The organism is Pleomorphomonas sp. JP5 (genome assembly GCF_023721815.1).
GTDB lineage: Bacteria > Pseudomonadota > Alphaproteobacteria > Rhizobiales > Pleomorphomonadaceae > Pleomorphomonas.
Genome location: NZ_JAMDLI010000022.1, coordinates 228,767 through 286,437 on the forward strand (window position 1 = coordinate 228,767; position 57,671 = coordinate 286,437).

Annotated in this window: 47 protein-coding genes, 1 tRNA gene, 1 pseudogene and 1 riboswitch (2 of these 50 running past the window's edge); of the genes and pseudogenes, 41 read left to right on the top strand and 8 right to left on the bottom strand. The window is 62.8% G+C overall.

The features are described from left to right. On the top strand, positions 1 to 318 hold the 3' portion of the coding sequence (locus M4J40_RS20460) for an iron-sulfur cluster assembly scaffold protein (RefSeq protein WP_251756264.1). The gene continues 123 nt to the left of window position 1, outside the view; 318 of the gene's 441 nt are visible here — the last part of the coding sequence; its start codon lies off the left edge, out of view; it ends in the stop codon at positions 316 to 318. A 10-nt stretch (positions 319 to 328) separates the two neighbouring features. Beyond that, positions 329 to 706: a membrane protein insertion efficiency factor YidD gene (gene yidD, locus M4J40_RS20465; RefSeq protein ID WP_251756265.1), complete on the top strand. Its 378-nt coding sequence runs from the start codon at positions 329 to 331 to the stop codon at positions 704 to 706. Positions 707 to 709: 3 nt separating this feature from the next. Here the strand turns inward: yidD and M4J40_RS20470 are convergent, their stop codons facing one another. Continuing rightward, positions 710 to 2,095: a DHA2 family efflux MFS transporter permease subunit gene (locus tag M4J40_RS20470; protein ID WP_251756266.1), complete on the bottom strand. Its 1,386-nt coding sequence runs from the start codon at positions 2,093 to 2,095 to the stop codon at positions 710 to 712. Between the two features lie 172 nt (positions 2,096 to 2,267). Continuing rightward, positions 2,268 to 2,418: riboswitch (FMN riboswitch) on the top strand. Positions 2,419 to 2,523: 105 nt separating this feature from the next. Between M4J40_RS20470 and M4J40_RS20475 the strand changes: the two genes are divergently transcribed. The 8 genes from M4J40_RS20475 to M4J40_RS20510 all read left to right on the top strand — a co-directional run bounded on the left by M4J40_RS20475 (position 2,524) and on the right by M4J40_RS20510 (position 11,795). Continuing rightward, positions 2,524 to 3,456 (top strand): DMT family transporter, encoded by a 933-nt coding sequence (locus M4J40_RS20475; protein ID WP_251756267.1) that lies wholly within the window; start codon positions 2,524 to 2,526, stop codon positions 3,454 to 3,456. Between the two features lie 203 nt (positions 3,457 to 3,659). Continuing rightward, positions 3,660 to 4,361 (top strand): phosphatidylserine decarboxylase, encoded by a 702-nt coding sequence (locus M4J40_RS20480; protein WP_251756268.1) that lies wholly within the window; start codon positions 3,660 to 3,662, stop codon positions 4,359 to 4,361. 11 nt (positions 4,362 to 4,372) lie between these two features. After that, on the top strand, positions 4,373 to 5,227 hold the full coding sequence (gene pssA, locus M4J40_RS20485; protein ID WP_251756269.1) for a CDP-diacylglycerol--serine O-phosphatidyltransferase: 855 nt from the start codon (positions 4,373 to 4,375) through the stop codon (positions 5,225 to 5,227). A 73-nt stretch (positions 5,228 to 5,300) separates the two neighbouring features. Next, positions 5,301 to 6,218, top strand: a complete 918-nt coding sequence (gene puuE / locus M4J40_RS20490; RefSeq protein ID WP_251756270.1) for an allantoinase PuuE — start codon at positions 5,301 to 5,303, stop codon at positions 6,216 to 6,218. A gap of 154 nt (positions 6,219 to 6,372) precedes the next feature. After that, positions 6,373 to 7,974: a peptide ABC transporter substrate-binding protein gene (locus M4J40_RS20495; protein ID WP_251756271.1), complete on the top strand. Its 1,602-nt coding sequence runs from the start codon at positions 6,373 to 6,375 to the stop codon at positions 7,972 to 7,974. Positions 7,975 to 8,151: 177 nt separating this feature from the next. After that, entirely contained in the window at positions 8,152 to 9,075 is a 924-nt protein-coding gene (oppB, locus tag M4J40_RS20500) for an oligopeptide ABC transporter permease OppB (protein WP_251756272.1), read from the top strand. Between the two features lies 1 nt (position 9,076). Further along, entirely contained in the window at positions 9,077 to 10,201 is a 1,125-nt protein-coding gene (locus M4J40_RS20505) for an ABC transporter permease subunit (protein ID WP_405030780.1), read from the top strand. A 1-nt stretch (position 10,202) separates the two neighbouring features. Beyond that, positions 10,203 to 11,795 (top strand): ABC transporter ATP-binding protein, encoded by a 1,593-nt coding sequence (locus M4J40_RS20510; RefSeq protein ID WP_251756274.1) that lies wholly within the window; start codon positions 10,203 to 10,205, stop codon positions 11,793 to 11,795. Positions 11,796 to 11,880: 85 nt separating this feature from the next. On the opposite strand, the gene M4J40_RS20515 is transcribed toward M4J40_RS20510, so the two are convergent. Continuing rightward, the gene (locus M4J40_RS20515; RefSeq protein ID WP_251756275.1) at positions 11,881 to 13,491 is read right to left on the bottom strand and encodes a peptide chain release factor 3; all 1,611 of its coding nucleotides are present in this window, start codon (positions 13,489 to 13,491) and stop codon (positions 11,881 to 11,883) included. Positions 13,492 to 13,551: 60 nt separating this feature from the next. Next, the gene (locus M4J40_RS20520) at positions 13,552 to 13,959 is read right to left on the bottom strand and encodes a hypothetical protein (protein ID WP_251756276.1); all 408 of its coding nucleotides are present in this window, start codon (positions 13,957 to 13,959) and stop codon (positions 13,552 to 13,554) included. Positions 13,960 to 14,351: 392 nt separating this feature from the next. Here M4J40_RS20520 and M4J40_RS20525 point away from each other — a divergent pair. The 11 genes and pseudogenes from M4J40_RS20525 (at position 14,352) to M4J40_RS20570 (ending at position 27,714) form a co-directional block, all read left to right on the top strand. Further along, positions 14,352 to 14,425: transfer RNA gene (locus M4J40_RS20525), tRNA-Gln, on the top strand. Between the two features lie 68 nt (positions 14,426 to 14,493). Further along, positions 14,494 to 14,664 (top strand): annotated as a pseudogene (locus M4J40_RS22650) (DUF6538 domain-containing protein); the annotation flags it as partial. 15 nt (positions 14,665 to 14,679) lie between these two features. Next, on the top strand, positions 14,680 to 16,221 hold the full coding sequence (locus M4J40_RS20530) for a site-specific integrase (RefSeq protein ID WP_251756277.1): 1,542 nt from the start codon (positions 14,680 to 14,682) through the stop codon (positions 16,219 to 16,221). A 578-nt stretch (positions 16,222 to 16,799) separates the two neighbouring features. Further along, the gene (locus M4J40_RS20535; RefSeq protein WP_251756278.1) at positions 16,800 to 17,465 is read left to right on the top strand and encodes a M50 family metallopeptidase; all 666 of its coding nucleotides are present in this window, start codon (positions 16,800 to 16,802) and stop codon (positions 17,463 to 17,465) included. Positions 17,466 to 17,923: 458 nt separating this feature from the next. Then, a complete protein-coding gene (locus tag M4J40_RS20540) occupies positions 17,924 to 18,652 on the top strand; it encodes a hypothetical protein (protein ID WP_251756279.1) in 729 nt (242 codons plus the stop codon). A 177-nt stretch (positions 18,653 to 18,829) separates the two neighbouring features. Further along, complete coding sequence (locus tag M4J40_RS20545) at positions 18,830 to 19,192, top strand: hypothetical protein (protein WP_251756280.1); 363 nt, start codon at positions 18,830 to 18,832, stop codon at positions 19,190 to 19,192. After that, entirely contained in the window at positions 19,185 to 20,252 is a 1,068-nt protein-coding gene (locus tag M4J40_RS20550) for a hypothetical protein (protein ID WP_251756281.1), read from the top strand. Before M4J40_RS20545 ends, M4J40_RS20550 begins: the two co-directional genes overlap by 8 nt. 548 nt (positions 20,253 to 20,800) lie before the next feature. Then, positions 20,801 to 21,424, top strand: a complete 624-nt coding sequence (locus M4J40_RS20555; RefSeq protein ID WP_251756617.1) for a recombinase family protein — start codon at positions 20,801 to 20,803, stop codon at positions 21,422 to 21,424. A 284-nt stretch (positions 21,425 to 21,708) separates the two neighbouring features. Further along, positions 21,709 to 23,262 carry a class I SAM-dependent DNA methyltransferase gene (locus M4J40_RS20560; protein ID WP_251756282.1) on the top strand — a complete coding sequence of 518 codons (1,554 nt, stop codon included), beginning with the start codon at positions 21,709 to 21,711 and terminating at the stop codon, positions 23,260 to 23,262. Next, the gene (locus M4J40_RS20565) at positions 23,259 to 24,503 is read left to right on the top strand and encodes a restriction endonuclease subunit S (protein ID WP_251756283.1); all 1,245 of its coding nucleotides are present in this window, start codon (positions 23,259 to 23,261) and stop codon (positions 24,501 to 24,503) included. The genes M4J40_RS20560 and M4J40_RS20565 overlap by 4 nt, the downstream gene beginning before the upstream one ends. 4 nt (positions 24,504 to 24,507) lie before the next feature. Further along, entirely contained in the window at positions 24,508 to 27,714 is a 3,207-nt protein-coding gene (locus M4J40_RS20570) for a type I restriction endonuclease subunit R (protein ID WP_251756284.1), read from the top strand. Positions 27,715 to 28,112: 398 nt separating this feature from the next. Here the strand turns inward: M4J40_RS20570 and M4J40_RS22580 are convergent, their stop codons facing one another. Continuing rightward, on the bottom strand, positions 28,113 to 30,578 hold the full coding sequence (locus tag M4J40_RS22580; RefSeq protein WP_251756285.1) for an ATP-binding protein: 2,466 nt from the start codon (positions 30,576 to 30,578) through the stop codon (positions 28,113 to 28,115). Beyond that, entirely contained in the window at positions 30,575 to 31,321 is a 747-nt protein-coding gene (locus tag M4J40_RS20580) for a response regulator (protein WP_251756286.1), read from the bottom strand. Before M4J40_RS20580 ends, M4J40_RS22580 begins: the two co-directional genes overlap by 4 nt. Positions 31,322 to 31,533: 212 nt before the next feature. On the opposite strand from M4J40_RS20580, the gene M4J40_RS20585 reads away from it, so the two are divergent. The 19 genes from M4J40_RS20585 (at position 31,534) to M4J40_RS20675 (ending at position 54,364) form a co-directional block, all read left to right on the top strand. Further along, positions 31,534 to 32,565, top strand: a complete 1,032-nt coding sequence (locus M4J40_RS20585; RefSeq protein WP_251756287.1) for an ABC transporter substrate-binding protein — start codon at positions 31,534 to 31,536, stop codon at positions 32,563 to 32,565. Between the two features lie 54 nt (positions 32,566 to 32,619). Then, positions 32,620 to 34,788: an ABC transporter permease gene (locus M4J40_RS20590; protein ID WP_405030775.1), complete on the top strand. Its 2,169-nt coding sequence runs from the start codon at positions 32,620 to 32,622 to the stop codon at positions 34,786 to 34,788. Positions 34,789 to 34,806: 18 nt separating this feature from the next. Beyond that, positions 34,807 to 35,862, top strand: coding sequence for an ABC transporter ATP-binding protein (locus tag M4J40_RS20595; RefSeq protein WP_251756289.1), 1,056 nt, complete (start codon positions 34,807 to 34,809; stop codon positions 35,860 to 35,862). A 302-nt stretch (positions 35,863 to 36,164) separates the two neighbouring features. After that, entirely contained in the window at positions 36,165 to 37,340 is a 1,176-nt protein-coding gene (locus tag M4J40_RS22585) for a GGDEF domain-containing protein (protein WP_251756290.1), read from the top strand. Between the two features lie 85 nt (positions 37,341 to 37,425). Next, positions 37,426 to 37,794 (top strand): winged helix-turn-helix domain-containing protein, encoded by a 369-nt coding sequence (locus M4J40_RS20605; protein WP_251756291.1) that lies wholly within the window; start codon positions 37,426 to 37,428, stop codon positions 37,792 to 37,794. Between the two features lie 330 nt (positions 37,795 to 38,124). Continuing rightward, positions 38,125 to 39,858, top strand: a complete 1,734-nt coding sequence (locus M4J40_RS20610; protein WP_251756292.1) for an aldehyde ferredoxin oxidoreductase C-terminal domain-containing protein — start codon at positions 38,125 to 38,127, stop codon at positions 39,856 to 39,858. Between the two features lie 12 nt (positions 39,859 to 39,870). Continuing rightward, on the top strand, positions 39,871 to 40,095 hold the full coding sequence (locus M4J40_RS20615; RefSeq protein WP_251756293.1) for a MoaD/ThiS family protein: 225 nt from the start codon (positions 39,871 to 39,873) through the stop codon (positions 40,093 to 40,095). Between the two features lie 147 nt (positions 40,096 to 40,242). Further along, entirely contained in the window at positions 40,243 to 41,010 is a 768-nt protein-coding gene (locus M4J40_RS20620; protein WP_251756294.1) for a molybdopterin-synthase adenylyltransferase MoeB, read from the top strand. A gap of 9 nt (positions 41,011 to 41,019) precedes the next feature. Continuing rightward, positions 41,020 to 41,370, top strand: coding sequence for a hypothetical protein (locus M4J40_RS20625; RefSeq protein WP_251756295.1), 351 nt, complete (start codon positions 41,020 to 41,022; stop codon positions 41,368 to 41,370). Continuing rightward, positions 41,367 to 42,863 carry a heterodisulfide reductase-related iron-sulfur binding cluster gene (locus tag M4J40_RS20630; RefSeq protein ID WP_251756296.1) on the top strand — a complete coding sequence of 499 codons (1,497 nt, stop codon included), beginning with the start codon at positions 41,367 to 41,369 and terminating at the stop codon, positions 42,861 to 42,863. The genes M4J40_RS20625 and M4J40_RS20630 overlap by 4 nt, the downstream gene beginning before the upstream one ends. Positions 42,864 to 42,894: 31 nt before the next feature. Next, positions 42,895 to 44,148 carry a gephyrin-like molybdotransferase Glp gene (gene glp, locus M4J40_RS20635; RefSeq protein WP_251756297.1) on the top strand — a complete coding sequence of 418 codons (1,254 nt, stop codon included), beginning with the start codon at positions 42,895 to 42,897 and terminating at the stop codon, positions 44,146 to 44,148. A gap of 24 nt (positions 44,149 to 44,172) precedes the next feature. Further along, on the top strand, positions 44,173 to 45,906 hold the full coding sequence (locus M4J40_RS20640; RefSeq protein WP_251756298.1) for a helix-turn-helix domain-containing protein: 1,734 nt from the start codon (positions 44,173 to 44,175) through the stop codon (positions 45,904 to 45,906). A gap of 432 nt (positions 45,907 to 46,338) precedes the next feature. Then, positions 46,339 to 47,049 (top strand): ABC transporter permease, encoded by a 711-nt coding sequence (locus M4J40_RS20645; RefSeq protein WP_251756299.1) that lies wholly within the window; start codon positions 46,339 to 46,341, stop codon positions 47,047 to 47,049. Continuing rightward, positions 47,049 to 47,777: an ATP-binding cassette domain-containing protein gene (locus M4J40_RS20650; RefSeq protein ID WP_251756300.1), complete on the top strand. Its 729-nt coding sequence runs from the start codon at positions 47,049 to 47,051 to the stop codon at positions 47,775 to 47,777. The genes M4J40_RS20645 and M4J40_RS20650 overlap by 1 nt, the downstream gene beginning before the upstream one ends. A gap of 89 nt (positions 47,778 to 47,866) precedes the next feature. Beyond that, on the top strand, positions 47,867 to 48,649 hold the full coding sequence (locus M4J40_RS20655) for a substrate-binding domain-containing protein (RefSeq protein WP_405030781.1): 783 nt from the start codon (positions 47,867 to 47,869) through the stop codon (positions 48,647 to 48,649). 129 nt (positions 48,650 to 48,778) lie between these two features. Next, positions 48,779 to 49,777 (top strand): GTP 3',8-cyclase MoaA, encoded by a 999-nt coding sequence (moaA, locus tag M4J40_RS20660; RefSeq protein WP_251756302.1) that lies wholly within the window; start codon positions 48,779 to 48,781, stop codon positions 49,775 to 49,777. A 162-nt stretch (positions 49,778 to 49,939) separates the two neighbouring features. Continuing rightward, positions 49,940 to 51,673: a cation:proton antiporter gene (locus M4J40_RS20665; protein ID WP_251756303.1), complete on the top strand. Its 1,734-nt coding sequence runs from the start codon at positions 49,940 to 49,942 to the stop codon at positions 51,671 to 51,673. A gap of 148 nt (positions 51,674 to 51,821) precedes the next feature. Continuing rightward, on the top strand, positions 51,822 to 53,177 hold the full coding sequence (locus M4J40_RS20670; RefSeq protein ID WP_251756304.1) for a sodium-dependent transporter: 1,356 nt from the start codon (positions 51,822 to 51,824) through the stop codon (positions 53,175 to 53,177). A 203-nt stretch (positions 53,178 to 53,380) separates the two neighbouring features. Beyond that, a complete protein-coding gene (locus M4J40_RS20675; protein ID WP_251756305.1) occupies positions 53,381 to 54,364 on the top strand; it encodes a lactate/malate family dehydrogenase in 984 nt (327 codons plus the stop codon). A gap of 56 nt (positions 54,365 to 54,420) precedes the next feature. On the opposite strand, the gene M4J40_RS20680 is transcribed toward M4J40_RS20675, so the two are convergent. After that, positions 54,421 to 54,732: an MTH1187 family thiamine-binding protein gene (locus M4J40_RS20680; RefSeq protein WP_251756306.1), complete on the bottom strand. Its 312-nt coding sequence runs from the start codon at positions 54,730 to 54,732 to the stop codon at positions 54,421 to 54,423. A gap of 35 nt (positions 54,733 to 54,767) precedes the next feature. Beyond that, positions 54,768 to 55,667, bottom strand: a complete 900-nt coding sequence (locus M4J40_RS20685) for an AraC family transcriptional regulator (RefSeq protein ID WP_251756307.1) — start codon at positions 55,665 to 55,667, stop codon at positions 54,768 to 54,770. Between the two features lie 98 nt (positions 55,668 to 55,765). Between M4J40_RS20685 and M4J40_RS20690 the strand changes: the two genes are divergently transcribed. Next, positions 55,766 to 56,512 carry an SDR family oxidoreductase gene (locus tag M4J40_RS20690; RefSeq protein WP_251756308.1) on the top strand — a complete coding sequence of 249 codons (747 nt, stop codon included), beginning with the start codon at positions 55,766 to 55,768 and terminating at the stop codon, positions 56,510 to 56,512. Positions 56,513 to 56,623: 111 nt separating this feature from the next. On the opposite strand, the gene M4J40_RS20695 is transcribed toward M4J40_RS20690, so the two are convergent. Continuing rightward, a protein-coding gene (locus M4J40_RS20695) for a beta-galactosidase (RefSeq protein ID WP_251756309.1) crosses the window boundary here: on the bottom strand, positions 56,624 to 57,671 show its 3' end. It continues 1,091 nt past the right edge of the window; only the last 1,048 of its 2,139 coding nucleotides appear in the window; the start codon falls outside the window, past its right edge — the gene reads right to left on this strand; the stop codon is at positions 56,624 to 56,626.

Sequence of the window (57,671 nt, forward strand, 5' to 3'; positions counted from 1 at the left end):
ACGGTCGACCTTCGCGTGGAGGGAGATGTCGTCGCCGACTATGCCCATGAGGTGAAGGCTTGCGCGTTGGGGCAGGCGGCCGCCTCGGTGATGGCCAAACATGTCGTCGGCGCCACGACGGCCGAACTCAGGCAGACGCGAGACGGGATGCTCGCCATGCTGAAGGAGGGCGCTCCGCCACCGACAGGGCGCTTCGCCGAGCTGAGTTGCCTGGAGCCGGTACGCGATTTCAAGGCGCGGCATGCCTCGACCATGCTGGTGTTCGAGGCGGTCGTCGCCTGCCTCGACGATATCGCTGCGGCGCGTGCTGGCGGCTGAGGGACCAATCATGTGCGGATGCGGAAAACGGCATGCGGACGAGGCGCGCGGCGTCATCTCGAGCCCACCCCCGCGTCGGGCGACGCCGGGGCGGCTTGTCGGTCGTGCGCTGATCCGCGTCTACCAGGTCGTCTTGTCGCCGCTGATGGGGCAGCAATGCCGCCATCTTCCCACCTGCTCCAGCTATACGGACGAAGCTATCGGTCGCTTCGGTCTGTGGGCTGGCGGATGGATGGGGCTTGCCCGCATCCTTCGCTGCAACCCGTGGGGCTCGTCGGGCTTCGATCCCGTGCCGGAGACGATCGATCCGAGATATCGATGGTGGCGCCCCTGGGCCGGCGCCCGCTGGACAGGCGCCCACATCGATCCCACGACCCGGCTGAACTGACGATCACTCGGCGGCTTGAGCGCGATGGCCCGAGACCTCCGCGCCGGCGCTTGGCGACATGCGGGCGTAGATCGGGATGCAGAGAAGGCCGATTACCGCCAAAGCCAGGAAGGCCGGCACGAAGTCGCCGGGCAGCACGGCCATGTCGCCGCGCATCGACCGGGTGATTTCGAGGGCGGCGGCGCCGACCGCGACACCGAGGGCGGCCGAGATCTGCTGACCGACGGAGGAGATCGACGTGGCGTGGCTCATGCGCCGATTGTCGATCTCGGCGAAGGCGAGACCGTTGAGAGCGGTGAACTGCAATGAGCGGAAGAAGCCGCCGATCAGCAATACCGTGAAGATCGCGGCATGGGGCGTGTTCTTGGTGAAGGAGACGATGGCGAGCAGGAAGACGGTGGTGAACAGCGTGTTGACCATCAGCACCATCCGGAAGCCCCATGCCCGCACGATGCGTGGCGCGGTGAACTTCATCAGCACTGCGCCGGCGGCGGTGGCGAAGGTGAGCATGCCGCTTTCGAAGGGCGACATGCCGAAGCCGAGTTGCAGCATCAACGGAAGAAGGAAGGGGATGGCGCCGACGCCGATGCGGAACAGAAGACCGCCGAGCACGGAGACGCGGAAGGTGGGCAGGCGGAAGAGCGACAGGTCCATCAGTGGTTCGGGCGTCCGCAAGGCATGGCGACCGTAGCCGTAGAGCGAGGCGGCGCCGACGATGATGAGAGCGATGTCGATCCAGGACGGCAGCACGCCGATGCCGCTCGCGGCGATGCCGAAGACGAAGCCTGCGAGCCCGATACCGGAGAGGATGAAGCCGCGTGTGTCGAGCGGCGGAAGGTTTTCTTCCTTGTAGTTCTGGATGAAGATGCTGACCAGGATCAGGCCGACGACGCTGATCGGGATGTTGATCCAGAAGATCCAGCGCCACTCGAAATAGGTCGTGATGAAACCGCCGAGCGGCGGCCCTAGCACCGGCCCGATCATCGCCGGAACCGTCAGCCAGCTCATGGCGCGCAGATAATCCGACTTCTTCACCGAGCGCAGCATTACCAGCCGTCCGACCGGCACCATCATGGCGCCGCCGGCGCCCTGTACGACGCGTGCGGCGACGAAGCCCTCGAGCGACGAAGACAGGCCGCAGAGCACGGAGCCGGTCACGAACACCATGATGGCCAGGCGAAAGATGGTGCGGGCGCCGAAGCGGTCGGCGACCCACCCGGAGATCGGCAGGAAGACGGCGACCGAAATGAGGTAGCTGGTGAAGGCAAGCTTCAGGGAAATGGGATCGACGCCAAGGTCGAGGGCGATTTGCGGCAGCGAGGTGGAGACCACCGAGCTGTCCAGGTTTTCCATGAAGAGGGCACAGGCGACGATCAGCGGGATGAGCATGTTTTTCTCGTATTTCGCCCGGGTTATCGCCGAAGTCGGGCCACGGGTCGAGAGGACGCCGTTCACATGTCGGAGAACATGACTGTCATGCAGATGGAAACGATGTGTCGCCTTTGATTTCCGGGGCTTCGTGGACTAAAGTCCAACTCGTCGGCGTGGGTTTCCACTCCGACACCATTCTCGGGGCGGGGCGAAACTCCCCACCGGCGGTAATGGCGGCGAAAGTCGTCTAGCCCGCGAGCGCTCCAGCCTCACGGCGGGAGGTCAGCAGATCCGGTTGGATTCCGGAGCCGACGGTATAGTCCGGATGAAAGAGAAGGGTGTGCTGAAAATCCCGTTCGCGGCCGGCCTCAGCCGATCGCGACCGATTGTCTCCATGACCCATCGCCCTGATTCCGCGTCGTTCCTTTTTCTTAAGGACCCGTACCTTGAATCAGAGCCCGAACAAGACCCGGTCGTTTCCCGTGCTCGGGGCGACCTATATGGTGGCCGCCGGCGTTGTCTTCGCCGCCATCAACGTGCTCACCCAGTGGGTGACAGGCACCTATCACTTCTCTTCGCAGGCGCTGGCCTTCTGGCAATACGGGCTGTCGCTCGTCTTCTTCCTGCCGATGCTCCTGAAGCTCGGGGCAGGGGCCTTCCGCACCGCCCATCCTGTTGCGCATGTCGTCCGCGTCATTTTCGCGACGCTTGGCGTGCAGTTCTTCGTTGGCGCATTGGCGGCCGGCGTGCCGATCGCCCAGGTGGTGGCGATCGACATGACATCGCCCTTCATCGTCATCGTGGCGGCCCGGCTGATCCTTGGCGAGCACATCGGCCCTCATCGCGCGCTGGCCACTGTCGTCGGCTTCGTCGGCGGAATGCTGATTCTTGCGCCCTGGTCGGACAGCTTCTCCGTCTACAGCCTGTTGCCGCTTGGCGCGGCGGCGATGTGGGCGGGCTCGTCGGTGATGACCAAGCAGCTCGCCGCCGTGGAGCGGCCGGAGTCGGTGACCGTTTATCTTCTGGCGCTTCTCACGCCGATCAACGCCGCCTTCCTTTTCACCTCGACCGGGTTCGATGCCGGGGCGGCCTTCGCGCTTCCGGGGGGCACGGTGCTCTGGGTGATCGTGGCGCTTGCTGCGCTGACCGCTGCCGCGCAGTATCTCCTGACCCTCGCCTACGCGCGCGCCGACGCGTCCTACCTCCAGACGTTCGACAACGTGCGCTTGCCGCTCAACACGCTGGCCGGCTGGCTGGTGTTCGCCTACGCGCCCGATGGCTACCTCTGGGTGGGAGCCTTGATGATCGTCGGCGCGTCGCTTTACCTCCTGCGCGCGGAGACCGGAAAGCCGGTCGGCACCGATCCATTGCCCGCCTGATCCGACGGCGATCGTCGAAAAACGACCGTCTTCCAATTCTGCTCGTATGGCCGGCGGAACCGCTGTTCCGACGGCCATCTTTCTATTGAAAGCGGTGTGAACAACCGGCGTGCAGTGGCAACCGGCTTTGCATGTGTCGCTCTTTCGTGCGAAAAGTCCGTTTCTGTCAGCGGGTTTCCACGCAGTTTTACGGGCTGAATATCATGTCGGTGCTCAAGTCGATCCAGAACGCCGTGCCGCCGATCCACCCGGAGGGGCACAAGTTCATCCTGGTTTTCCTGGCGGGCACCGTGCTGCTCGGCTGGCTGTTCGAGCCACTGTTCTGGATCGGACTTGCGCTCACCATCTGGTGCGCGCTGTTCTTCCGCGATCCCGTACGGGTGACGCCGGTGTCGAACTCGCTGGTCATCTCGCCGGCCGACGGTCGGATCTCCGCCGTGGGGCTGGCCGTGCCGCCGCGCGAGCTTGGCCTCGGTCCCGAGCCGCTTTTGCGCATCTGCGTGTTCATGAACGTGTTCGATGTCCATGTGAACCGCGCGCCGGTCACCGGTCGCGTGGTGCGCATCGCCTACAAGGCCGGCAAGTTCCTCAACGCCGAGCTGGACAAGGCGAGCGAGGACAACGAGCGCAACGGCCTCGTCATCGAGCGGCCGGATGGTCGCGTCGTCGGCGTGGTTCAGATCGCCGGCTTGATCGCGCGCCGCATCCTGTCCTTCACGCGCGAGGGCGAGAGCCTGACCGTCGGTGACCGCTTCGGGCTGATCCGCTTCGGCTCGCGCGTCGATGTCTATCTTCCGGCGACGGCGACGGCGCTGGTGTCCGAAGGGGCTCGGGCGATTGCCGGCGAGACGGTGCTTGCCGATATCGACGGCACGACCAAGTCTCCCTTCGTGCGCGTAGCCTGAGGCGGAAAACGATGCCTGGACTTTTCCCGCCTTTCGATCCGGATCCGGAGGCTGTTGAGCGTCCGAGGCGGCTGAGCCGCATTCCGATCCGCAGCGTGATCCCCAACCTCGTGACGCTTCTGTCGCTTTGCGCGGGGCTTACCTCGATCCGCATGGGCTTCGAAGGCCGTTTCGACATGGCGGTCTATGCGATCCTGATCGCCGCCGTGCTGGACGGTCTGGACGGTCGGCTGGCCCGCTATCTGGGCGTTACCTCGAAGTTTGGGGCGGAGCTCGACTCCCTCAGCGATTTCCTGAGTTTCGGCGTCGCGCCGCCGCTGCTTCTGTTCGTTTGGAACTTCCACGACATCAACTCCTTCGGTTGGGTGGCGGTGGTGTTGTTCGCCATAGCGGGGGCCCTTCGCCTCGCGCGTTTCAACACCATGCTGGGCGAGGACAAGCCCGCCTGGCAGGCCAACTTCTTCACCGGCGTCCCCATTCCGGCCGGTGCGCTGGCTGTGCTCCTGCCTGTCTATGTCGATCGTGTCGGTATCGACGTGCCGCAGGCGGCGGCGCCGGCGGTGGTCGCCTACGTGGTGCTGATCGCCGCCTTGATGGTCAGCCGCGTGCCCACCTTCTCGGGCAAGAAATACGGCGGTCTCCGGCGGGAGTGGGTGGTGCCGATCCTGATTGGCGTCGTCATTCTGGCCATGCTTCTGGTCAGCTACCCGTTCCACGTTCTCAGCATTCTGACCATTCTTTATCTCGCCTATATTCCATTTGGTTGGCGCTCCTGGAATCGGCTGGCGCGCACGCATGGCACCAAGGAAGACGAGCTGACACTTGACGTTGGCGGTCCCTTTCCGGACGACGAGACTGCGCCCTGAGCCGGTCTTGCCGCTGATCCGCTTTCCCGGCGTCCGTCGCCGGCCGCCCGGCAACCAGACGAGGTGATGCGACATGATCGACAAGACCTATCCCCGCGACATGGTTGGCTATGGCCGCAACCCTCCCGACGCGGCCTGGCCTGATGGCGCCAACATCGCCGTTCAGTTCGTCGTCAATTACGAAGAGGGCGGCGAGAACTGCATCCTGCATGGCGATGCCGCTTCCGAGGCTTTCCTGTCGGAGATCGTCGGCGCCCAGCCCTGGCCGGGCCAGCGGCACGCCAACATGGAGTCGATCTACGAATACGGCTCGCGCGCCGGCTTCTGGCGGCTGCACCGCCTGTTCACCTCGCGCGCGGTGCCGGTGACGGTCTACGGCGTCGCCACCGCGCTTGCGCGCAATCCGGAGGTCGTCGCGGCCATGAAGGAGGCGGACTGGGAGATTGCCAGTCACGGCCTCAAGTGGATCGACTACAAGGACTACACCAAGGAAGCCGAGCGCGAGCATATGCTCGAGGCGATCCGCATCCACGAGGAAGTGACGGGATCACGCCCCCTCGGCTGGTATACCGGCCGCGCCTCGATCCACTCGAACGAGCTGGCGATCGAGGAGGGCGGCTTCCTCTACTCGTCGGACTCCTATGCCGACGATCTGCCCTACTGGGTCGAGGGCCCCAACGGGCCGCACCTCATCATTCCGTATACGCTCGACACCAACGATATGCGGTTTGCGACAAATCAAGGCTTCAACTCGGGCGATCAGTTCTACACCTACCTCAAGGACGCGTTCGACGTCCTCTATGAGGAAGGCCGGAACGGCAGTCCGAAAATGCTGAACGTCGGCTTGCATTGCCGCCTCGTCGGACGACCGGCCAGGGTCGCCGCGCTTCAGCGCTTTCTGGACTACGTTCTGTCGCATGATAAGGTCTGGGTACCGCGCCGCATCGACATCGCATGGCATTGGATCGCCCAGCATCGACCCGGGAATTGAGAGCGGATCAAGAAAAAAGAACCAAGACCGGCGGCGCCAGGCAGCAAGAAGGGCGCTTTGGACCACTGGAAAACAAACCAAAGAAAAACAGTTCTTTCGGCGATCGGCGGTCTCTCGTCCGGTCGCCGCGACTTTAGGCAGGAGGCTCGAAAGAATGAACACCCCCCGTGTATTTCGTGCATTGTCGGCGACGCTGATCGCCGGCTCGATGCTGGCGGTTCTGGCGACGCCATCGCTCGCCGAGGTCGTCATTCGCCGCGGTAATGGCGGCGAACCGCAGACGCTCGATCAGGCGCATATTTCGATCGACGTCGAGGGCTTTATCGTCCGCGACATGTTCGAGGGGCTCACCATCTACGATCCGCATGGCAAGGTCATTCCGGGCGTTGCCGAAAGCTGGACGCTGTCCGACGACGGAACGGTCTATACGTTCAAGCTGCGCGCGGACGCCAACTGGTCGGACGGAAAGCCGGTGACGGCCGATGACTTCGTGTTCGCCTACCGCCGGATGGAGGATCCGAAGGAGGCAGCCGAGTACGCCAACATTCTGTACCCGATCAAGAATGCCGAAGCGATCAATGGCGGCAAGGCGGCGGTCGACACGCTGGGCGTCAAGGCCATCGATACCAAGACGCTTGAGATCACGCTCGAACGTCCAACTCCCTATTTCATCGAGCTGCTCGCCCATTACGCAGCGCTGCCGGTTCCAAGCTGGACCATCGAGAAGTTCGGCGGTGAGTGGGTCAAGCCGGGCAACATCGTCTGCAACGGCGCCTTCTGCATGACGGAGAACGTGCCCAACGACCACATCACTGCCGTCAAGAACGACAAGTACTGGGACGCGGCCAACGTCAAGATCGACAAGATCATCTATAATCCGTCGGAAGACCAGGCGACAACGGAGCGTATGTTCGAGGCCGGCGAGCTTGATCTCGTCTACAACTTCCAGACCGACCAGATGAAGTTCCTGCAGGACAAGCTGGGCAAGGATCAGGTTCTGGCCTTCTCGGACCTTGCTTCCTACTACTACGTTTTCGATAGCCGCAAGCCGCCGTTCGACGATGCTCGGGTTCGTCAAGCCTTCTCCATGGCCGTCGATCGTGAGTTCCTCTCGGAGAAGATTTTCTCCAACACGCAGATGCCGGCCTATTCCTTCGTGCCGCCGGGCATTTCTGGCTATGAGTCGGCGACCGTCAGCTGGGCCGATCTCGACCAGCTCGACCGTGAGGACAAGGCCAAGGAACTGCTCAAGGAAGCCGGCTACGGCGAGGGCGGCAAGCCGCTCAAGGTCGACATTCGCTTCAACACCAACGACAACCACAAGAAGGTCGCGACCGCGATCGCCGACATGTGGAAGGCGATCGGCGCCGAGGTGACCATCCAGAACCTCGACGTGAAGTCGCACTATGCCTACCTTCAGGAAGGCGGCGCCTTCGACGTGGCGCGCGCCGGCTGGACCGCTGACTATGCCGATCCGGAGAACTTCCTGAACCTGCTGATCTCGACCAATACCAGCTTCAACTACGGTCATTGGAAGAACGAGAAGTTCGACGAGCTGATGAATGCCTCCTATGAGGAGCGCGATGCGGCGAAGCGGTTGCAGATCCTGCACGATGCCGAACGTATCGCCATGGACGAACAGGCCTTGGCGCCTCTGATGGTCCATGCGTCCACCTGGCTCGTCTCCAACAAGGTGCAGGGCTTTGCTCCCAACCCGTCCAACGAGCATCTGACCAAGTTCCTCTCCTTCAAGTAAGGATGTCGGCGGCGCGCCGTCCCTCTCCATGTCAGGAGAGGGACGGCGCCCGAACGTGGTGGTGCTTTCCCCTTGATGGGGAAGCGTCACCATTCGGGCTATCGGGCTGTCCGCTCGCGGATCATGCGCCGGTGCGTTGCTCTCGCCTTCCGTGACCAATCCAACGGGGACGGGTCCATGTTACGTTTTGTCCTGCGACGGCTGATGTCGGCCCTGCCGACCATCTTCATCGTCGTCACGCTTTCCTTCTTCCTGATGCGCGTCGCGCCGGGCGGTCCGTTCAACCTTGAACGTCCGCTTGAGCCGCAGGTTCTCGAGAGCCTCAAGCGCGCCTTCCTGCTCGACCGTCCGTTGATCGTGCAATACGGGCACTATCTGTGGAATCTCCTGCACGGCGACTTGGGTCCGAGCTTCATCTATCGCGACTTCACCGTGGCCCAGCTGATCGCCAACAGCCTGCCGTATTCGCTGACCCTCGGCGCCTGGGCGCTCATGGTCGCGGTGTTCGGCGGCATTGCCATCGGTTCCTACGCTGCGCTCAAGCAGAACTCGTTCGTCGACTATGCCGTCATGAGCATCGCGAGCTTCGGCATCACCGTCCCGAACTTCGTTCTCGCGCCGGTCCTGTCCTTCGTTTTCGCCGTGGTGCTCCACTGGCTGCCGGCCGGCGGCTGGGGAGATGGCGGCCCGGCCAACCTGTTGCTGCCGGTGATTTCGCTGGCGCTGCCGCAACTCGCCGTCTTCGCGCGCATCACCCGCGGCTCGATGATCGAGACGCTGAGGGCCGATCACATTCGTACCGCTCGCGCCTACGGCTTGCCGACACGCGTCGTGGTGATCGTTCACGCCATGCGCGCCGCCTTGGTTCCGGCCGTCAGTTACCTCGGTCCGGTGGCCGCCGCCGTTCTGACCGGCTCGGTGGTTGTCGAGACCGTTTTCGGGCTGCCCGGCGTTGGTCGCTATTTCGTCCTCGGCGCTCTCAACCGCGACTACACGCTGGTCATGGGCACCGTCGTGCTGATCTCGGTGTTCATCGTGGTGTTCAACCTTATCGTCGACATTCTCTATGCCGTTCTCGATCCGAGGGTCCGTTATGAGTGAGATGACGCAAGCCCTCAACGAGCCGACGGTGGCGGTGCAGGGCACCAGCCTGTGGGCGATGGCTCGCCACCGCTTCGTCCGCAACAAGGCGGCGATGGCCAGCCTCGTCGTGTTGATCGTGGTCGCGGTGTTCAGCTTCGGCGGGACCTGGGTGTATCCCCACAAGTATGACCAGATTTTCTCATCCTATGTGGCGGTGCCGCCGTCGCTCGATCCCTACCCACTCGAAGACACGCTGCACCAGGTGATGCAGACGGCCGTCGAGCGGGCGCGCCTCAGGCTGGACTCCTTCAATGCCGAAGGCACCAGCTACACGGCGCGCATCAGTTCCGACAAGCCGGTCGATCCGCGAGCAACACGCTATCTCGACCGTCCCGACGAGTTCGACGGCGCCGAGATCGTCTCGACCCTGGATGACGGCAAGACCGTCGAGGTCAAGGGCAAGATCAACGGGCAGTATTTCCCGTTCGGCACCGACCGCAACGGCCGCGATCTGCTCCCGCGCATCATGGTCGGCGGGCAGGTGTCGATCACCGTCGGCCTGCTTGCCACCTTCGTGTCGCTGATCATCGGCGTCACCTACGGCGCCGTGTCGGGCTATGTCGGTGGCCGCGTCGACAACGTGATGATGCGCTTCGTCGAGATCCTCTACTCGCTGCCGTTCATGTTCTTCGTGATCATGCTCGTCGTGTTTTTCGGCCGTCATTTCGTGCTGATCTTCGCGGCGATCGGCGCCATCGAGTGGCTGGACATGGCCCGCATCGTGCGCGGGCAGACGCTGACGCTGAAGCGTCGGGAGTTCGTCGAGGCGGCGCATGCCATGGGGCTTTCCAACTGGCAGATCATCCGCCGGCACGTCATCCCCAACACCATCGGCCCCGTCGTGGTGTTCGTCACGGTGCTGGTGCCGAAGGTCATCCTGCTCGAGAGCTTCCTGTCGTTCCTGGGGCTTGGCGTACAGGAGCCCATGACCTCCTGGGGATCGCTGATCGCCGAGGGGACCACCGGCATGCAGTACGTGCCGTGGCTCTTGATCTATCCGGCCTCCTTCTTCGTGGTGACGCTGTTCGCCCTCAACTTCATCGGCGACGGTCTGCGCGACGCCCTTGATCCGAAGGACCGCTGACATGGCCGATACGCTTCTCGATATTCGCGGCCTCAACGTCCGCTTTTCGACGCCGACCGGCGACGTCCACGCGGTGAAAGGCATCGATCTCACGGTCGCCAAGGGCGAAACGCTGGCCATCGTCGGCGAAAGCGGCTCGGGCAAGAGCCAGACCATGATGGCCCTCATGGGGCTGTTGGCGTCCAACGGCCGGGTCGAAGGATCGGCCAAGTTCCAAGGGGAAGAGATGATCGGCCTGCCGCTCGGCAAGCTGAATCGTATCCGTGGTGCAAAGATCACCATGATCTTCCAGGAGCCGATGACCTCGCTCGATCCGCTCTACAGGATCGGCAAGCAGCTCGCCGAGCCGATGATGCGCCACCGAGGGCTTTCGGCCAAGGCGGCGCGTGCCAGGGCGATCGAGCTCTTGGAACTCGTCAAGATCCCCGATCCGGAGCGGCGCGTCGACAGCTATCCGTACGAGATGTCCGGTGGCCAGCGCCAGCGCGTCATGATCGCCATGGCGCTCGCCAACGATCCGGAGCTGCTGATCGCCGACGAACCGACGACGGCGCTCGACGTGACGATCCAGGCGCAGATCCTGGAGCTTCTCGCCGAGCTCAAGCAGCGGATCGGTCTCGCCATCGTATTCATCAGCCACGACCTTGCCATCGTCCGCCGCTTCTCCGACCGCGTGGCGGTGATGCGGACGGGAGAGGTCGTGGAAACCGGCGCGGTGGCGGATATCTTCGCCAACCCGCAGCATCCCTACACCCAGATGCTGCTGGCCGCCGAGCCGACGGGCCGCAAGGCCCCGCCGGCCGACAACGCGCCGGTGCTGCTCGAGGGCAGGGACGTCGACGTCCGCTTCTCGATGGGCGGCGGCTTCATGGGCGGCAAGAAGCTCGACATCCACGCCGTCGATCACGTCGACATCCGCCTCAGGGAAGGCCAGACGATCGGCATCGTCGGCGAGAGCGGCTCGGGCAAGTCGACGCTGGGGCGGGCGCTCTTGCGCCTCAACCATGGCACGGGCGCCATCCGCTTTGGCGCTGACGACATTTCCGAGGCGAGTCGCCAGGAGATGCGCCGACACCGCCGGCAGATGCAGCTCGTCTTCCAGGATCCGTTCGGGTCGCTCAGCCCGCGCATGACGGCCGGGCAGATCGTGACCGAGGGGCTGCTGGTCCATGAGCCGCAGCTCACCAAGAAGGACCGCGATCTCCGCGCCATCAAGGCGTTCATGGAGGTTGGCCTCGACCCGGCGACGCGCAACCGCTATCCGCACGAGTTCTCGGGTGGACAGCGCCAGCGCATCGCCATCGCGCGGGCCATCATCCTGAAGCCGCAGGTGGTGGTGCTGGACGAGCCGACGTCCGCCCTCGACCGCTCGGTGCAGAAGCAGATCGTCGAGCTGCTGCGCGACCTGCAGGCCAAGCATGGCCTCAGCTATCTGTTCATCAGCCACGACCTCGCGGTCGTCCGGGCGCTTTCGGACTACATCGTCGTGATGAAGAGCGGAAAGATCGTCGAGGAAGGGTCGACCGACCAGATCTTCGACGCGCCGCGCGAGACCTATACGCGAGAGCTGATGGCCGCCGCCTTCGGCAAGTGATGGCCGCCAAGGGGCATGGAATAGCAAAGGCCGGGCAGTGCGCCCGGCCTTTTGCGTCATATCGGGAAGAACGGATCGCGGTAGCTCAGCCTTCCATCGACCGCGCCTGCGTTTCCTTGATGTCGGTGAAGCGGATCTTGGGCCACTTCTCCTTGATGTAGTTGAAGGCATAGCCGGAGGTGGCGAGGAGGACAGGGTCGCCGTCGACGTCCTCGGCCATGGCCGAACGGTTGCCGTTCTGAAAGTCGGTCACGTCCTGCCGGTCGCCGGCCAGCCAGCGGGCCATGTTGTACTGGCTGACTTCGAAGCCGACCTCTAGGCCGTATTCCTGGTCGAGGCGGCCCTGCAGCACGTCGAGCTGCAGCGCGCCGACGAAGCCGACCAGGGTCGGCGAGCCGTCGACAGGCCGGAACACCTGCACGACGCCTTCCTCGGCGAGCTCCTGCAAGGCCTGCTTCAGCTTCTTGGCCTTCATGGCGTCTTCCAGCCGGACGCGGCGGAGGATTTCCGGCGCGAAACTCGGAACGCCGACGAAGGTGAGGTTCTCGCCCTCGGTCAGGGTGTCGCCGATCCTGAGTGTCCCGTGGTTGGGAATGCCGACCACGTCGCCCGCCCAGGCCTCATCGGCGATCTGGCGGTCCTGGGCGAAGAAGAACTGCGGGGCGGTGAGGCCGATGGTCTTCTGAGTCCGAACGTGCTTGACCTTCATGCCGCGATTGAGCTTGCCCGAGCACAGGCGCACGAAAGCGATGCGGTCGCGATGGTTGGGGTCCATGTTCGCCTGGATCTTGAAGACGAAGGCGCTCATCTTCGGCTCGTCCGCCTTGACGACACGGCTCGATGCCGCCTGGTCGCGCGGGGAGGGGGCATAGGCTGCAAGGCCGTCCAGAATGTCCTTGATGCCGAAATTGCGCAGCGCCGAGCCCCAGAACACCGGGGTCAGATGCCCCTCGCGGAACGACTGGAGATCGAAGGGGTTGGTGCCCTCGGCGGCCAGATCGATGCCTTCCCTGAGGTCGGTCAGATAGCGCCGCTCCAAAAGCTCATCCAGCTTTTCGTCGCCGATCTCGTCGCTGTGGTCGTCGCTCTTCTCGTTCATCAGGCGGGTCTGGCGGCGTTTCAGGTCGTAGGTGCCGATGAAGTCCTTGCCCGAGCCGACCGGCCATGTGATGGGCGCCGTGTCCAGGGCCAGCGTCTTCTCGATCTCGTCCAGCGTTTCGAACGGGTCGCGCGCCTCGCGGTCGAGCTTGTTGACGAAGGTGACGATCGGGATATCGCGCATGCGGCAGACTTCGAACAGCTTGCGCGTGCGATCCTCGATGCCCTTGGCGGCGTCGATCACCATGATGGCGCTGTCGACGGCCGTCAGCGTGCGATAGGTGTCTTCGGAGAAGTCTTCGTGGCCGGGTGTATCGAGCAGGTTGAAGACGTTGCCGCCGTATTCGAAGGTCATCACCGAAGTGACGACGGAGATGCCGCGATCGCGCTCGATCTTCATCCAGTCGGAGCGGGTGCGGCGGTTTTCGCCGCGAGCGCGAACCTGGCCCGCCATCTGGATGGCGCCGCCGAACAGCAGCAGCTTTTCCGTCAGCGTCGTCTTGCCGGCGTCCGGGTGGGAGATGATAGCGAAGGTGCGCCGCCGCTCGATCTCGCGGTGAAGCCGCGCTTCGGCGGGGGAAGATTCAAGGCTGCTCATCTCATGGTTCTCGCGGCGGTCCCGGAAAGGCCGCCAAACCACAACGCGGCGGACCGTTTGTCAACCGTTTCGGGCGATTTCTTCGCCATCTTCCGACACGCGAGGTTTACCGAGGGCGGTTTTGAGAAAAGCGTGGATGTCCGCCGTGTCGAGCAGCGCCTCGACGTCCTTGCGGGCACAATCGCCGACCTTGTCCAGGAGCAGATCGCGCGCCGTGTCGACGCGCCAGACGAGGTCGCGGAGCGCCATGGTGGCCGTGCGGCTGGCTGAGGTCCAATCGGTCGCCTCGCCCACCAGGGCGCGGGCGACGCTGACGATCGCCGAATCGCGCGTGAGTCGGCAGCCCTCGCTTCCCGACGCATCGACGCCAGCCAGCACGAGCTGCATCAGGCGCAGCAGTGCTCCACTGTCATCGGTCGTTCCCGGCTCTTCCGGCGGGAGATCATGGGCAAAACTCGTCCACGGCATCGGAGTGCGGCGTAGTCCATCATCGGCGACTGAGGTGCGTCGCTTTCGTTGTTCTGGGGCGGTGTGCCCTGGGGCATCCGTCATCTTGGCGCGATCGCGTAACCAACATATTGGCACGGAAAGCCCGGCTGCGGCAGGCCGCAGCGCGCCTTTTGGCGACGGTTTTCTTAATATACCCTAAATACCCTCGTCATTTGTGACGTGCGTAATAAAGGCAGCGTTCCTCAAGTGCCGCTCGCCGTCGCGTCCGTTGGCCCGACTTCAAGCCTCACACGCGAGGATCGACCGGAACCTTTGCCGGCGCTTGACAGGGGGATTTCGACCGGGTATCAGAACGCCGCAGCCGACGAAGCGCCGCTTCGCCGCCGCCTCCGAAACCGTCGGGGTCCCGCTGGGGGATAATTTAACGGTAGAATGACGGACTCTGACTCCGTTCGTCTTGGTTCGAATCCAGGTCCCCCAGCCAATCTTCCTCACTAAAGCATTGATTTTAAAAGCGTTTTTCGCTCGCCAAACTCAGATGGATTGGCTGAGATGGCGCTTGCGCTCCCACAATGCTCCCACATCACCCGCAAACGCGGCGTCTACTATTTCCGCCGACGGCTGCCACATCCTTCGCGGGGGGAGGTTGCCTTGTCGCTTCGGACGCGCCAATACCGAGAGGCCGAGTACCTCTCGGAAGCTCTCACGAATCGATGGAATCAGGTGATAGGGGAGGCGATGCTCGATCAGGCTAGGCTCTCGGAAATTCTCCGGCGGGAACTCGACCGGCTGCTGCATGAAGGACGCGAGCGGATCGTCGAGACGCCTTATGGAAAGCCGGTTTTTGTTGGTGGCTTCGCGGGTAGTGAGCGAGAGGCGCTGAATGCGGACCTGGACGCCATGGATCGGGACATCAAGCAGATGTCCAGCGACTTGGCGCGCCGTGATCTTCGTGGTCCCGAGACCGTCATCCGCAAAATCATGGCGGACAATGCCGTTCCCGAAGAGGAGTTCCAGCGCTTCGGCCTCGCATGGTTCAGGGTTTACATTGAATCTTTGAAGAGGCGCCGCTCTTGGCTGGAGAATGGTCCGTTCGATCTGGATGACATCCTATCCACCTCGGCGCCTTCTCCGATGGCTACAACCCCCGCGACACAATCGACGCGACCTACGAGCGCATCGGTGGAGCCCTCAACCCCCAATCTCTCTATGGTTCTGCCTGGGTTTGTGGACCTAATGGTCTCGACCGGCGAGTGGACTGGACAGACCGAGAAGCAGAATACAGCGACCTATCGCATGTTCATGGCGGTCTGCGGCGATCGCCCCATCACAACCTACTCACGGAAGGACTGCGCGACGTTTTTCGACGTGCTGAGGGGGCTCCCATCGCTCTACTCCAAGAAGCCGGAGTGGGCGAAGCTTTCGCTGCCCGAGATCGCGCAGCAAACGAAGGGTATGGACGTTGAGCGCCTCGCGATGAAGACGATCAAGCGTCATTTCGCCGCTCTTGGCCGTCTTTTCGATCATCTGCGGAAACGTGGCGAGATCACTGGCGAGAATCCTGCGCACGGCTTTGATTTTCCAGTCGGTAAGGCCAGGGCGAATGAAGGGCGCCAGATGTGGGAAGGGGACAAGCTGAAGGCTTTGTTCTTGTCGCCTGTTTGGACTGGCTGCGCTTCGGAGGGCCGGCGGTCGACCCCTGGCGATGTCATTATTCGTGACGAGAAGTTCTGGCTGCCGCTGTTGGGCCTATATCATGGGAACCGACTGGAGGAGTTCGCCCAGCTGCTTCGGTCCGATTTGCGTCAAGAAGATGGAATCTGGTTTCTCGATATCAACGACGAGCAGGACAAGCAGGTAAAGAATGCTCAGTCCAGACGGCGTGTGCCGTTGCATCCCCGCCTAGAGGCGATGGGGTTCATCCAATACGTCGATCAGATTGCCAGGGCGCCGGGCGATCGCGTCTTTCCCCAGTTGAAGCCTGGCGGACCGGACAGGAAGCTCGGCTATTATTTCTCCAAGTGGTTCTCGCGGTATCGCCAGTCGGTGGGGGTCTACGAGGAAGGACTCGATTATCATTCCTTCCGGCATGGGGTTACGACCAAGCTCTTTGGAGCGGGGGTCGATAAAGTTGTCGTCGATGCTTTGACCGGTCACGAAGGGCAGGGCATAAGCGAAAAGGTCTACCTGAAAAGGCTTCCGTTGGCGCGGCTTTACGAGGCGGTCTGCAAGGTTGAGTGGCCGGAGCTGGATGACCTTATACGAAACCGTACACCGTAGCGTCCTGAGGGCCTCAGCCACGCCCTGCCGCGCCTAGGCCGTTGTCACACTGAAACCCGTGTCGAACATACGCGGCTCTTCTGGGTAACTGGCGGGGCCGTTCTTCGTTAAGTCCAGCCCCGCATAACACGGTATGCGGGCCGGCCAGAACCTCGCAGGCAGCGATGCGAGCTGTCGCCTGTAAAGGGCGCCCCCCGACTTGGGCCAGCGTGGCGGAGGGGGATTACCACCCCCTTATGCAGGAGGGGGCGGACCGATGCGGCTCTCGTTCGATTACCACCCCCTTATGCAGTAAGTGGCGGCCTAGCTGAGGCGAGCCTTTCGCGAACGTCATTCGCACAGAGGTCTGCGCCGGACTGGCAAGGCTTCAGACAATTACCCCTCCCTTTTGAAGGACGAGGCTGGCTCGAGGGGCTTGTCCTTATCGTCGTGCCTCGCAGCCTGAGCCGAGGCCAGCGGAGCGACGATCGGCGATTACCCCTCCCTTATGCAGGAGGAGGCTTCGCATCAAAGGCGAGAGTCCGGCTGCCATCCCAGCCAGCCCGGCAACATCATATATCAATGTGGAACGAGCAACGATGAACAACGAAGTTCAAGCATCTGCGTACTCTCAAGAAGCGACCGCGTATCACGAAGCAGCACACGCTGTGATGGCCTTCCTGAAAGGCTGTTACATCCACAGAGTCGAAGTGTTTGAGCGACCAAGCCAGGGAATGCTCGGCATATGCGTCCATTCTCGTGCAAAGTACTGGCACGACAGCGTTTGGATTGCTCTTGCAGGCCCCGTGATGGACAGCATTCGGAACTCATGGACGCTTGACCAGGCCGTTCAGTGCGGAGGGGCGGATGACTACTATAAGGTTTGGCAGGAGTACGAGAGATTGCTGGCTCCAAGGCCCAAGCCCGAGATTCGCGAATGGATTCCGGAGAGCCCGGATGAGCGCAGCGAAATCGTACACTGGTATCTAGAGGGGTGGAGACCCGACGATGTACATGGGCAATTGAAACGCAAGCTGACCCTCTATGTAAAAGAGTACGCCCGGACGTGGGAATATATCAAAGAACTGATTATCGGGGATGTTGAGTTCGTAAAGCGAGAAATAACAGAAAATCTGGTCTTTGTAGGACTCATCAACGCGGTCGCTAGTGAACTGATAAAACGCCGCAAGCTACGTCATAACGACATTATTTCTATTTGTGAAAGGCTTGCAAAACTGGAGGAGGGACGGTCCGCTTCGGAATGAATTCAGGCAGTGCTTGCATGGCCTGCTATGGACGGTGTCAAACACAGCTCTTCGAGCATTCACTTTAGGGTCTATTAAGCGCATCGAACTCGATGCCCGACAACCGGGAAGCGCGCCAGACCCGAAAACTAGACGCGGCTGAAACGCCCGCTGCCTATTTCGTCCTTTGACTACATCAACCTAGCCAAACCCATTGCTTCAGCATTGGGCTGAAACAGCGCTGCCTCAGAGGCCAGCGTTGGCAAACCTCACGAGTATACGAATGCAACAAGTAAAACGCTCATCAGGTTGTTGTCGAGCATGGAGGGCCATTCAAGCTGTGCCGGTGTTGCCGCGACTTGGTTCCCTGCTGTCGAAACTTTTCCAGGAAGCCCATCGTTCCGGGCTGCGGGGCTCCGACCGAACGAACACTTGCTCGGTGATGCAACAGCGGATGAGCTCATAATCGAGCAACTGGCATGGAGTATCAAACCACTTACCTAGATCGGCGAACCGGCGACTTAGTGACCGAGAGCATCGGAGACTGGATCACAGTAACCGAGTTCGGACGAAGGAAGGGCCTTGGCCCGAGGACGGTGCGTCACCTGCTGCACCACGCTGGTATCCTTCAACCCGAGGGGAAACATGGTCGCTTCCGACTTTCGTTCCCGATGGTGGAACGGGGCGTTGGCAAGCGCATCGACAGACCCAAATCTGGGTATCCCTTTGACGTCCTTGCCCCAGAGACAGTGCGCATCCTGGATGAAGTCTGGGATGAGATGGTTGCCGATTACGAAGCCAGCGTTGGTCAGTCTGCGTTGGTCAAGACCGCGAAAGCCGCCCTTGCCCGATTTGAAGACCATCGGATTACTCATCCCCTGTCTTCAGCTGCCCGCGTCTGGTGGGTCCGCGATCACTTCCAGAGTCTGACGCACGCTCAAATCGGGGAAGTGGTCGGAGTACAGCAGCCCATCGTCTCGAAGCATTTGCGCCAACGGGACGACCAGAGAAAGGAGAAGAAAAAAGCTCAAGCCTCAAGCCGCATCGCGGTAACAGGCTTCTCGCTTGCGAGCGGAGCTAGCCTGTCGACAGATGCAACCATTACCCACGATCATTCCCGATGGAATGTACCACGCGAGCCCTCGGATGGTTCGCCCCCGTCATTCGCACGGTCTTTCATGACACCCCACCATCGGGAGTGCGTTTGATTTCTACCGATGCTCGGTCTCCTCAGGCCCATCGGTAACCTCTCGCCTCGTCGCGGCTTTTCAAACAGACCGGCTCTCAGCCCTCTGACCACTTGTTGGTTCGAGCGGTCGAGGCCGGTCTTTTTGCATTCAGCGACGGGCATGCACTCAACAGCGACAGAGTGAGAAACACCCCAAATGCACGGAACTACTGATAACCCGCACCGCATCGTCGTGCGGCCCCTGAAGGGCTTTGCCTGCGGCATGTGGTACTGGGTCGAATACGACCATCTCCCCCTCATCGCCCGGACCAGAAATCCCGAACACGACGCCTGTCGAGCGCTGGTCTCCAAGGGGCATAGCGGTCGCCTGGAGACATGGAACGGCGTTCGCCCCTATCCGCTCCTAATCATCAGCGACATCGAGAAGGCTGCCTTGTTCACGGTCGCCGAGAATGCCTCGCATGGCCCGAAGGTGGTCCGATACCGCCCCATCCCAACCTCACGCTTTTGCGACGCTGACCTGCCTACCTGGAACGAAGAGGACCACGCCAATGTCTGAGACCGAGTTCAACGAAGCGATGATGCCGCGTGCCAAGGTTCTCGCCACGGCCGTCGACCTGTGGAAGCAGTGCAACGAGGGCAAGCCCGCCCGGAGTGAAGAGACGCTTCCTCTCCGCGAGATCGTCGCTCGACCCGATCTGTTCCAGGTTCGCGGCACGACGGACGCCAAGCATGTGGCCGACCTTGCCGATATCATCCGTGGCACCGAGGGTGACCTTGACCCTCTGCTGCTCATCGAGCTGGGTGAGGAGGCGGTGGTCGTCAACGGCCATCATCGCGTGGCAGCCTATCAGGCTGTCTACGGTGACACCGACCCAGCCCGGCCGGTTCCGGTGCGGTGGTTCGTTGGTAATCCCGTACAGGCGCTAACCAAGGCCACCGGCGAGAACTCCAAGACCTGTCTTGTGATGACGCGGGAACAGCGGAAGGATGCTGCTACCCGTCTCGCCGGAATGGTAGGCACGGCCTTGAGCAAGGCCGAACTGTCCAGAGTGACCGGCCTATCGACAACCACCATTGCCGAGATCAGGGCCGGCCTGAAGAAGGTGCAGGCGCTGGCTGCGGGTGACGGTCTGCTCCGGGATGAAGCGCGAGACGCTCTCAACTCCCTGAAGTGGTCCGACATCCAGGCGTGCGTCGACCTGTCCGCAGGTGCAGCCGAACAGGATGAGGACACGGAGGCCGAGGGTGTACGTTTCCGTACAGGCGAGCCGATCGAGGTGAAGTCGGAGGCGGTGAGCGCGGAGCCAACGGATGAGACGGTCGTCGAGGAGGCAAGCTCTCCCAAGGAGATCGGTCATCCCGAGCCCGTGGCGCCCGAGCAGGACACCGTCCAGAAGTTCGCCGCGCTACTGGTGAAGGACGGGACCGAGACTGTCAGGCAGCTCCTTGCATTCCTCGGGAATGACTCCTCGCCGTTGGCACGGGCAATCTTCGATCAGATGCAGCCCATCACCTTCCTGCGCGCTGCCGGCTATACGGTTCGTCCACAGACGGCAGACTGCCTTAGCCGGATGCCTCGCAGCGGTGAGGGCTACACGCACGACGCCGACTTCTGACATCCGGAAGCGGGTATCGTTTCCTTTTGATGCGGTGGTGGGGTTTTGTGCCCCTCGCGATCAGGTAGCCACAATGGCTTTCAGATCGACGCCAGGGGCCTACTCTCCCATCACCGCATCAAGGAAACGCGTGCCGTAACAGACAGCATGTGCCGAGGCCGAAAGACCCGAATGTCGGGGGCAAAAACCTGAGAGGGCATTTGATAAAAGGGAAGGGGCGACTTCCCCCCCCCCGGTGCCCCATCGGCTTCGTTTGTCAGCCGGTAAACAGCCTCTCAGACCACACCATGGCACCACACCCAGCGACGACGACGCCTTCACCGAGTTCATGGCAACCGTGGAAGACTAAGGAATGAACGCCTTCCGTGAGGGTGGCTCGAACGTCGTCCCGTTCCCGACCAAGCACTGATCAACCAGCGGAAAAGGCCGGTTCGTTTTCGGTGTACCTCATGAGAACTGGCCTTGAGCCGGTCTCATAAATACCGGTTGACAACTCAAAGCGAACCGGAGATAAGCGAACCATTCTAATCGAACTGATGACGCCTACCATGCACATCCGCGCCTATCTCAGAGCCTCCACCAAGGAACAGGACGCAACCCGAGCCAAGGACCAACTTGGGGCCTTCGCTGCCGAGCGTAACCTAACGATTGCTGCCAGCTACATCGAGAACGAGAGCGGAGCCGCCTTGAAGCGTCCCGAGCTATTCCGGCTGTTGGCTGACTGCCTTCCGGGTGACGTGCTCTTGGTCGAGCAGGTTGACCGCCTTAGCCGTCTCAATGCCGAGGACTGGGACAGGCTCAAGACTGAGATCAGGGCGAAGAAGGTGAAGGTGGTGGCTCTCGACCTCCCAACATCATGGATGATGATGGCGGTGGACAAGGAGAGCATTCAGGCCCGCATCTTCGAGGCCATCAACGACATGATGCTCGATGTCCTCGCGGCGGTTGCCCGGAAGGACTACGAGGACCGCAGACGGCGGCAGGCTCAGGGCATCGAGAAGGCGAAGGCCGAAGGGCTCTACAGGGGCAGGCCTGAGGACACCGAACGTAACGCGGCCATCATCGGCATGCTCAAGGCGGGTATGTCGTGGAGCGCCATTGTTGCCGCGACGGGCTGCTCCCGGTCGACACTCGCTAGGTTGAACAAGCGGGCCGGTGGAGGGGTAGAGTGAAGCAGGCCCCAACGGCGGGCACATGTTTTCAATAGGTCAGTATCGCTGGCGCACATGGATCGCCTGTTTGCCTCGGGGCGATAATGGCTTTTCGAGCTGGGATTTCATTGTTTCCGTGACCAAGGGGGAACCTCGCAACCTCCAACGGGAGGTCCAAACGTTCCACCGAACGGCCTCCCGAGATGCCGCAGTCGAAACTGCAAATCCTCGACTATGCAACCAGCGAGGAACCGCCTAAGTTGCCAATGGCTTAAGTTTTTTCACGACGCACAGCAGTTTGAAGCATGGTCTCCGAATTCTCTGAAATCACCGACACTTTGTGGAGCTCCGCCGAGAAGCTTCGCGCCAATTCCGGGGTTCGCCCCGCTGATTATGCACGTCCGGTCATGGGCCTCCTGTTCCTGCGTCACGCCGAGGAGCGCTTCGCCGAGGTGGAGGCCCGGATATCGCCGAAGGCGGGTTCGCGTGTGCGCCCCGGCCCCGAGACCTACAAGGCGGAAGGTGCGATCTTCCTGCCGCCGGAGGCCCGCTTCTCGTTCCTCTTGGCGCTTCCCGAAGGGTCGAACCTCGGGCGGGCGCTCACCACCGCCATGAAGGAGATCGAGGAGCGGAACCCCGAGCTCGCCGACGTGCTGCCCAAGACCTACCAGTCGATCCCTGACGACGTCCTGGTCGAGCTGTTGCGGGTGCTGAAGCCCCTGAAGATCAACGGTGACGCCTTCGGCCACGTCTACGAGTATTTCATGGGGGCCTTCGCCAAGCAGACGATGCAGAAGGGCGGCGAGTTCTACACGCCCTCGTCGATCGTCCGCCTCATCGTCGAAATCCTGGAGCCCTTCCAGGGACGCATCCTCGATCCGGCCTGCGGCTCCGGCGGCATGTTCGTCCACTCCGCCGACTTCGTGAAGCGCCACCAGAAGGCGCCGGAGAAAGAGCTCTCGATCTATGGCGTCGAGCGCACCCGCGAGACCTGGCGTCTCGCCCAGATGAATCTGGCGGTCCATGGTCTCTCGGCAAAAATCCTCGACGCCGACAGCTATCGCGATCCGGTCTTCGAGGAGGTGATGGCGGAGGCAAAGGGCTTCGACTTTGTCATGGCCAACCCGCCCTTCAATGTGAAGGAGCTCGACAAGTCCAAGCTCTTCGACGAGGCGGGTCGCTTCCCCTTCGGCGTGCCGACCGCCGACAACGCCAACTATCTCTGGATTCAGCTGTTCTGGTCGCGCCTCAACGACAACGGCCGCGCCGGCTTCGTCATGGCCAACTCCGCCGCCGATGCACGGGGCAAGGAACAGGAGATTCGCCGCAAGCTGATCGAAAGTGGCAGCGTCGACGTCATCGTCTCGGTCGGGCCGAACTTCTTCCTCACCGTGACGCTGCCCTGCACCCTGTGGTTCTTCGACAAGGGCAAAACGAAAGGGAAGCGGGCGGACGAGGTACTCTTCCTCGATGCCCGCCACCTCTCCCGCCAAGTCGACCGCGCCCACCGCGACTTCGGCGACGACCAGATCGAGGCCCTGGCCAACATCGTGCGGATGTGGCGCGGCGAGACGCCCGAACTCTTCGCCGGTTCGACCGACTGGCTGAAGGAGCGCTTCCCCGGTTTCGCCTATGCCGATGTCCCCGGTCTCTGCCGGTCGGCCACCCGCGCCGAGATCGCAGCGCAGGGCTGGTCGCTCAACCCCGGTCGCTACGTCGGCGTGGCGCCGGGTGAGACGGACGACGAGGACTTCCGCGACAGGCTGGAGCTGCTGCACGAGGAACTGGAGGCGCTCAACGTCGAGGCCGGCCGCTTGCAGGCGGTCATCGCCCAGAACCTCGGCGAGGTGCTGGGATGACGAAACGTTTGACGCTCTTGGACGTGTGTGAGTTCATCGTCGACTGCGAGCACAAGACGGCCCCGCTCGCAGAGAGTGGATATCCGTCGATTCGAACGCCCAATGTGGGTCGGGGGCGCCTCATTCTTGATGGTGCCAATCGCGTTGACGAGGATATCTACAAGAAGTGGACTAAACGAGCGGTCCCAAAAGCAGGTGATATCATTATCGCTCGCGAAGCGCCGGTCGGAAATGTGGCTCTAATCACGCCGGGCCAGAATGTGTGCCTCGGACAGAGAACGGTACTTGTTCGACCGAATGCCAAAAAAGTCGATAATGCATATCTCTGCTATTTTTTGCTCGGTGATTTTGCGCAAAATGCATTCAGGGCGGCATCTATCGGATGTACAGTCCCGCACCTCAATATGGCGGACATCAGAAATCTGATGCTCCCTGCGTTACCCAAGTTGTCTGTGCAGACAAAGACTGCGGGCATCCTCTCCGCCTACGACGACCTGATCGAAGTGAACCAGCGGCGCATTGCGATCCTGGAGGAGATGGCGCGGCGGCTCTTCGACGAATGGTTCGTCCGCTTCCGCTATCCCGGCCACGAGCACGTCAAGATTGTTGATGGTTTACCCGAGGGATGGGAGCGACGACCGCTGGGCGAGGTCGCAGAGGTCCGGCTTGGCAAGATGCTGGACGCGAAGAAAAATCGGGGCGAACTTCGTCCCTATCTTGCAAATGTGAACGTCCGATGGGGCGCGTTCGACCTGACAGACCTTCGCGAGATGCGGGTCGAGGAGAATGAGCTCGCGAAGTATGGTCTCTCTTTCGGAGACATCGTCATGTGCGAGGGCGGTGAGCCGGGGCGGTGCGCTCTCTGGAAGGCACAGGTTCCTGAAATGACGATCCAGAAGGCGCTGCATCGAATTCGCGCCTTGGACTGCATTGACCCTCTATTTCTGTATCATCAGCTCTACAACATGGCGAAGACCAGACAGTTGGAAGGCCTCTTCACCGGCGCAACAATCAAGCACCTCCCCAGGGAGAAGCTGATACAGGTCATGATCGTCGTTCCGCCGCCAAAGCTGATACGCGAGTTTGCGGCCCTAGCGGCCCCTCTTGAGACCCAGATAGGAACCTTGGGCGACGCCGTCTCGCGGGCAGCCCAAGCTCGCGATCTCATCCTTCCAAAGCTGATCTCCGGGGAAATCGAAGTCGGCCGGGGCGAAGAGGCCCTCTCCCGAGCTGCGGAGTAGGCCGATGACCGCGAAGCCCGAGGACGTCCTCTATGGTCTGCCGCCCGGCACCCGTGCGACGCTCTCGGGGTTCTCCGAGGATTCGCTGGTCGAGAAGCCGGCGATCGAGCTGTTCGAAGAGCTCGGCTGGCGTCACGTCGATCTCTACGAGGAGACCTTCGGTGCCGATGGTTCGCCCTGGCGCGAGAACCGTCGCGACGCCTTCCTGACCAAGCCGCTCAGGGCCGCGCTCGCCCGCCTCAATCCCGGCCTGCCGTCCGACGCCCTCGACCTCGCCTTCGACATCTTCACCCGCGACCGCGCCGCCATGGTGCCGATCGCCGCCAACCGCGAGGTGCTGGAGTTCCTCCGGGACGGGATCGACGTCGAGTTCAGCGAAGACGGCGGCATGGTGCGGGAGCGCGTCCGTGTCATCGATTGGCGCGACCTCTCGGTGAACGACTTCACGCTTGTCTCGCAAGTCTGGATGACGGGCGAGCTCCACACCCGCCGCGCCGATCTCGTCGGCTTCGTCAACGGGGTGCCCCTGCTCTTCGTCGAGCTGAAGGCCGGCCACCGCCGCGTCGACGATGCCTATCGCGACAACATCCGCGACTACCGCGACACCATCCCCCAGCTCTTCCGCCCCAACGGCTTCGTGCTGGTCTCCAACGGCCTCGATACGCGCATCGGCGCCTCGGTCCATGCTCCTTGGGACACTTACAAGGAATGGAAGCGCATCGACGACGAAACCGAGCCGGGCTGCGTCTCGCTGGAAACGGCCATCCGCGCCGCCGCTACGCCGGAACGCCTTGCCGACCTCGTCGAGAACTTTCTGATCTTCGAGGCGACCAAGGACGGTCTCGTCAAGAAGATCGCGCAGAACCACCAGTTCCTTGGCGTCAACAAGGCGGTGGCGGCGGTCGGTCGGCTCGGCGAGAACCGGGGCAAGCTCGGCGTCTTCTGGCATACGCAGGGGTCGGGCAAGAGCCTGTCGATGCTCACCTTTGCCCGCAAGGTGCTCCGCACCATGCCCGGCGCCTGGACCTTCGTCATCGTCACCGACCGCGAGGAGCTCGACAAGCAGATATCCGAGACCTTCGCCGCCTGCGGTGCCGTCACCAAGGGCCTAGATGAGGTGCGGGCTGGCTCGAAAGAGCACCTGAAGGCACTTCTACGCGGCAACGAGCGCTTCGTCTTCACGCTGATCAACAAGTTCGGCACCGCCAAGGGCGAGACCTTCCCGGTTCTCTCCGAGCGGTCCGACATCATCGTCATCGCCGACGAGGCCCATCGCTCACAATACGACACCCTCGCCGCCAACATGCGCCGGGCTCTGCCCAACGCCGCCTTCATTGGCTTCACCGGGACCCCCCTGATGGCCGGGGAGGAGAAGACCCGCGACGTCTTCGGCGACTATGTCTCGACCTACACTTATCAGCAGTCGACCGAGGACGGGGCGACGGTGCCCCTCTATTACGAGAACCGCATCCCCGAGTTGGAGTTCGCCAACGAGAGCTTCTCCGAGGAGCTCGAAGCGGTGATCGAGGAGGCCGATCTCGACGAGGACCAGGAGCGCGAGCTCGAACGTCGGCTCGGGACGCAATACCACCTCATCACTCGCAACGACCGGCTCGACCGCATCGCCGAGGATATCGTCCGCCACTTCGTCGGTCGCGGCTATCGCGGCAAGGCGATGTTCGTGGCGATCGACAAGGCGACCGCTCTGCGGATGCACGACAAGGTGCGCCGGGCCTGGGATGCGGAGATCGCCCACCGAGAAGCCGCGCTCGCCACCGCGCCAGAGGATCAACGGCCGGGGCTCGCCGCCGTCATCGCCTTCATGCGCGAAACCGACATGGCCGTCATCGTTAGCCAAGGCCAGAACGAGATCGCCGACATGGAAGCGAAGGGGCTCGACATCCGTCCGCATCGCAAGCGCATGAACGACGGGGAACTCGACGAGCACTTCAAGAAGCCCGACGACCCGCTCCGTCTGGTCTTCGTCTGCGCCATGTGGATCACCGGGTTCGACGTACCGACCTGCTCGACGATCTACCTCGACAAGCCGATGAAGAACCACACGTTGATGCAGACCATCGCCCGCGCCAATCGCAACGCGCCGGGCAAAAAGGCGGGACTCATCGTCGACTACGTCGGTGTCTTTCGCAATCTCCAGCGGGCCTTGGCGATCTATGCGGTCGGAGGCACCACCACCCGGCGGCCGATCGAGGACAAGGGGGCTCTGGTCGAGGAACTCGCCACCGCCGTTGCCGAGGCCTTGGCCTTCTGCCGTGCCCATGGCGTGGAGCCCGAGTCCATCCTGGAGGTGACCGGCTTCGAGCGGCTCCGTCGGCTCGGCGATGCGGTGGAGGGGTTGAACGGCACCGACCCCGAACGGCGGGCCTTTTTGGCGCTGGCGTCGAATGTCTGGTCGACCTTCAAAGCGGTTCTCCCCGATGCTCGCGCCGAGCCTTGGCGGCGAATCTCTGCTGCGATCGAGGTGATTGCCGAGCGCATCCGAGCCCTCACCGAGCGACCCGATATCTCGGAAGTCGCCGGCCGCATCGAGGCCCTGCTCGACGATTCGATCGCGGGCGTGGAGATCACGGCGCCGATTCGCCTGGACGGCGACATCGAGGGGCTGTTCGACCTCTCTCGGCTCGACGTCGAGCGTCTTCGCGCGATGTTCGAAACAGGTAATCGCCAGCGCACCGAGACCCAACGCCTTCGCCGCGCCGTCGAGGCTCGGCTCGAAGAGATGGCGGCTCGCAATCCCACCCGACGCAGCCTCGTCGAACGCTTCGAGGCGCTGGTGGACCAGTACAACGCGGGGAGCCTCACGGCCGAAGCCCTCTTTGCCCAACTCCTCACCCTGATCGGCGATCTCGACACCGAGGACCACCGCGCCATTCGCGAAGGGCTTTCGGAAGAGGAACTCGCCATCTTCGACATCCTCACCCAACCGGAGCCGAAGCTAGGACCGGAAGACGAGGACCTCGTGAAGCGGGTGGCGAAATCGCTCCTGGACAAACTGAAAGCCGAGAAACTGATTCTCGACTGGCGTCTCAAGGAGAGAGCTAAAGCGGCCGTGAAGGCGACCATTGCCACGATCTACGACGAGGGGCTGCCGCCAGCCTACGACCAAGGCATCTTCGACGACAAGGTAGAGCGTACCTATCAATGGGTCTTTGAGAAGTACCCGGCCGAGCAGCCTGGGTGGATGAACTGAGACAGCAAGCGTTTCCCAACGCAGGTAATGCTGTCGAGCGTATCCCATCTCGTTAGTTGCACACCGCTTACGCCTCCCACGAGCCCTCTGGCAGCTTCACGACGACGACGGACTCCCCGATTTGTACCGTGGTCTGCACTTCGAGGTTCGCGTAGCGGTGGCACTTCAGGATATCCGACCAATACCGATCAGGAACGGGGTTTTCGGTTGTTGACCTTTAGTCAAGACGCTCCCACAATGCTCCCACATGAACCCGAGGCAGACGAGAAACGCCAAGGAATCAGAGCGTTAGTGAGCAGGCGGGGCGTATCCAGGTCCCCCAGCCAATCTTCTTTTCCGATAGATATCATAGCCTTGGACACCTCAGTGGCTCGTCGGGGATTGGGCTGATCGGTGTGTCAGCTCAGCAGTTTCTCGAGCCTTAGTGGTTTGTCGGACAGCTTGAGTCTGTTTCCGTATCGGTTACCCAGCGGAGATGTCGCGGGCAAGTGGCCTGAGACCACGAAGACGACGGTGGCGGGGTCACGGGCGAGCGCCCGTTCGGCAATCTCCCAGCCCGCCGGTTCGTTGCCGAGATGCAGGTCTGTGATTACCGCGTCAAACGGCTGTTCGTTTGCCAGGGAATCGAGGGCCATGGTTGCGGTCGTGCAGAGCGTCACCGTGGCACCGGCCCCAGACAACAACTCCGACGCTTGCACCGCGTCGGCCGGGTTGTCTTCCACCAGCAGTATTCTATGCCAGGGCAGGGACGGCGCGGGCAGGACGGGTGTCTTTTTGCTGCGTGGCAGGATGAGTCGGACGGTGGTGCCGACCCCTTGCTGTGATTCGATCTGAACATCGCCGTTGGACTGCCGGATGAAGCCGTAGACCATGGCCAGACCCAACCCGGTTCCCTTGCCGTCGGCTCTGGCGCTGAAGAACGGCTCCATGGCGTGGGCGAGGGTGTTCGGCGCCATGCCGAGGCCCGTGTCCTCAATCGTGAGGATGGCGTGCCCGTCATCGGATGGTGCGAGGGCGATGGCGATGCGCCCACTGTCGGGAATGGCCTGGGCGGCGTTGAGGCAGATGTTGATGATGGCGCTTTCCAGCTGTCCGGCGTCGACGCGAACGAAGAGCTCTTCGGCGGCGGGCTGGACGTTCAAGGTGATATTGTCCCGCAATGTCAGGTAGATCAGGTCGGTCAGGCCCTCGACGAGTTCGTTGAGCTCGACCAGTTCGGGTTCGAGATGCTGACGACGAGCGAAGGCGAGCAGCCGTTGGGTGAGCGACGTGCCGAGTTCGACGGCGCTGGCCATCGACTGGCGCAGCTCCCGGCTGCGCTCGGGCGAAGCGGCTTCCAGCATGTGCACGCTGCTGGAAATGGTGGAGAGAATGTTGCCGAAGTCGTGCGCCACCTCGCCGGAGATCTTGGCGAGTCCCTCGATGCGCTGGATCTGCAGCATGCGATCCTGAAACTGCCGGCGCTCCGTGGCGTCGGAGAAGAGCACTACCGCGCCGCCGTCCGGCAGGGACCGATCGCGGCGCTCGATGGTGCGACCATCTGTGTCGGTCAGTTCGGCGTAGTCGGACGCGGTCGTGGTGGAGCGCCAGCCATTGGCCTCGAGCAGGTGGTCGAGGTTGACCGGTCCCGCAAGGCTTGATGGTGGCACCCCCAGGACGTCCGCCAGGCGGTCGTTGGTGGCGGTGATGCCGCCTCCGGGAGCTAGCACGGCGACGCCGTCGGACATGCCGAGCACCATGGTTTCCCAAAGGGCCGTCTGGCGGATTCGCTGGCGATGGGCTCGGTCGAGCCGTATCGCGTTGGCGCGAAACACCCGAAAGGCACGGAGCAGCTTTCCGATCTCGTCGCCCTTGCCATAACTGCGCGGCAGCGAACTGGCGCGATCACCGGCTGCAAGCCGCATCATGCCGTCGGCAATGGCCGAGAGGTTGGCGGTGACGTAGCGTGCAACGAACTGGGCCGTGAAGAGGGCGATGGCGGTGCTGATCAGCATGACGATCAGAATCGTGCTCTTGGCGACCGAAATCATGGTTGTCGTGCTGGTCAGTTCGCTGGCGATTTCCCTTTGCGCCGTGGCGGTGACGGTCGCCGCGTAGGAGCTGACGATTTCCGCGCCGATGCGAATGCGCACCAGGGCGTTGGCTGCCGCGATGCGATGGGCGAGTTCTCGCCGGCGGAGCTCGAAGAGCCCGTTGTCCCCTTGGGCGAACGCGACCAGTCTGTGGCGCGCCTCCCGGCCGCTCCCGGTGGCGACGGGCGATAGCCTCTGGGTGAGGCCGTGGAACTCGCGCTGAAATTCGCCAAGGCCGATCAGGTTCTCGGCCCGGCCGGCTCCGAGGAGCGTGGACGCGATACGCTGAAGGGTCAGCCACTCGCCACCCTCGTAGAGGGACTGGCCGACGGTTGCCGATCGAAGGGCAAGGCGACGCTCCTCGTGCGCCACTTCTGCGTTGAGACGGAGGATGCGGTCGAGCAGTGCGGAACGGGATTGGGTGGCCGCGAGAAGATCGAAAACGGCGCGGCGCATTTTCTTGAGATCGGCGGCGATCCCTGGCTGGAGATCGGAGCGGTTCTCGATGTTGGCGATCAGCGCGATGATGTGCTCGCCCTCCTGGTGGACGCGGAATGGGCTGTCGAGGGCCAGGAGGAACGGCATGCGCGTTGCGAGATCGGCCGCGTCGCTGGACAGGCGGAGCGCGTCGTCGACCTCCGTCAGCGTGCCGGTGTTCAGTGTCTTGAGGCGGCTCTGGCCACTCTCAAGCGTGATCCAGGCCACTGCGCCCGCAAAACAAGTCAGCAAGGCGAGGACGGCCAAGGCGGATTGCAAGCGGGTGCGGACCGACAGGCTGGCGAGCGCTTTCACGGTTCGCTCCGGGAGGTCGTCACGAAGATGTAGCCCTGGCCCCGGCGTGTCTGGAGATAGACCGGCTTGGACGGGACGGCTTCGATTTTGCGGCGCAGCCGTAGGATCAGGACGTCTATGGTTCGGTCGACATAGGTTGACAGGTCGCTGCCGAGCTCCTGGAGGAGTTCGACGCGCGGGATGATGCGATCTCGGTTCCGCACCAGATATTCCAGCAGCCGGTACTCGCCGTTGGTGAGTGGGATCTCGTCGCCGCCGGTCGCGATGAGTTCGCGCCGGGTCAGGTCGAGCGTCATGTCGCCGAAAGTTGCCATCTGGTGGCCGGAACGATCGGTGGCCGGCGCCTTCCATCCGGACCGCCGAAGCACCGCCCTCAGGCGGGCAAGGAGTTCGCGCGGGTTGAACGGCTTCATCAGATAATCGTCGGCGCCTGTCTCGAGCCCTTCGATGCGGTCGGTTTCTGTTCCCCAACCTGTCAGCATGACGATCGGGATACCGAGCCGGGCACGGATTTCCATCGCCAGTTCCAGCCCGGACTCGCCGGCGAGATTGAGATCGATCAGCGCGAGATCGAGTCTCGGTGGCGGGGCGAGTCGGCGGTAGGCATCGGCGCTGGGAAGCGGCAGCGTTGCAAAGCCGTTCTCGCCGAGCAGGGCGGTCATCGTGCTGCGCAGCTCGTCGTCGTCGTCGATGATCGCGATGGTGGCGCCATCGGCGGCCGGGAGTTCGTTTTCCTCTGTCATGGCCCATCAATCACCGATGTGCGGCGTCTCGGAAATTCGCCGTCAGTCGCGGTGCTCCGCTTTGAGGGGAGATTTCGCTGGCTTTGAAATATTGTTCATACAAAACCGGGCGATCGCGGTCATTCCTCGACCATTGGGGTCTGGTCTCGGAACCGGCCAGCGTGTCACGGTTTGCGAGCCCCGGACGAGGACCGGGTGAACGGGAGGAAAACATGATCCGCCTTTGCACTGTCAGCGCCATCGCGCTGGCGGCCGGTTTTTCTGTATCCGCAGCCGGCGCCGCCTCACTCAACGTCGTTTGCTCGAACGAGCAGGCCTGGTGCGATCTGATGGCACAGAACTTCAAGATCGATACCGGAGTCGACGTTGCCATGGTTCGCAAGAGCACCGGCGAGGTGCTGGCGCAGATCCGCGCCGAAGCCGGCAACCCCAAGATCGACGTGTGGTGGGGCGGCACGGGTGATCCGCACATGATCGCCGCAGCCGAGGATCTGACCGAGCCATCCGGCGTCGATACCTCCGAGTTGCTTGGCTGGGCCCGCAACATGGCGGACATGACCGACGGCAAGGCCATCGGCGTCCACGTCGGCCTGCTTGGCATGATCTACAATACCGAGGTTCTGGAGGCAAAGAAGCTCGATGCGCCGGCCTGTTGGCGCGACCTTGCCAAGCCGGAGTACAAGGGCGAGATTCAGGTGGCCAACCCGAAGTCCTCGGGCACGGCCTACACCGAGCTTGCCACGCTGGTGCAGCTGTTCGGCGAGGATGAGGGCTTCAAGCTGCTCGCCGAGATTGGCGCCAACATCAACCAGTACACCAAGTCCGGTTCTGCGCCGGGCAAGGCGGTGGCGCGTGGCGAGACCACGATCGGCATCGGCTTCATGCACGACATGGTCAACCTGAAGAAGCAGGGCTTCCCGGTTCAGATCGTCGCGCCCTGCGAGGGAACCGGTTACGAGACCGGGGCCGTCAGCGTCATCAAGGGCACGCCACATCTCGAAGAGGCCAAGAAGTGGGTGGAGTATGTCATCTCGGCTGATGCCCAGTCGGCCGGCCTCGAAGTTGGCGTCTACAACATCCCCTCGAACCCGGGCGCCAAGACCGACCCGGACGCGCCGGACATGGCTTCGGTCAAGCTGATCGACTACGACTACAAGACCTACGGCTCGTCTGAAACGCGCACCCGGTTGCTCGAGCGCTGGGATGCCGAAGTGAAGAACGCCGGCGGGCAGATTCAGGAATAATCGGTCGTCGCTCGGCCCGCTCCACACAGGGGCGGGCCGAAGTTTCCTTTCGGGATGAATGGCATGAAACGCACGGCGGGGCTCTGGCTCCTGATCGGCCTCATCGGCTATGCCCTGTTGCCCTGGTATCTCGTGGGCGACGCCGGCTTCTGGCGCTTCGGTTGGCTGGCCGATCCGCTTCTGCTTGGACCGTCGGCCCTTGTGTCGCTGTTCCAGGGGCGGTGGTGGCTGGCCGCGCCGCTGGTCGGCATTGCTGCCGCCGCGATGACGCTCGGGCTCTGCACGAAGCAACTCGCCGTGGCTCGCGGGCTCGTCGGCTCAGGTGCGCTTGGTCTTCTGCTGATGCTGGCGCAGGGCTTGCTGATCCTCGGTCAGGGGCCGCGTTTCGGTTTTCCGCCAGGTGCGAGCCAGTCCGGCATGGGGGCGGGCGCCTTGGTTGTTGCCGCCGCGCTCCTGTTCGTCTTGACGACGGGCATCTCGGGGCTTGGCAAGGGGCGGGGCGATGCCTTCATCACCGGGCTCGTCGGCGCCATCGTGGCGTTGGTCGGCCTGTTCGTCTTCTATCCGATGGCATTCATCCTGGTGCGTGCCTTCGAGCTCCGCGATGGTGGCGGTTACGGTTTCGGCGAGTTTCTGCCGCGTCTGTTCTCGCCCGAGATCTGGAGCGGCGCTTGCGTGGTCGGGGCCGGCTGGTGTGGGCCGGCCGTGAACTCGGTCGTCCTGGCGCTGGCGACGGCCGCCGGAACGACGCTGCAGGGGCTTGCCTTCGCGCTGATCGTCACGCGGACCGAGTTCCGGGCCAAGAAGCTGCTGCGGGTTCTGTCCATCCTGCCGATCATCACGCCGCCTTTCGTGATCGGCCTTGCCCTGATCCTGCTGTTCGGGCGCGCGGGTACGATTACAGTCGGCCTCCATGAGCTCTTCGGCATCGAACAAACCCGCTGGCTCTACGGTTTCTGGGGCGTGTGGCTTTCGCAGATGCTGTCCTTCACGCCGATCGCCTTCCTGGTGCTGATCGGCGTGGTGGAAGGCGTCAGCCCCTCCATGGAGGAGGCGAGCCAGACGCTCGACGCCGACCGCTGGCAGACCTTCCGCTACGTGACCTGGCCGTTGATGCGCCCTGGGCTGGCCAACGCCTTCCTGCTCGCCTTCATCGAAAGCCTCGCCGACTTCGGCAATCCCCTCGTGCTCGGCGGCAACTTCGACGTTCTGTCGACGGAGATCTACTTCTCGATCGTCGGCACCGTCGCCGATCCGGCCCAGGCGGCCATCCTGTCGGTGACGCTGCTTGGATTGATGCTGGCGGTCTTCCTCATTCAGCGTCAGTGGGTCGGCAAGAAGAACTACGCCACGGTCACGGGCAAGGCCGACTCCGGACGCAACGCCGCCCTGAACCCCGTGTTGCGCTGGACCTGCTACGGCGTTGCCATTCCCTGGGCGATGTTCACCGCGATGATCTACGCGCTGATCATCTTCGGCAGCTTCGTGAAGCTTTGGGGCTACGATCACAGCTTCACGTTCGAGCACTATGTGCGTGCTTTCAAGATCGTGGTCCGCAACGGCGTGCACTTCGTCGGCTCGGCCTGGGACAGCTATTTCACCACGCTCTGGATCGCCGGCATCTCGGCGCCGCTCACCGCTGCGGTGGGGCTCGCCACAGCCTATCTCCTGGTGCGGCAGAAGTTCGCCCTCAAGAGCGCGTTCGAGTTCTCGACGATGCTGTCCTTCGCCATTCCGGGCACGGTGATCGGCGTGGCCTACGTGATGGCCTTCAACTTCCCGCCGGTCGAACTCACGGGAACGGCGATCATCCTGGTCATCGTCTTCGTCTTCCGCAACATGCCGGTGGGCGTGCGCGGCGGCATCGCCGCCATGAGTCAGCTCGACAAGTCGCTAGACGAAGCGTCGATCATGCTCGGGGCGAACAGCTTCACCACGTTGCGTCGGGTCATCATGCCGCTGATGGGGCCGGCGATCCTCGCGGCGCTGACCTACAGCTTCGTGCGCGCCATCACCTCGGTCTCGGCGGTCATCTTCCTTGTCTCGGCGCAGTACAACATGGCGACGGCCTTCATCGTCGGCCGGGTCGAGAATGGCGAATACGGTATCTCCATCGCCTACGCATCGGTGCTCATCGTCACCATGCTGGCCTGTATCCTCTTGATGCAACTGATGATCGGTCGCCGCCGCCTGCGTCGTTCCGATCGCGTTGAAGCCCTTTGATCCGGGAGCGTTCCTCCGATGTCTGAAAAAGGTTCCGTCCAGTTCGAAGGCGTCAGCAAGCGCTTCGGTGAGGTTGTTGCCTTGAAGCCGCTCGACCTTGATATCCAGCCGGGCACACTGGTGACGCTGCTCGGCCCGTCCGGCTGCGGCAAGACCACCACGCTGCGGCTCATCGCCGGTCTGGAGAGCGCGTCCGAAGGGCGCATCCTGATCGGTGGCGCCGACGTGACGCATCTCTCCGCCACCTATCGCCGCGTGTCGATGGTTTTCCAGTCCTATGCGTTGTTTCCGCACATGACCGTGCTCGAGAACGTCGCCTATGGACTGACCGTCAAGCGTGTGCCGAAAGCCGAGGCGCATGCGCGGGCCGAGGAAGGGTTGGCGATGGTCGGCCTCGTCGGCTTTGGCGGACGACTGCCTTCCGAGCTCTCCGGTGGCCAGCAGCAGCGCGTCGCCGTCGCCCGCGCCGTTGTCCTTGAGCCTGAGGTACTGCTGCTCGACGAGCCGCTCAGCAACCTTGACGCCAAGCTTCGGCGCCGGGTGCGCGAGGAAATCCGTCAGATCCAGCAACGACTTGGGCTGACGGCCATCTATGTGACCCACGACCAGGAAGAAGCGATGGCCGTTTCCGATCGGATCATCGTCATGAAGAACGCCGAGATTGCCCAGGAGGGGACGCCGGAAGATCTCTATGAGCGCCCCGCGTCCGCCTTCATCGCCGACTTCATCGGCGACGCAAACCTGATCGATGTCGACGTGGCAGCGTCCGGCGCGGGGACTTGCGTCGATCTCCTCGGGCGACGGATCGAGCTGCCTCTGACCACGACAATCCGAGGGGCTGGCAAACTGGTTCTGAGACCGCATCAGATGACGATCTCCAACAAGCCGGCCGCTTACTCTCTACCCGCCGAGGTCACCTACGCCGCGTATCTTGGAAGCCAGATCCAATACTCGCTCGAAACCAAGGCCGGGTTGCTGTTTGCGTCGGTGGCGCCCCGAGCCAAGCCCTTTACGGTCGGTGAGCACGTTCACGTTGGCTTCGATCCGGCCGATCTTCGGGTCGTTCCGGCATAGGAGCCTGCCGAGCGAAGGCCCCGTTGTCCTTGACGCTGTGGGGCTCGGCTTGCCCATGGGGCCTCATACCCGCGCCTGATAGAGGGGCGCCGGCTCGTTGACGATCCGTCCGGTTCTGCCGTTGGCATTTCGGCGAACAGAGGCCTCGCAGCTGTGCCGCCTCTGTTCGCTGATACGATTCATCTGACCTTTAGATTCAGCATGTTACAAGGGCGCGAAAGGAGTCCCCCGACATCGCCTGATCGGAGAGATGCGGCCTGCGTCGCCGCATCGGTCTTTGCCTGGAGAGCCTGGGGAGCGACGTGGGTGGCGTGAGCGAGTTTCTCGATATTCCGACCCTTCTCTACACGGTCGCGGCGGCGAGCCTGTGCATCTGCGTCAGTCTGATCGTGACATGGTCATCGGTACGCCACGAGACCTATATCCTGTGGTGGGCGGCGGCCTATGGCCTCGCCATCCTGACCATGGTTCTCGTGGCTTTGCGCGGGCTTGTGCCGCATTTCCTGTCCGTTACCGTCGCCGACGCTGTGTTGCTGGCCTCCTTCGGTTCGCTCTGGTTGGGCTACCACCAGTTTGCCCGTCTCGATGGCGACAGGGGGTGGTGGAGAGCGGGGTTTGGTGCGCTGATCTGGGTGGCGATGGCCGCCGCAACGCCCCTACTCGACAACATGAACGCCCGCGCGGCCGTTCTATCGGGCATTGAACTGGTATACCTGCTTTTCATCGTTGTTGACCTCGTTCGCCACTATCCCAAGGAGCATTTGCCTTCGGTGGCGCTGACGGCCGTAGTCGTCGGGATTCACGCCGCGATGCAGATCTACTGGGTCGTGGTGATGATCGTCGCGCCGCTCGAGCCGACCGCGATCGTTCTGCCCAACAGTCTGGCCATGGGGCTGAGGTTCACCGAGTCGTCGCTTTTTGTGGTCTTTCTCGGCCTTTTGCAGTTGGTTTTGATCGGGCAACGGTCGGAGCGACGCTACCGGATCGCGGCTGAAACCGACTCTCTGACCGGACTGGCCAATCGCGGACACTATTTCGACAGGACGGAGGACGCTCTGGTCGGAGGCAAGGACCGCGGTGCCCTGATCCTGTTCGACATCGATCACTTCAAGTCGATCAACGATACTCACGGGCACCCCGTCGGGGATCGCGTGCTGATCGAATTCGCTGCGATTATCCGGGCGACGACGCCGGCCGGGGGCATCGCCGCGCGTATCGGCGGCGAGGAGTTCGCCCTGTTTCTTCCGGACGCAACCACGGACGAGGCGGTCGAGATCGCCGATCGCGTCCGCCGAGCGACCGCCAACCTTCGTGTTGCTGCGGCCACGGGTACGGTGGGCCTGACCGTCAGTTGTGGCGTCGCCGGTGTTCGCGAAACCGGATCGGACCATCAGGCTTTGCACGCGTCGGCCGATCGGGCGCTCTATGACGCCAAAGGCGAGGGGCGCGATCGGGTCTCGATCCACCGATCACACTGACTGCAGCTTCAGGCTGGCGCTTGCCGTGCGATCTGGTCGATAATGCTCGGCGTAGGTTTTGCGAGATGCAAGGGCAGGGCGTTCCATGATCGAAGTTCGGATTCAGTTGCGGGTGGATGCAGACACGCGCATCGGCCCAGGCAAGATCTCGCTTCTGGAGGCGATCGCCCGCGCCGGATCGATTTCGGCTGCCGCGCGGGAGATGGAAATGACCTATCGTCGCGCCTGGGAGCTTATCGACCATATGAACAAGGCTTTCGGCCAACCGCTGGTCGTCGGTCATACCGGCAGCGCCGGCGGGGCGTCGCTCACGACGCTGGGGAGCGAGGTGGTTCGCCGCTATCGCCTCCTGGAAGAACAGGTCGGGGATGTCGCCGCGCCGCATCTGGCCGCGCTTGATGCGGAGATCGTCTCGCCTACGGCGAACGCCGGCTCGTCCGCTGAACTCGACTAAAGAATACTTGGGACGGTTTCGTTGGCTCGCCAATTATGTTCTTGAGAGTATAATTCAGTCCTGTTTTGTTGTTTGTGTAAAAATCCCCGCATTTCCGGTCAAATAAGCGCTTCTTGTTGAGTTATATTCTTTCGAGCTTGGCTCGAATTCAATTATGTCGGCGAAATCATAATAGTATAGGTGCGTATTTTTTCTGATTTGCTTGAAGCGATGACTTTCGGCAAGGATGGTTCAGGCGGGTGTGATCGTCACGCCGCCATCCATTGTTTTGGCAAGGCCGAAATCACGAGGCATTTGGGGACCTCCGGATCGGCAGTTGGAGGAAGAGCCATGCCTAAAGTCATTCGCATCAACATGACGGACCTCTCGGTCCGCACCGATGAGGCTCCGGAGGCTTGGGGCGGTCTCGGTGGTCGCGCCCTGACGTCGACGGTCGTCGCCGCTGAAGTGCCGCCGACCTGCCATCCCCTCGGCCCCAACAACAAGCTCGTGTTCGCCCCCGGCCTCCTGTCCGGGACCGCTGCCGGCAATGCCGGCCGCATGTCGGCCGGCGCCAAGAGCCCGCTGACCGGTACCATCAAGGAAAGCAATGCCGGCGGCACGTGCGGCCGCATGCTGGGCCGCCTCGACATCAAGGCGATCATCATCGAGGGGCAGCCCGCTTCCACCGATACCTGGTACCAGATCCGCATCAGCGGGGAAGGCGTGGTCATCGAGCCGGAAGCCGAGACGGTCGGCATGAACAACTTCGCCGTTCTCGAGTCCGTTGCACGCCGCTATGGCGAAGACAAGGGCGTCATCACCATCGGCTCGGCCGGCGAGAACCTGATGATGATCTCCAACATCTCGACCCGCGATCCCGAGGGCAAGCTTCGCAGCTTCGGTCGTGGCGGCCTCGGCGCGGTGATGGGATCCAAGCGCATCAAGTTCATCACCATCGATCAGGAAGGCACCCGTCCGGTTCCGCTGGTCGACTCGGCTGCCTTCAAGGCCGCCAACATGGTGTTCACCAAGGCGCTCAAGGACCATCCGGTGTCCGGCCAGGGCCTTCCGACATACGGCACCGCCGTGCTGGTCAACATCCTGCACGAGATCGGCGGCCTGCCGACCCGCAACTTCACGTCGGGCCAGTGCGAGCACCACGACATGATCTCGGGCGAGCACATGTACGATACCATCGTCGCCCGTGGCGGCGAGCCGACGCACGGCTGTTCGCTCGGCTGCGTGATCCAGTGCTCTCAGGTCTACAACGACAAGGACGGCAACTACCTGACGTCCGGCTTCGAGTATGAGACCATCTGGGCCTATGGCGCCGACTGCCTGATCGACAACCTCGACCTGATCGCCGAGTGCGACAACGTCATGGATGATCTCGGCGTCGACAGCATCGAGACACCGGTGATGTTTGGTGTCGCCATGGAGGCCGGTCTTCTGAAGTTCGGCGATGGCACCGAAGTGCTGCGCATGCTGCGCGAGGAGATCGGCAAGGCCACGCCGCTCGGCCGCATCCTTGGCGGTGGTACCGGCCATGTCGGGAAAACCTATGGCGTTGCCCGCGTGCCCGTGGTCAAGAACCAGGCCATTCCGGCCTATGATCCGCGCTCGGTCAAGGGTATCGGCGTCACCTATGCCACGACGACGCAGGGTGCCGACCACACGGCTGGCTATGCGGTTGCCACCAACGTGCTCAACGTCGGCGGCAAGGTCGACCCGCTGTCCAACGAGGGGCAGGTCGAACTGTCGCGCAACCTCCAGATCGCCACGGCGGCCATCGACTCGACCGGCCTCTGCCTGTTCATCGCCTTCCCGGCGCTGGACATCGCCGAGTGCCTACCGGCCACCGTCGACATGCTCAACGCCCGGTTCGGCACCAAGCTGACGATGGACGACGTTGTCGGCCTCGGCAAGACGGTGCTCAAGCTCGAGCATGAGTTCAACCTGGCGGCCGGCATCGGGCCGGAGCAGGACCGTCTGCCGGAGTTCTTCGAGCTCGAAGCCATCGCCCCGCATAACGTCAAGTGGGACATGGAGCAGAAAGAACTGGCGAGCTTCTGGAACTTCTAGGTCGAAATGGTCATGTGGGTCACGGTCAAACTCTTCGCGACCTTTCGCGAGAACCGCTTCAAGGAAGCCCGGCGGGAGTATCCGCCGGGAACCACCGTCGCCGACGTGGCGACGGGGCTTGAAATCGACCACGACCTGATCGGCATGATCTTCATTCACGGGCGCGCGGCCGAACTCGACCGCGTGCTCGAAGAAGGCGACGTTCTGGCGCTCTTTCCCCTCCTCGGAGGGGGCTAGGCTCGTTTCCTCCTAGGGGCGTTTTAGTCGGGAAGCCTGCGCCCCCAACGCGTGCTTTTCGTTGGAGTTGCTGGAACGAACGTGGAGGAGGCCCCGACAAGGGCCTCCTCAGCCGTTTCTTGAAATCGGCATGATGGGAGGGCGACCTTGCTTTCGAATGTGGAACTCCAGCGCTACAGCCGGCATATCCTGCTCCGGGATGTCGGCGGTCCGGGGCAACACAAGCTCAAGGCGGCGCGCGTCCTGTGTGTCGGCGCCGGCGGACTTGGCTCGCCGGTAATCGAATATCTCGCCGCGGCCGGCGTCGGTACCCTTGGACTTGTCGACGACGACAAGGTCAGCCTCTCCAACCTGCAGCGGCAAGTGATCCATTCCACAGCGAATGTCGGCAAGCTGAAGGTCGAGAGTGCGGGCGAGCGCATCGCCGCCATCAATCCTCACGTCAAGGTGGAGCCCCATCCTTTTCGGCTCGATGCCGGAAATATCGTCGATCTGGTAGAGGCTTACGATATCGTCGTCGACGGGACCGACAATTTTCCGACCCGCTTTCTGATGGCGGATACGGCCTACGCTTGCCGCAAGCCATTGGTCACGGCAGGCGTTCTGGAGTTCTACGGTTCGCTGACGACGCTCATGCCTTATGAGGCGGATGCGAACGGTCAACCCAATCCGAGTTGGCGTTGCCTGATGCCCAGGGAGCCCGAGACCGCCGCGCTAACTTGTTCCGAGGTCGGTATTCTTGGCGGCGTCGTCGGCGTGCTCGGCACGCTTGCCGCCTGCGAGGTGCTGAAGGTGATCACCGGTGTTGGCCAGCCTCTCATCGGCCGGCTGCTGATGGTCGATATCCGCGACATGGGTTTCGACATCGTCGAGTACTATCGAAACCCGACGTCTCCCGTCTTCGGACCAGCTTGAGGTGATCGCATGAGCGGCCGGATCGAACTCATAGCCTTCATGGGGTTGCGACAACTGTTCAAGGATCGCGGCTGGTCGATTCCGCATTTCCTCGATGTCGAAACCGACATGGCGGGCGAGGACTTTCTGCGCTTCGTCTCGATCGACAGCGACAAAGTGGAGTCGTTCATCATCAACCGGTCCGCCATCGCCGTCGAGGATGCCGTCATTCATCCCGGAGATCGCGTCGCGCTCGTTCCGCCGGGGGTGCCGGGGCCGCATCGCCTGCTGCTTGGCATCCATGGCCAGACGAAGCCGGAACAGCCTTTCGGCCTGTCCTTCGCAAAAAGCGAAGACGGCGGGGAGGGCGAGGAGCAATGAACTTCGACAAGCCGGAGCTTCTGGCGCGCGCCGTCATGACGACTTGCGTCAACTGCGAGCAGTGCCGCGAGCTGATGGAAGACGCGCCGTGCCAGTATTTCCCGCGCCTTTTTCATCTCGCCGACCGTGCCAAGTCAGGGGGCAAGCCGGTATCGGGGCAGGATCTGGCCGAACTCGTCGACCTTTGCAATGCTTGCGGCCAGTGTCCGTGCCGCCCGGTTCAAAACGATATCCGCAGAGCCAAGGACGCCTTCGTGGAGCGGGATGGCCTGCCGTTGCGGGTTCGCTTTGTCGAGAACGTCCAACTGGTAGGGCGGGTTTGCGGCACCTTTCCCAGACTGGTCGATGTCGTCATGAACAATCCGGTGTTCGGGCGGCTTGCTCGGCGGCTGGTCGGCGTCCACCCGGAGCGGAAGATGCCGTCGTTTCCCCGCGATCGTCTGGCGCGGTGGGTCGCTCGGTGCGGTCTCGATCGCCCGAAACGGGCGGAGGGGCGCAAGGTCGCCTACTTCGTCGGCTGCACCGCCCGCTACTTGTTCCCAGAGGTTGCCAAGGCAACCATCGAGGTGCTGGAGAAAAACGGCGTCACGGTCTACGTGCCGGAGCAGAAGTGCTGCGGCATGCCAACCTATCTCGAAGGCGACAAACCGTTCACCCTCGATCTTGTCGAGGCCAACTTGCCGGTCCTTCAGCAATGCGTGGAAGACGGCTATGACATCGTGACGGCCTGCCCGACATGTTCGTTCATGTTCAAGTCGGTGCTGGCCCGCGACGCTCAGTTCTCGCCGGCCTATCGCGATCGCATCCGGGCGCTGGGGAGTGAGTGCGGCGGCGATACCGGGGCAATCGCCAGTGCGCTCACCGATGAAGTGTCCGGTCCGTCCGGCCGGACCAGCAGCGTCGCGTCCGAGTTTCTGGCGCCTTGGGTAATCAACTACAATCTCGGCCTGCACGCGGAGGCGGATCGCGGGGACGTGGGCTATTTTGCCGGCCGGGACGCCTTCCAGCGGATCAAGGTTGCCGCGCATGCTTTCGAGCTTGGTGAGTATCTTGGCGCCCTTGATCGTGAGGGCGCCCTGCGTTTGCCGCCGATGGAGTCGTCCCTGAAGCTCTCCTATTTTGCGCCCTGCCATCTGCGGGAGCAGAACATGGGCCGTCCGTGGCTACATCTTCTCGAAAAGGCGCCGCAGGCCGATGTCTCGCCGGTGGGGGAGCCGATGGATTGCTGCGGTCTCGGCGGAATCATGGGGTTCAAGACGGACTTCCATGCCGCTTCGCTGGCCATGGGGCGCGGTCTGGTCGACCGGATAGGGGCAGCAGCGCCGGACCGGATCGTCACGGAATGTTTGGCCTGTCGAATGCAGTTCACCCAAATGCAGGAAAAACCGGTGTCTCATCCGGTCGAACTGCTGGCTCAGGCCTATCGTGCCGAAGATGACGGGCGCGTTGCCGGCGAGGCCGGTTGTCGGGCAAAGTCAGGCGGCGGTTCGTGATGGAACGACGGCGGAGACTGGAGGCTGGGTCATGGTGCAGTTGAGTTCGGACGCCTTCGCATTCGGGGGCGATCTGATGCCGGTCGAGGATGCGCTGGCGTTGATCGCCGCCAGGGTTCCGCCGGTCACCGAGACTGAAAGGGTGGGCCTGATCGACGCCGACGGTCGTTTTCTCGCTGCCGACCTGATCGCCCCGATTGACCTGCCGGTGTTCGACAATTCGGCGGTCGATGGCTATGCTGTTGCTCACGCCGATCTTGCCGCCGATGGGCCTACAGTGCTGCCGGTTGGCGCCAGGGTCGCGGCGGGCCAGGCGACGCTCGATGCCGTTGCTCGGAAAACGACGGCTCGCATCTTCACCGGCGCCCCAATGCCGCGGGGGACCGACACCGTCTTCATGCAAGAAGACGTGACCGTCGGCGACGACGGCCGCGTCGAGTTGCCGCCGGGGCTCCGCAAGGGCGCCAACTGCCGTCCGCGAGGGGAGGATATCGCCCGGGGAAGCGTGGCCGCGCCGGCCGGTCGCCGCCTCGAACCACGCGACGTCGCGCTGCTCGCCGCGCTCGGCGTTACCTCCGTCGAGGTTCGCCGCAGGCCACGCGTCGCCGTGTTCTCGACAGGCGACGAGTTGCGGGACCCGGGGCAGGCACTGGGTGCGGCGGCGATCTACGACTCCAATCGCTTTTCCCTGCAGGTCATGCTCAAGCGTGCCGGATGCGAGGTAACCGATCTCGGCATTCTTCCCGACGATCGCGGCGTTACGGCCGAGCGCCTTGATGCGGCCGCCCGGTCCTACGATCTCATCGTGACGTCCGGCGGCGTGTCCACCGGCGAAGAGGATCATGTGCGGGCCGCCATCGCCGCCAACGGCTCGATGGTTTTCTGGCGTCTCGGGATCAAGCCCGGGCGACCATTGGCCATGGGCATCATAAACGGCACGCCGCTGGTCGGCCTTCCCGGCAATCCGGTCGCGGTTTTCGTCACTTTCGCGCATGTGCTCCGGCCGTTGGTAACCGTGCTGGCGGGTGGCCAGCCGGCGCCGCTCGTCGCCATGACCGTGCTCTCCGGCTTCGACTACAAAAAGAAAGCCGGTCGGCGGGAGTATGTCCGCGTGTCCCTCGAACGCTCGGATGGGGGGGCGGTAGCGATGAAGTATCCGGTGGATGGCGCCGGTGTCCTTACATCGCTGACCCGGACCGACGGGATGGTCGAGCTTCCCGAGGCGTGCACGGTCGTCCGGATCGGCGATCCGGTTTCCTTCTATGCCTACAACCAGCTCAACTGACGGTAGATCGCAGAGGTTGGCCCGATGAACCTGCCGATCAAGAACGACGTCCTGAACTGCCGGTCGACGACCGGAGCCGTCTCCGATTGCGAACGGTGTTCCTCCACGTCAGGACCGCAGACCTTGGCGCGCGGCGGCTGTCGCTCGATGCATCACGGCGATATCCTGGCGGTGCGCTCGCGGTTTCTTTCGACCGGCGCGGTGCCCGATGGGGTGCCGACACCCCTTGTTCGGTCTTGGCAGCGGAGCAGTCGGTTCGGTTTCGCGTCTCCGACGCTGGCCCGGCAGCGTGACAGACTGGAAGACGCGGGGTTGAGAAGCCTCAAGGAACGCAACGCCGATCTGATCGCGTCCTCGCTGGAAGAAATGGCCTCGCTCGCCCACGAACTGAGCGCGTTGGGCGGCGTCGTGATCCTCACCGATCCCACCGGTATCGTGTTGAACAGACTGGGCGAGGGCGGTTTCTCCGACGACGCCGATCGACTGGGCCTGAACGAAGGGGTCGACTGGTCCGAAAACGCAATCGGGACCAATGCCATCGGTACCGTGGCGCTGGAGATGGTTGGTCTGTCGATCATTGGCGCCGAGCATCTTTTCTGCCTCAACACGTCCCTGAGCTGCTCGGCGGTGCCGATCCTCGATCCGTCGGGCCTGTTGGCCGGCGTTCTCGATGTGTCGACCTCCTTCACCGTTCCTCACGATCATCTGCTGCCCTTGCTCAGACGCGCCGTGATCGAGATCGAGCGTCGCTTGTTTGACCTCCGTTTTCATGGGCACGCGCAACTTCGCTTCCATTCCAGCCAGTATCTGTTCGGGGGACCAAGAGACGGTGTGCTGGCCTTCGACGAGGACCGGCTGATCGGCGCCAATCGCGCCGCGCTGGAGCTTCTGGGGCACGATTGGTCGGCCGTTGGTCGCGCTCGCTTCCAGAACTTGTTCGCGGCCGGTTACGATGTCGCCGAACAAACGGCGGTGGCGGGCGAATGCAGGCTCCGGTCAACCGACGGTGAGGAGTTTTTCGCCCGTTTGCAATTGCCGCGCCGGCCGTCATGCAGGGCGGCTCCGCCTCGATCTGGCCCGAAAGGGATGTCCGGTGACGAGGTGGATGGCCAGGAGATGTGGCCGCATCTGGCGCTTGAGAAGATCCAGGATCGGGCGGCACTCAGGTTTCGTCGGATGAAGGTTGGCCACCTTATTTATGGCGCCGACCTGACGGACGAGTGTGGAGAAGCCACGCTGATCGTCGCCTCCGGCCGTTACCGCTGCTTTGCCTCGCACGAGGGGCGGGAGCTGACCCTGTTCACGCTCGGCTGCGGCGATGCGCTGCCGCTTCGAGCGGATATGGCGGTGGAAGTCACAACCGAGGGCGAAGCAGCCGTGGTTCCGCGCGCGCTGTTCCAGAGATTGGTTCGCGATTATCCCGAGTTCGGTCGGTGTGTGCTGTCCGTCATCGAGACGTTTCTCGGCCGGTCGTTGTCGATGGTTGGCGACATGGCTTTTCGAAGCGTACGCTACCGCGTCATCCGGCATGTTTGCACACTTGCCGAACGCGACGGTCGTGAGACGTCGGCGGGAACCGTCATCGATCCGGCTCCGACCGGTGATGAGCTCGCAGCGGCCATCGGCGCTGCGCGTCAGTCCGTCTCGACGATTCTCGCCGAACTCACCCGATCGAGCGACATTCTCCGCCCAACGCCGCGCAGTCTCGTCGTCCGCGACATCGAGCGCCTTCGCACGGAGCTGGCGCGCGCAGCGTGACCGCGCCCGTGGCAAGCGGTTTCGCTTTCTCGAACAAGGAAGCCCTCGATCCGGGATGAGCGCCGGCGTTGGTGCGATGAGCTTTTCCAACCGGAATACCGGACTCAGGAAGAAAGCTTACCGAACCTGAGTTGTCGCCTAGGTGACAGCCTTTCCTCCGGCGCCAAGATAAATGGGTGTGAGGCGCGGGTATAACGGCTGGGTCAAGAGGAGCATCCTGCCGAACATGAGGGCTGCGGGAGGGCGGCTGTGCTCGGCCTAGTCCAATATGTTGTAATTTACGGGATTCCGTTAGAAGGCGGATATGCTTCGGATGACATTGTTCGAAAGTCCATGTTCCTAAACTAGCAGAATACAGTGATGAACATCGTGTCGGACTGCTCTCCGTGGAATAACACTGTTTTTTATCCGGAAAGATACGTGGAATAACGCATGCAGCAGGACGCGGTGCCCATTTCTTCAATATTGTCATTGCTCACTGGCGATGGCGGGAACTTCTTGGGCATCATTTTCCTGTCGCTTCAGGTCACCATTACCGCTGTCACCTGCGCCGGGCTTGTCGGATTGCCCTTGGGTGCCGGCTTGGCTTTGGTTCGCTTTCCTGGGCGCACAGTGATCATCGTGCTGGTCAACACCATGATGGGCTTTCCTCCCGTCGTTGCCGGCCTCGCCATCTTCCTGCTTCTTTCGCGCTCCGGACCACTCGGCGAGCTGGGTCTGCTCTTCACGCCCAAGGCGATGATGATCGCCCAGTTCGTTCTGGTCCTGCCCATCATCGTCGCGCTGACCCGGCAGACGATAGAGGACCTCTGGACGGAGTATCAGGACCACATGACGTCCCTTGGCGCCGGTCGGCTGCGCTCCATTCCGACGCTGTTGTGGGACGCTCGTTTCTCGCTGGTGACGACGCTGCTCGCCGGGCTCGGGCGGGCCAGCGCCGAGGTCGGGGCCATTCTGATCGTCGGCGGCAACATTGCCGGCTTCACCCGCACCATGACGACCTCGATCGCCCTCGAGACGTCCAAGGGAGACCTGCCGCTGGCCATGGCGCTGGGCGTCGTTCTCATGAGCCTCACGTTGGTCATCAACAGTCTAGCCTTCGGCATTTCGCGCGTTGGCGCACGGTTTTCGGGGAAAAGCTGATGCGCGATACAACGTCCATGCTGCCGCTGATCGTACGCGACCTTCGATTGGAAATGGACGGGCGGACCTTGCTCGACGTTCCGCTGGCTCGTATCCAGAACAGACAGCGCAATGTCATTCTCGGGCCAAACGGGGCCGGCAAGTCGCTGTTTCTCAGGGTCTGTCACGGGCTTATTGCCCCGACGTCGGGGCGGATCGAGTATACGCTTCCCGTTTCGGCAACCGAGATCCGGCGCAAGCAGGCGATGGTGTTCCAGAAGCCCGTGATGCTTCGCCGATCGGTTCGAGCCAATTTCACCCATGCGCTCGCCATGGCCGGTGTTGGCTGGTACGAGCGCCGGCGAATGGCCGACGAGGCCATGGCCCAGTTCGGCCTTTCGGGCCTGGCCGATAGTCCGGCCCGCGTGTTGTCCGGTGGCGAGCAACAGAGGCTTGCCATTGCCCGGGCCGCGAGCCTCGGTCCCGATCTCTTGTTCCTGGACGAGCCGACGTCGTCACTCGACCCGACGGCCAGCCGCCAGATCGAGGACATGCTGGACGTGTTGCACGAGCGCGGCGTCACGCTCGTTCTGACGACGCATGACCTGGGGCTCGCCCGCCGCTTCGCCGACGTGATCTTCTTCTTTCACAACGGTCGGCTCGTTGAAGAGAACGATGCCGAGCGCTTTTTCACCCAACCCGAAACCGAAGAAGCCAAGGCCTTTCTGGAACACCGCCTGTTCTGGTGAGGTTGCGTCACGCTTTACGAAACTGGAGAAACCCAATGCTGCGTCGTACCTTCGTCACCGCTGCTGCGTCCGTGCTGGTCGCCATTGGCATGTTGTCGGCAGCCGAGGCCCAAGACCGTTTCATCACCGTAGCGTCGACGACATCGACCCAGGACTCAGGGCTGTTCGACGCGCTGTTGCCGGCGTTCACTGCCAAGACCGGCATCACCGTGAAGGTCATTGCCCAGGGAACCGGCCAGGCCCTTGATACGGCGCGGCGCGGCGATGCCGACGTCGTGTTCGTCCATGCCAAGTCGCAGGAGCTCAAGTTCCTCGAAGACGGCTTCGGCGTGAAGCGCTATCCGGTGATGTACAACGATTTCGTCGTGGTCGGTCCCAAGAGCGACCCGGCCGGCATTGCCGGCGGCAAGGACGTTGTCGCGGCCTTCAAGATGATTGCCGACAAGAAGGCGCCCTTCGTCTCCCGTGGCGACAAGTCCGGCACCAACTCCGCGGAACTGAAGCTCTGGAAGGCGGCGGATATCGACCTGCCGGCGGTGCGGGGCGAGTGGTACCGCGAGATCGGCCAGGGCATGGGCGCGACGCTCAACACCGCGAATGCCATGGCTGCCTACACGCTGTCGGATCGCGGGACCTGGATTGCCTTCGCCAACAAGGGCGATCTCGGCATCGTCGTGGAAGGCGACAAGAAGCTGTTCAACCAGTACGGCGTCATGCTGGTCAACCCCGCCAAGTTCTCGACGGTGAAGGCCGACGATGGCCAGGCCTTCATCGACTGGCTCGTATCGCCAGAGGGGCAGTCGGCGATCGCCGCCTATCGTATCGACGGTCAGCAGCTTTTCTTCCCGAACGCCAATGATCCCAAGGCCTGATGGGCGCTCCTAAACGACCAAGAAGAGCAGAAACGGCCGGGCTATCTGGTACTTCCGGCCGTTTCGCAAGGACATTGGGACCTGTCGGCCACCTGACGACAGCGTTCCACAGAACAGTGGCGGTAGACCATGCAGCCCAGACTCGTTGACGACTTCGGTCGAGCGATCACCTACCTCAGAGTGTCCGTAACCGACCGGTGCAATTTGCGCTGCGGATATTGCATGGCCGGCGAGGTTTCGTTCTCGCCGCGACGGGACGTCCTGACCATCGAGGAGTTGGAGTTTCTGACCTCGGCCTTTGTCGCCTGCGGCATCCGCAAGGTCAGGATCACGGGTGGCGAACCACTGGTACGCAAGGGCGTCTTGCACCTGTTCCAGGGGCTGTCGCGCCATCTTCGCAGCGGAGAGCTCGATGAGCTCTGCGTGACGACCAACGGTGTTCTGCTGTCGAAATACGCACGTGACCTCGCCGATTGCGGCGTTCGTCGGGTGAACGTTTCGCTCGATAGTCTTGATCGCGATCGGTTTGCCGAGATCACGAGCGGCGGCGATCTCGATGCGGTCCTGAAAGGGATCGATGCCGCCCGCGAGGCCGGTCTGGCGGTCAAGCTCAACGCCGTCGCCCAGAAAGGCTACATCGAAGGGGATGTTCTAGACCTCATCCAGTTTGCCCAGGAGCGCCAGCTGGATGTCTCGTTCATCGAGACCATGCCGCTCGGGGAGGTCAAGACCAGTTGCGCGGATCGCTATCTTCCGCTGGCCGAACTTCGGCAGCTGATCGAGGGACGTTGGACTCTCACCGACATCGATGTGACGACAGGCGGTCCCGCGCGGTACGCCCGCATCGATGAAACCGGCGGTCGGATCGGGTTTATCACCGCCTTGAGCGATTGTTTCTGCGAAAACTGCAACCGCCTCCGGCTCAGCGCCACCGGGGCGCTCTACACCTGCCTAGGTCACGATGATTTCACCGATCTCCGCGCGATCATTCGCCGGGAAGGCGGCGCGGTCGGTCTTGAGAGCGCCATTCGAGCCGCCGTCGCGGGCAAGCCGCGATCCCATGAGTTCGGCACCAGTCCCGGCCGGGAGCCTGCGCTGAAGAGGTATATGTCGGCATTGGGCGGATGAGATATCCTGGCGCTCAAGGGAAGTCCTGAGACGCCATTTCCCGAGAGTCCAGTCCGGCGCAAGGACTGATACGGACTGTCTATCCGATAGCTCCGCGACTATCGCTTATGACTTCAGCAACTCGCATCCCTGTAGGATCGCCGACGCAGGGGGCTTTTGACGATGACCAACGCCGCGCTCGATCTTCGGGAAATGGTTGTGTTTCTCGCGGCGACCGGGGTTGTGCTGCCCTTCATGCATCGTCTGCGGATCAGCCCGATCATCGGCTTTGTCGGCATCGGGCTGCTTCTTGGCCCAGGTGGCCTCGGGCGGATTTCGCATTTCGTGCCGGGCATCGAGTATCTGCTGATTACCGACCGGGCCGGGATAGCCATCCTTTCGGAGCTCGGTCTGGTCTTCCTGCTGTTCATGATCGGCCTCGAACTGTCGCTTGATCGCCTCTGGGCAATGCGCGTTCGCGTCTTCGGTCTTGGCGGCGCCCAGATGATCGCTACCGCCGGGGTCATGATTGGCCTTCTGCTGCTGATCGGCCTGCCGCTCCCGGCGGCCGTGGTGGTCGGTTCGGCTCTTTCGATGTCGTCGACGGCCATCGTCATGCAGCTCCTTGCCGAACGTGGGGCCGTCGGCAGCCGTCTCGGTCGTTCGGCGCTGTCGATCCTGCTTTTCCAGGATATCGCGGTCATTCCGGTTCTCGTGATGACCCAGGCCTTTGGCAGCGCGGGCGAACAGTCTGTCGGCCTCGACCTCGCGCTTGCCGTCGTCAAGGCCTCGCTCGCCGTGGCGGTGATCATGGCTCTTGGGCGTTTGCTACTTCGCCACCTGTTTCGCATGGTGATCGCAACGGGCATCCGCGAACTGTTTCTGGCCTTGGTTCTCGTCACCGCGATCGGAACGGCGGTTCTGACCGAGACGATCGGCCTGTCGCTGGCGCTCGGCGCCTTTCTGGCTGGCCTTCTTGTTTCCGAAACCGAGTATCGCCATCAGATCGCCGTCGACATCGAGCCCGTGAAGGGGCTGCTGCTTGGCGTTTTCTTCGTGTCCGTCGGTCTCGGCATCGATCTCGATCGTGTGGTCGCGGCGCCTTTTCTGCATTTCGGTGCGCTGATCGGCTTTCTCGCGGTCAAGGTCGCCATCCTGCTGGTTGTTTGCCGAGTTGTCGGATTGCCGAAGTCCGTGATGGCGGAGTTGTCTCTGCTTCTTGCCGGCGGCAGCGAGTTCGTCTTCGTCGTGGTCGGCTTGGCCACCGGTTTCGGCCTGCTGACAAACGAGGTTAGCAGCCTGATCGTGGTGGTCGTCGGTCTGTCGATGCTCTCGTCGCCGACGGTTGGAGTTATCTCGCGACATCTTGTGCCACGCCTATTGCGCAACGAGACTCCGGTTCCGGACTTGCCCCCTGAAGGAGAGGAAGGCCACGTCGTGATCGCGGGTTACGGTCGCGTCGGCCGAGCGGTGGGCGGAGCACTCCGTGAAGCCGGTATCCCGATCGCTGCGGTCGATGCGGATGCGCTCACCGTTGGGGCCTTGCGAAATGCCGGTATCGCCATTCACTGGGGCAATGCCATCCATCGCCCCTTGCTGAAGCGACTGGGGACGGGAAGGGCGGCGGCTCTCGTCGTCACCATGAACGACACGGTGGCGGCTGCCGACGTGGTTCGCGTCGCTCGGGCGGAGTGGCCCAATCTGCCCATTTTTGCCCGTGCCCACGATGCCCAGCACGCCAAGCTCTTGCTGGAGTCCGGAGCGTCCAAGGTTGTTCTGCTGCCGCTGGAGGCGAGCTTGCAGCTCTCCGAGGCGGTGCTTTCGGCCGTCGGCATCCCCGAGGATCTGGCTCACGCGATCACAAGTGCCGAGCGAGATCGTCAGCTGTCGGCTCTTCTGCCGCCTGCCGGGCGCTGAACGCTCTGAACCTGCTACGTCATTGGGCTTGGTCGGCCAGCTTTTGCACAGAATGGGCGGAGGTGGTGAACGCCCCTATCTTGAACGCTTTCCTCCAGTGGTCGATAGCTTTGCTCAATAAACAAAACTGGGCAGGGGCGAAGCGAACATGTCTCAAGGTCGCGACGGGTTTACCACGGCATTCGGCGCACTGATGGCCACCCTCGGGTCGGCCGTCGGACTGGGCAACATATGGAAGTTTCCATCCTTGACCGGCACCAATGGCGGTGCCGGTTTTCTTTTGGTCTATCTCGCGGCGACCATTCTGGTTGGCCTGCCGGTGATGATTTCCGAGATCATGCTCGGCCGAACCGCGCGGGCGGACGCGATCACCAGTTTCGAGAAGCTGGCACCGAGGAACCAGTGGTGGTGGAAAGCGATCGGATGGATGGGGTTCGCTGCGGCGCTTCTCATCATGGCTTTTTATTCCGAAGTCGCCGGCTGGGTTTACGCCTATATCTTCAAGTCGCTGACCGGTGTGATCGCCACCACCGACCCGAAGGCGGCCGAGGCGGTGTTCGGGCAGATGGTCGCCGATCCGATGTCCTCGCTTATCTGGCAGTGGGTCGTGCTCGGTCTCACCGGGTTCATCATCGCCTTCGGCGTTTCCAAGGGTATCGAGGCCGTGACGCGGCGGTTGATGCCGTTGCTGTTCATCCTGCTTTTGGTTCTGTGTGTCCGAAGCCTGACGCTCTCGGGAGCGGGAGACGGGCTCGCGTTCCTGTTCAGTCCCGACTTTGCCAAGATCACGCCGACGGTGATGCTGACCGCGCTGGGGTTGGCCTTCTTCAAACTGTCGCTCGGCATGGGCACCATGCTGACCTACGGCAGCTACTTCAGGGACAACCAGAACATAGCCGCCACGGCGACCCGGGTGATGTTTGCCGACCTGTCGGTGTCGCTGCTCGCCGGCATAGCCATCTTCCCGGCGGTGTTCGCCTTCGGCTTCGAGCCGGCGGCCGGCCCGTCGCTGGTGTTCATGACCATTCCCGCCGTGTTTACCTCAATGCCGGGCGGCATCGTGTTCATGACGCTGTTCTTCGTGTTGACGGCCATCGCCAGCGTCGGCGCCATCCTGTCCTTGCTCGAAGTGGTGGTGGCCATCCTGTCGGAGCGTTTCGGCCTGCCTAGGAAGGTGGCGGCGATCAGCACCATCGCCATGATTGCCGTGCTTGGCGTTCCGGCGGCGCTTTCCCAAGGAGCGATGTCGGACTTCAAGCTGTTCGGCCTCAACGCGTTCGACCTTTTCGACTTCCTGAGTTCGAACATCCTGTTGCCGGTGGGCGGCATCCTGATCTGCCTGTTCGTCGGCTGGGTCTATGGCTTGGCCGCGCCCGAGAAGCGGCTCGCCGAGGCGGGCACCCCGGTTCAGCGCGTGGTCATCAGGAGTGTGTTCTTCCTTGTCCGCTTCGTGGCGCCGGTTGCCATCACCATCGTGCTTTTGAACGGGCTTGGGGCGTTCTGACGAGGGTGTCCTCGCCGATCGCAAGGTGGCTACGGAGTATTCCTCATAGGGAAGCAGGAGGGGCGAGGCGTACCGTTTTCCCATTGATTTGGCTTGTCGTTTCGGTTTCCGGAGAGTAGGAGCCGCACCGTCACCGTTGAGGCGCCGACGGTTGGGGACGGGCGTCTTGGCTCGCGCAACCGTCACCTCCTGAAAGCAAAATCATGCACACGAACAAGCTTGTCGTCATCGGCGTCGGGCACGTCGGCTCCTACGTCTTGGCCGATGCCATGAAGACCGGATTGTTTGCCAGGATCGGGGTCATCGACATCCTCAAGAATGTCGCTTTCGGCGAGGCGCTCGACCAGGCGCAGGCGACGGCGCTGACCTACATGAACAACGTCGACGTGACCGACGGCGGCTACGAACAGTGCGCCGATGCCGACGTGATCATCGTCGCGGCGGGGGGCAGCGTCGTGCCCGATCCCGCCAATCCCAAGGCGGAGCCGGACCGCGCCCTGCTGACCAAGGCCAATCGCGGCGTCATCCGCGAGGTGATGGCCGGGATCACCCGCTACACTCGTGATGCCATCGTCATCCTGATCACCAATCCGCTCGATACGATGGTCTACATCGCCGAGAACGAGTTCGGCTATCCGCGGGGGCGCGTCTTCGGTACGGGCACGATGCTGGACTCGGCCCGGCTGCGTAAGCTGATCGCCAACACCTACGGCATCGACCCGAAGTCTGTGACCGGCTTCATGATGGGCGAGCATGGCCGGACGGCGTTCCCCGTTCTCAGCCACGTCAACGTCAGCGGCATCCCGTTCGGCGAGCTTGACCGGCACTTCGAGGCCCGGGAAGACATTCGCGATCCGGATGTCGTCAAGGCGCGCATCGTCTCCGCCGCCTATGAGGTCCTGAACGGCAAGGGCTGGACCAATGCCGGGGTCGCCCAGGCCGCCATCACCATGGCCAAGGCGGTTCTTCTCGACGAGCGCAGCGTCTATCCCGCTTCCACGACGCTGCGCGGCCAATATGGCTATGATGGCGACGTGGCGCTCAGCATGCCATGCCTGATCGGCCGCGACGGCATCCTGAAGCAGATGCCGGTCGAGCTGAACGATTGGGAAAAGAAGATGCTGGCCGAATCGGCCGAGTATATCCAGGCGACCATGAGGGACGCCGAGACCGGGCCGACGCGCTGAGAGGGGAGCGCCGTCCCGCCGTGTCGTTGGCGAGGGTGGCGCCCAATGCAGCTTTCTCAGCCTGTGCTGAGCTTGCGCCCCAGCCGATCTTCGACCGATGCGATCTTGGTGGCGAGACGGCTGGTTTCTCCCTGCCGATAGTCGACCTTCAGCGCCACCTCGACGCGCGGGCAGTCGGCCCGCATCGCCTCGAAGCATTCGGTCACGACGGCCATCACTTCGTTCCACTCGCCTTCGAGGATGGTCCCCATCGGCGTGAGCTGGTAGGCGACGCCGCTCCTGTCGATGATGTCGAGCGATCGGGCAACATAGGGGCTGAGGCTTTCGCCCTTGCCGACGGGATACATTGCAAATTCCAAGAGGACCATCTGGGTTCCTTTCGCGGTCGGTTTTCGCTCGGCCCTCACGCCGCGTGGCGCATGAAGCGGCGGGGCGGTAGTCCGACGTGCCGGCTGAAAGCCGTGCTGAATGTGCTGGCCGATCCGTAGCCGATCCGTCTTGCCACCTCGTCAAGCGCCATGCCACCGCCGCGCAGCAGGGTCTTGGCGAGCGCCATGCGCCAGGACAACAGGTATTCCATTGGACGAACTCCGACCAGACGGACGAAGCGGTCGAAAAAGGCGGAGCGCGACAGGCCGGCTTCGCGCGCCAGTTCCGGCACTGTCCAGGGGCGTTCGACGTCGCCATGCATCTGGCGGAGCGCGATGGCGATGCGGGGATCGGCCAGCCCACGCAACAGGCCCGGTCTGGCGTCTTGCGGCGGTGCGGCGCGGAGCGCTTCGATCAGCAGGATTTCCACCAGACGCTCGAGAATGAGGTCTCGGCCGATATCATCGCGCGCCGCTTCCTCGCCGACGAGGCGAACCAGCTGGGTAAGTCGAGGAACGTCGCGAATGTGGATCATGCGTGGCAGCAGCGAGACGAGCAGGGTGGCGTCGGGCGAAGCAAAAGTGAAGTAGCCTCCGAACTGCCGCACGTCCGGTGGTCCCTCGGTGCGACCGTGCCGGATTTCTCCTTCGGGCGGTGGGGCGGTCTTCGGATCCATGCGCACGACGGGGGCGGGCTCCAGTCCCGACATGGTGAAGGCCGGCGTGGCTGGCAGGAGGACGAAGTCGCCTTCCTCCAGGATGACTGGCGCCTCGCCGTCGACGGCGAGGCGGCATCGGCCTTCCGTCACCGCGCAAAAGCCGGGCTGGCCGAACTCAGCATATCGGACCGCCCAACGGCCGGCCCCGCTGATCCCCTTGGAGTAGATGGCCTTCGGGCTAAGAAGCCGGATCACTTCAGACAACGGATCGGTCAATCTGGACTCCTGCCAATGAAATATGGACTTTCGATCGGCGATAATCCTGATCATGCCCGCTACAACGATCCTGTCAACGGCAAACACAGGAGACCGACATGAAAACCGCGTTCATCACAGGCTGTTCGTCCGGCTACGGACTGGAGATCGCCCGTCACTTTCATGCCCAGGGCTGGGCCGTCATCGCCACCATGCGCAGTCCGCGCGAGGATCTGCTTCCGAAGTCGGATCGCATTCGCATTCTTCCGCTCGACGTTACCGTATCCGACAGCATCGCCGCCGCCGTAGAATCCGCCGGACCGATCGACGTTCTGGTGAACAACGCGGGCATCGGTGTCGTCGGCGCCTTCGAGGCAACGCCCATGGCGCACGTTCGCAAGGTGTTTGAGACCAATACGTTCGGTGTGATGGCTATGACGCAGGCGGTCATCCCCCAGATGCGCGCGCGTCGATCTGGCGCGATCGTCAACGTGACCTCCAGCGTGACGCTGACGCCGATGCCCTTGGCCGCGGCCTACACGGCCAGCAAGCAGGCCATCGAGGGCTTTACCGGGTCGCTGGCCCATGAACTCGCGGAGTTCGGGGTACGGGCAAAGCTGGTGGAGCCCGGTTATGCGCCGACGACGCGCTTTGCCGAGAACACCGACATCTCCGTCATGGATCTCATTCCGGAAGCCTACGCGGAATACGCGCATCCCATCTTCGCCGCCTTTGCCAATCCACCACTGACGACGAAGGAAAGCGATGTGGCCGAGGCCGTGTGGCTGGCCGCGAATGACACCACCGGCCGACTGCGTTATCCGGCGGGTGCCGACGCTGTCGCCTTGGCCGGGCAGGGCGTCTGAGTGGTCCGTCACTCCACCGGGCGGAGGTCCAGCCCGTGGTCTATGTATCGTATTGGGCTCAAGCAGCGGCCTCCCGGTTGCCCGGGAGGCGAGGGTGCTTGGTCGGACGTATCAGTCCAGCTTGATGACGGCGCAGCCATAGGGCTCAAGCGGAAGCGGGCCGCTGACCGGACGGCCCGTCAGAAGGTCGGTACCGGAGGCAACGCCGGCGACGGTTGCCGGTTTGGCATCCGTGTTGAGGACGAAGAGCAGTTTGCGATCCTTCGCCTCACGCATGGCCACCTCCACCTTGGGCGGCAGGTCGGGAACGAGCGGCACGATGTCGGCAGCGGCAAATAGCTGGTCGGCAAGGCCTTCGACCAGTGTTTCCGTCAGATAAGTGCCGACGTAAACCGCCCGTCCGGCCCCGACCTTGCGACTTGTGATGGCCGCGCGGCCGGCAGAGAAGCGGTTGCTCCAGCGGCCGATGGTCTCGACGTCTTTGTCGATCTCGAGCAACTCGTAGAGGTGAGCGGTTTCGTGTTCGCGATTGCCGAGGGTGAACGTGTAGCGGCGTTCCGTCGATCCGGCCGGATGCGTCTTCGCAGGCCTGTGCGATGTCTCTTCGCCTCCCTGGAGCGCGAACAGTCCATCGGCTCCAGGCTCGGCAACACGTCCGAACTCTTCCACGCGAACGCCGCACAGTCTGGCAAGTCCGGGCCCCGGAGCCATGGTGCGGATGACGTGGTTGTTGGTATCCCGCGTGCCGGTCATGGCGCCGACCACCAGCGTGCCGCCCGCCTTGACGAAGGCTTCCACCCGTTCGTCCCATTCCGGCTTCCACATCACCCAATGAGGAATGTAGAGCAGCTTGAGACGCGAGAGATCGTCTTCGGGATGGATGAAGCCGCAGGCGATGCCGTTGTCGTAGCAGTAACGGTGCAGTCGCGTCGCGTCTTCGAACGGGCTTGGCAGGCCGATCGGGTAGGTCTGGTGGGCCTCCTGATTGTCGAAGTCGGCGCCGGCGATTCCGACGTCCATGCGCACCGATGTGCCGAGAAGATCCTGCTTGATCCTGGCGATATCGGCGGCAAAGCGGGTTGCCTCCTCATAGCGGCGGCGGGGCACGTCGTCGTGGTCGAGGATGCCCATCCAGTAGATTTCGGCGCCGAAATGCGCC

Coding starts and splice junctions, on each gene's coding strand:
- oppB (WP_251756272.1), top strand. CDS start 8,152: ATGTTACGTTTTGTCCTGCGACGGCTGATGTCGGCCCTGCCGACCATC.
- M4J40_RS20530 (WP_251756277.1), top strand. CDS start 14,680: ATGCTCGATCAGGCTAGGCTCTCGGAAATTCTCCGGCGGGAACTCGAC.
- M4J40_RS20615 (WP_251756293.1), top strand. CDS start 39,871: ATGTGGGTCACGGTCAAACTCTTCGCGACCTTTCGCGAGAACCGCTTC.
- puuE (WP_251756270.1), top strand. CDS start 5,301: ATGATCGACAAGACCTATCCCCGCGACATGGTTGGCTATGGCCGCAAC.
- M4J40_RS20550 (WP_251756281.1), top strand. CDS start 19,185: ATGTCTGAGACCGAGTTCAACGAAGCGATGATGCCGCGTGCCAAGGTT.
- glp (WP_251756297.1), top strand. CDS start 42,895: ATGGTGCAGTTGAGTTCGGACGCCTTCGCATTCGGGGGCGATCTGATG.
- M4J40_RS20535 (WP_251756278.1), top strand. CDS start 16,800: ATGAACAACGAAGTTCAAGCATCTGCGTACTCTCAAGAAGCGACCGCG.
- M4J40_RS20480 (WP_251756268.1), top strand. CDS start 3,660: ATGTCGGTGCTCAAGTCGATCCAGAACGCCGTGCCGCCGATCCACCCG.
- M4J40_RS20670 (WP_251756304.1), top strand. CDS start 51,822: ATGTCTCAAGGTCGCGACGGGTTTACCACGGCATTCGGCGCACTGATG.
- M4J40_RS20580 (WP_251756286.1), bottom strand. CDS start 31,321: ATGACAGAGGAAAACGAACTCCCGGCCGCCGATGGCGCCACCATCGCG.
- M4J40_RS20640 (WP_251756298.1), top strand. CDS start 44,173: ATGAACCTGCCGATCAAGAACGACGTCCTGAACTGCCGGTCGACGACC.
- M4J40_RS20665 (WP_251756303.1), top strand. CDS start 49,940: ATGACCAACGCCGCGCTCGATCTTCGGGAAATGGTTGTGTTTCTCGCG.
- M4J40_RS20585 (WP_251756287.1), top strand. CDS start 31,534: ATGATCCGCCTTTGCACTGTCAGCGCCATCGCGCTGGCGGCCGGTTTT.
- M4J40_RS20555 (WP_251756617.1), top strand. CDS start 20,801: ATGCACATCCGCGCCTATCTCAGAGCCTCCACCAAGGAACAGGACGCA.
- M4J40_RS20655 (WP_405030781.1), top strand. CDS start 47,867: ATGTTGTCGGCAGCCGAGGCCCAAGACCGTTTCATCACCGTAGCGTCG.
- M4J40_RS20610 (WP_251756292.1), top strand. CDS start 38,125: ATGCCTAAAGTCATTCGCATCAACATGACGGACCTCTCGGTCCGCACC.
- M4J40_RS20605 (WP_251756291.1), top strand. CDS start 37,426: ATGATCGAAGTTCGGATTCAGTTGCGGGTGGATGCAGACACGCGCATC.
- M4J40_RS20470 (WP_251756266.1), bottom strand. CDS start 2,095: ATGCTCATCCCGCTGATCGTCGCCTGTGCCCTCTTCATGGAAAACCTG.
- M4J40_RS20590 (WP_405030775.1), top strand. CDS start 32,620: ATGAATGGCATGAAACGCACGGCGGGGCTCTGGCTCCTGATCGGCCTC.
- M4J40_RS20625 (WP_251756295.1), top strand. CDS start 41,020: ATGAGCGGCCGGATCGAACTCATAGCCTTCATGGGGTTGCGACAACTG.
- M4J40_RS20510 (WP_251756274.1), top strand. CDS start 10,203: ATGGCCGATACGCTTCTCGATATTCGCGGCCTCAACGTCCGCTTTTCG.
- M4J40_RS20680 (WP_251756306.1), bottom strand. CDS start 54,732: ATGGTCCTCTTGGAATTTGCAATGTATCCCGTCGGCAAGGGCGAAAGC.
- M4J40_RS20570 (WP_251756284.1), top strand. CDS start 24,508: ATGACCGCGAAGCCCGAGGACGTCCTCTATGGTCTGCCGCCCGGCACC.
- moaA (WP_251756302.1), top strand. CDS start 48,779: ATGCAGCCCAGACTCGTTGACGACTTCGGTCGAGCGATCACCTACCTC.
- M4J40_RS20515 (WP_251756275.1), bottom strand. CDS start 13,491: ATGAGCAGCCTTGAATCTTCCCCCGCCGAAGCGCGGCTTCACCGCGAG.
- M4J40_RS20540 (WP_251756279.1), top strand. CDS start 17,924: ATGGAGTATCAAACCACTTACCTAGATCGGCGAACCGGCGACTTAGTG.
- M4J40_RS20565 (WP_251756283.1), top strand. CDS start 23,259: ATGACGAAACGTTTGACGCTCTTGGACGTGTGTGAGTTCATCGTCGAC.
- M4J40_RS20690 (WP_251756308.1), top strand. CDS start 55,766: ATGAAAACCGCGTTCATCACAGGCTGTTCGTCCGGCTACGGACTGGAG.
- M4J40_RS20645 (WP_251756299.1), top strand. CDS start 46,339: ATGCAGCAGGACGCGGTGCCCATTTCTTCAATATTGTCATTGCTCACT.
- M4J40_RS20650 (WP_251756300.1), top strand. CDS start 47,049: ATGCGCGATACAACGTCCATGCTGCCGCTGATCGTACGCGACCTTCGA.
- M4J40_RS20545 (WP_251756280.1), top strand. CDS start 18,830: ATGCACGGAACTACTGATAACCCGCACCGCATCGTCGTGCGGCCCCTG.
- M4J40_RS20495 (WP_251756271.1), top strand. CDS start 6,373: ATGAACACCCCCCGTGTATTTCGTGCATTGTCGGCGACGCTGATCGCC.
- M4J40_RS20505 (WP_405030780.1), top strand. CDS start 9,077: ATGACGCAAGCCCTCAACGAGCCGACGGTGGCGGTGCAGGGCACCAGC.
- M4J40_RS20595 (WP_251756289.1), top strand. CDS start 34,807: ATGTCTGAAAAAGGTTCCGTCCAGTTCGAAGGCGTCAGCAAGCGCTTC.
- M4J40_RS20630 (WP_251756296.1), top strand. CDS start 41,367: ATGAACTTCGACAAGCCGGAGCTTCTGGCGCGCGCCGTCATGACGACT.
- M4J40_RS20560 (WP_251756282.1), top strand. CDS start 21,709: ATGGTCTCCGAATTCTCTGAAATCACCGACACTTTGTGGAGCTCCGCC.
- M4J40_RS20675 (WP_251756305.1), top strand. CDS start 53,381: ATGCACACGAACAAGCTTGTCGTCATCGGCGTCGGGCACGTCGGCTCC.
- yidD (WP_251756265.1), top strand. CDS start 329: ATGTGCGGATGCGGAAAACGGCATGCGGACGAGGCGCGCGGCGTCATC.
- M4J40_RS20520 (WP_251756276.1), bottom strand. CDS start 13,959: ATGCCGTGGACGAGTTTTGCCCATGATCTCCCGCCGGAAGAGCCGGGA.
- pssA (WP_251756269.1), top strand. CDS start 4,373: ATGCCTGGACTTTTCCCGCCTTTCGATCCGGATCCGGAGGCTGTTGAG.